This window comes from Nocardiopsis alba (genome assembly GCF_000710955.1).
Taxonomy (GTDB): Bacteria; Actinomycetota; Actinomycetes; order Streptosporangiales; family Streptosporangiaceae; genus Nocardiopsis; species Nocardiopsis alba.
Genome location: NZ_BAZE01000013.1, coordinates 115,344 through 172,160, shown reverse-complemented (window position 1 = coordinate 172,160; position 56,817 = coordinate 115,344). Strand labels below are relative to the sequence as shown.

Below are 56,817 nucleotides of genomic sequence, written 5' to 3'. Positions count from 1 at the left end.
ATCAGTTCGGCGACGGGCCGACGCGCGAACCCCGGAACGTCGTGGCCGACCCCGGGCAGGACGACCGGTCGCGCCCCGGGCACCCTGGAGGCGATGTCGGCGGCCGCGCGCGGCCGGATCAGCGGATCGTCCTGGCCGTGGATCACCAGTGTGGGCACCGTGATGGCGTCGATCCCCGGCCCGTGCCACTGGGCGCCGATCTGCCGACTGTGCGCGAGGTTGTCACGGCTGCCGTGGTCGACGAGGCGTTCGGCCCTCTCGCGCGCCTCCTCCTCGTCGAAGGGGCGCCGGGAGGAGGCGCAGAACCGGGCGATGTCGAGGCTCCCCTGGATCGCCCCCTCCCTGGTGGCGGGGTGGTTCCAGCGAACGAGCCGGGCCATGGAGAAGAGGTTGATGTAGCGCAGCAGCCCCGGGCCCGACACGTCGGCGGGGACCGCGGCCATCGAGGTCAGGGTGCGGACCCGATCCGGGTGTCCGATGGCGACGCGTTGCGCGATGGCCCCGCCGAGGGAGATCCCGAAGACGTGCGCCGACCCCCATCCGAGCTCGTCCATGACCGCGATGGCGTCGTCGGCCATGTCCTCGGCCGTGTAGGCGTCGCCGCGGCGCCTCATCAGGGCGGTGAAGGGTTTGCGGGTCCTGACGGGCAGCAGGTACGTCGATTCACCGGAGTCGCGGTTGTCGTAACGGGCGACGGAGAAACCCTGTTCGGCCAGCGCTCGGCACAGGTCGTCCGGCCACCACTGCCGGTTGATGCCCATACCCATGATGAGCAGGATCGGGTCTCCTCCGTTCTCCTCCCCCCAGGTGTCGAAGGCCAGTCGAACCTCGCCGTTCCGGGCCCACCGGACGGGACTCCACGTTCGTCGGTCCATGGTCGCTCTCCCTTCAATACTGCGATCACTGTTCTCAGTATTAGGATAGGGGACCGTCGTGGCAAGGGGAACAGGGGGGCCGATGGCCGAGGGACCGACGAGCGTATGGAGCCGTCCCGAACGGGGCGCGCGGGGCCCCGCGCCGGAGCGCAGCCGCGAACAGCTCACCGCCGCCGCGATCGAACTGGCCGACGAGGGCGGCCTCGCCGCCGTGTCGATGCGACAGGTCGCCCGAAGACTGGGCACCGGCCCCGCCTCGCTGTACCGCTACATCTCCGCCCGGGACGACCTCCTCGACCTCATGGCCGACGCCGTCACCGGGGAGATCGACCTCGACGCGCCGATGAGCGGCGACCCGGTCGAGGACCTGGCCGCCCTGGCCGGCCGGGCCAAGGAGGTCCACCTGCGCCACCCGTGGCTGCTCGACCTGCCGACGGAGCCCACCGTGGGGCCTCGCGGCATGGACTACCTGGAGCATGCCCTCCGCGCCCTGGAACCGACCTCCCTGCCCCAGGCGTCCCGTCTGGAGATCATCGGGCTGGTGAACGGGCTGGTGACGCTGTTCGCGCGCACCGAACTCCAGCGCCGGAACACGCCCGACGGTCCCGGGCGCGCTCGCACGTCCTACCTGGCCACCGCGACCGAGGAACGCCACCCGCTCATCGCGGCGGCGCTGGCGGCGAGTCCCGGCACCGAGGCGTCCCAGGACACCCACGTGCTGTTCGAACGGATGGTGCGCCGGGTGCTCACCGGCCTCGTCGAACTCCCCTGAAGTAGGGGGCGGCCCTCCTCTCCGGAAGACGGGCCTCGTATCCTCGGCTCTCCCCGAACCAGGCGGCTCGTCGACGCGTCGAAAGGGAACAGCGTCTCCCCGGCCCGAGGTCGTAGGGCGCACCGGAAGCCCCCGAGAACGAAAAGTCGATATGGCCCCGCATCCCCCTCCCACTCCACGTTGGAAGACCCTCCTCACCGTCCCTTCACTCCTACACGTGACCGCCCTCGCCCCGGGCCTCTTCGCCCTGATGTGGGTGCTCACCGGGTTCCCGCTCCTCGTCACAGGGGCGGGGGCGATGGTGGCACTCGGCCTCGTGGCGCTCCAAGCGCTGCGCCCTGACGGGGACCCGCTCCTCCCGGTGCCCGGGATCGTGGCCGTCCTGAGCGGGATCGTCCTGTTCGGCGCCATGAGCGCGGCGGCCTATATCGCCTGGCCCCCGCCGTGGTCGCTCTGCTTCATCGCCCTCCTCCTGGTCGACGTTCTGTTCCGAATCGGCCGTTGGAAAGCCCTGACCACGGGCGGACGGGGGCGAAAGGGCGAGCTCACCTCCCGGACGGCGATCATCGCCGTGACGGTGGTGGTACTGGCCGGTCTGCTCTCCCCTCTGTACTCCTCCCGAGCCGCCGATGCGGCTCTGTGCGCACGGCCCGCGGTCGCGCGGGGGGCGTCCGATGCCTGGCCCGACGGGGAACCACTCCGGGGAGGCGATGACCCACCGCGCAACCCCGGCATGCTCGATCGGGCCCGAGCGTTCGAGGGCAATGCCGCCTTCGGTGAAGCGGCCTGGTGGCTCCCCCTCTGGGGCGGTGTGACCACCGGGAACCGCACATCGGTGGTTCTGAACGGTGTTCGGGGCTTCGGTGTCTACGAGGCCGAGGACGGACGGGTCCGGTGGACGTTCGACATCAAAGAGGAACTGTTCGGCGTGGAGGGCCGGGGCGGCGCCCGGACCATCCATTCGGGCCGGGTGAAGGCGGTGGGCGATGTCCTGCTCGTACGTCTTCACGACGATGGGGCGGACGATCCTCGTGAAGCCCTGCTCGCCTTGGACATGGAGACCGGGCGTCGACTCTGGTGCGCCCCCGGGGTCACGGACCTCCTGGCCGACCCCGAGAGTGCCGACCGGATCGTCGTGTTCGACGGCGCGTGGAGGATCCTCGACACGGGCGACGGACGCGAGATCGCCACTATCGACACCGAGACGACATCCCTGAGCGAGGAGACCTTTCCGAACGCCGACCTCACCCCGCTCACCGCTCTCGGGGGCGGCAGGTTCGTCCTCGCCGAGGGACCCGCGGTGGCCGTCTACGACACGATCGACGGCGCACTCGTCCATGACCGGCTCCTCGAAGAACCACCGGCTCACCCCGCCCCCGGGACCGGGCACGCGGTGTACAACATCGTCACGCACGAGACCGCGACCGTGTTCGAGGTGTCGGCCTTCGACGGTCATCGTGCCGACCGCGAGTTCGCCTCCACCGAGCTCATCGCCTTCGGCCCCGGCGGAGAAGAGCTGTGGCGGAAGAACGATCTCGAGGGAGGGCGCCATGCGTCGATCACCCTCGGTTCCTATAGCCGTGGCGACGCGGTCCGGACCTTCGGGGACCTGTTCTGGCGCGAACCCGGAGGTGTGGACATCTCCGATGGCACCTTCGCCTGGACGATCGAGGATCGGGTCCACCTGAGCATCGACCGTGGACACCAGGTGCGCGGCGGCCTCCTGTTCGGGGCGAACGAGCTCCATCAGGTCATCGCGATCGACTCCCGGAGCGGTGAGGTCCACCCCTCCCCTTACACGGTGCCCGACCCGACCGAGCGGGAGGAGAGACTCCTTCGCGGGATCGACCACATCGCCACCCCGGCCGGAGACGTCTTCACCACTTCCGGGACCCTCCTTCCCGGAAGCCACGGGATCACCGTCCTGTTCGGACTCCCGGAGGGTTCGAACTGAGGAGACGTGTCGACCGGCGTGCGAGGACCCCGCACACCGTGGACGCGACGAGGGGCCGCCACCCCGATGGTGGCGGCCCCTCTCCCAGGTGGGCGACTAACGTTCGTCGACGACCTCGAAGACCAGGGTGTCGGTGAACGCGCGACCGTAGGAGTCGGTCGCGGTGACCTCGGCGGTGTGCTCACCGAGATCGAGATCCTCGTCCAGGTCGAAGCGCCACAGGTGCATCGTCCGGTCGGCGAGGCTGCCGCCGTGGACCAGCTGTTGGGCGACCGCGTACGGGTCGGAGTACTCGACACCGACGTTGACGGCCTCGCCCTCCATCCGCTGGGTGCGCACCGCCTCCTCGACGGGCCCGCCGTCGATGGACACCTCCACCGTCGACCCGGTGGAGCCGAGGAAGAAGTTGGTGGTCAGCCAGCTGCCGTCGGCCAGGTCGTCCCGGTCCAGCGCCAGGGGCGCGTCCAACTCGGGGGCCTCGCCCACGGGGTCGTCGTTCCATTCCCGACGCTCGTCGAACCACGCGCGGTAGGTCGGACTGTTGATGCCCAGTTGCGTCTGCACGTCGTCGGACTCGCCGGTGACGGTGTAGCGCTCCTGGAAGTCGGACCCCTCGATGTCGAGCGTCACCACGCCGGGACGGCCGCCGTCACGACCGATCGCCGTCGGGTAGCCCTCCTCACCGACCTCGCCGGAGTACCAGTCGCCGGAGATCGCGCCCACGGTGATGTGCGGGAAGGGCAGACCCTCGATACCGAAGAGGTCGCGCCAGCCCTCGACGTCGTCACCGGTCCTCATGTTCTCGATGCTGTGGCTGTGACCGGCCACGGACACCGCCTCGCGGCCCTCCAGCAGTTCGTGCACGCGGGCGACCTGGTCGACCTGGTGCACCGCCGAGCCCTCGTCTGCGTAGTTGAGCAGGGCGATGTGGCCGGCCACGACGACCAGCTTGTCGGGGTCGACGTTCTCCAGGTCGCTTTCGAGCCACGCCAGCTGGTCGTCGCCGATCCGACCGTTGTAGGAGGGGCTGCCCTCCGGGTCGGAGCAGTGCTCCTCGATGCCCTCGGGGCTGTCGTCGGCGGCCACGCACGGATAGTCGACGGTGTTCAACGCGATCACGTGCACGTCGCCGACGTCGTAGGAGTAGTACGCCGGGGCGAGCCGAGCGCGGAAGGTGTCGAAGGAGTGCTCGGCGCTCGGAGCGTCGAAGTCGAGGTCGTGGTTGCCGGGCAGGAAGCGGGCCGGCCCGTTGGTCTCTCCGACCAGCTCCTTGATCGCGGGGTAGAGGGACAGATCGTCGCCGACGACGTCGCCCACGAACAGCGTGCCGCAGCCGGCGTAGTCGTCGCGCTCGGACAGGTCCTTGATGGCCCCGGCCCGGGCGTACTCGATCTCCTCCTCGTCGTAGGTCTGGAGGTCGCCGGCGATGACGCAGTTCTGTTCGGCCTTCGCGGTCTCCTCACTCTCGACGACGGGGAAGTTGAGCTCGGCCGGTAGCGGGCCGGTCGGCTCGATCCCGCCGTAGCGCAGGTCGGGAGAGCCCTCGGGAAGGTGGTTGTAGTGGAACTGGGGGATGTTGTACTCGTCCAGGGGCACCTGGTAACCCGCCGGCTGGGTGATCGACACGGTCATGTTGTCGAACACGGGCAGGCTGTAACGGCCCTCGTCGTCGGTGAGCGTCACGTCGCGGCCGTTGGTGACCATGACGTCGGCCAGGCCGGTCTCGTCCTCGTCACCGGTACCGTCCCGGTTCTCGTCGACGAACACCCGACCGGTGAGGGTCGAGTCGTCGGTGGGGCCGTCGGCGTCGCGGACGACCTCGACCTGACCTCGGTAGACGGACTCCTCCGAGTCCTTGGTCGGGGCCGCCGCGGCCGGAGCGAGCACCGTCGTCACGGAGCCCGCGAGGGTCACGGCCAGGGCCGCGACGATCATCGTGCGAGGGCGCGGGGGGTTCCACGTCCGCGTGTGTCGTGAGTGTGTCGTTGGCATGGGGATCGCCTCCGATACGGGGGTATCGCCGGCCGGGGGACCGGCGGTAGGCAACCCTCGTCGACGGGGCTGAACACGACCCCAGGCGTCGACCAACGCTCGGACACCGTCCGGTGACGTCTGGTGGTCGAGTGGGGCCCGTGTGACACGCGAAAGGGCGGTGCCCACCGGGGGATGGTGGGCACCGCCGTCGAGAGGTGAGAGGAGAACGTGGAACGGGGGTACGTCCTCCTCCGCCTCCGCTCTACCGGGAGAAGTCGTCCTCTCCCCTGGTCGGGCCGTGGTAGAACTCGCGCTCCGGCTCGTTGTCCGGGACGGCCGGATAGGTCGGGCCGTTCTCGTCCGGCTCGTGCCGGGCGGCGGCGATCGGGATGTCGTGGGCCAGCATGGTCTGGGCGACCCTGTTGCGCAGGTCGGGGAGCATCGAGTAGAGGACGTCTCCGGGGCAGGCCGTGGCGTTGAAGTCCCGGTGCCCCAGGATGGCGCTCTGCGGGTTGAGGCCGTAGGCGCCGCACAGCCACGCCAGGGTCTGCACCAGGGTGTTCGTCAGGGCCTGAGTGGGGCTCGCGCTCGTGTAGGTGCCCTCGTTCTCGATGCCGATGCAGGTGTTGTTGTTATTGGCCACGTGGGCGCCGACGACGTGCTGCCGGGCGGCGATGGACTCCGGCGTGCGATCGCGGCCCTCCATGAGGTGGCCGCCGCGGCTGATGGTGAGCTGCTGCCCCGTGTCGATCCAGCCGTTGGAGTCCATGTGGTAGTTCTGGATCGACTTGGACAGGGCCAGGGCGTGGTCCAGCGTGTAGTTGGTGCTGTTGGCCGTCGCGGTGTGGTGGACCACGATGTAGCGGGGCGGGGCGGCCAGCACCTGGATCGGGCCGCTCGGCGGGCGGGCGTTCCAGGCGCCGCGCCAGTACAGCTCGGGTTGTGCGATCCGTGCGACGTCGGTGGCGTCGACGGGCTGGGCCGAGGCGCTCGTGGCTCCGAACGCGCCGAGCGCGACGGCGCCCGAGGCGATGGCGGCTCCGCGCAGGATGGCGCGTCGGTCCAGACCCGATCCGGGGTTCTCGGTCATGGGGGATCCTTCGTGGCTCGCGGGGTTACTTGCCAGTCATAAAAGAACATGGACCCCGCACGGCGCGCAAAGGGTGGTGGCCCGGATTTCCATGGCCGATTCCGGTCAGAGAATGAACCGGCCACCCCCATGGGAAAACGGTTCCCCTTGTTGTATAGGAGAAAATCGAAAGAAGGGGAGGACCACCCCTCACCACCTGTAACGATTCATCCCACCCTCCCTCGAAGGGGAAAGATGGGACCTTTCCTCTCTAGAGATCCGAATCCCGGATCAATCCGTAATTCGGACGCCACACTCAGGACACGCGCCGTTCTCCACCGATTCCGAAACCCGTGCCGCGAATGCCCATGGGTCGCACCTTCGAGAAAAAAGACCGCGTACCGTTCGGAACGGTAAATCCGTTCCTCGAAAGAAGACGGTCCGTCGAAGCCGGGGCACACGCCCGCGGCCCGGCGCGCCCCTCGACCCCGGGGGCGCGCCGGGCCGTCCGTTCGCGAGCGGAAGGACCGACGGGTCAGGCCTTGGTCGTGTCCCGACGGTGACCGCGCAGGCGGTCCGCGATGTCCCAGACCGCGATGACGATCACCAGGGCGGCGAGGAGGTCGTTCGAGATCGTCAGGTCGATCATGCCGCCGAACACCTCGGAGAGACGCTCGGACAGGTCGGAGACGATCAACCGGTCCTGGATCAGCAGGTACACGGTCACCAGCGCGCCGGTGGCGGTGACCAGGACATCGATCACCGAGAGCCCCGAGGCCCACCGACCGACCCGCCAGGCCGCCAGGGCGGTGACGGCCCCGGCCGCCAAGGTCCCGATGAGCAGGACCTTCCAGGCCAGACCGAGCCCGGGGTCCAGGACCTGGATCTGGGAACCGGGGTCGGAGACACCGGAGAACTGCCAGACGAGGAGGGCGATCATGGCGGCCTCGAGGGCCACACGGGCGACGGTCCCCGGCAGACCGACCCGCCCGCCGGGAACGTCGACGTCCAACCGGTCGGGGTCCCAGGCGGTCAGGGGCAGGTCACGCCGGTCGGCGGGGCGCACCCGCTCGATGACCGCGAACACCAGGGTCGTCCAAAAGGCGACGTGCACCGTCACCGTCACCAGGACGACGGCCGCCTCGACGCCGATCTCGCCGAGGCCACCGGCGCCGGACTCGAATCGGTCCACGAACAACAGGGCCAGGGCGAGCGGGGCCAGGATCGCGAGCAGCGCTCTCAGCAGTCGCACGTAGTCGGGATACAGCGCGGGCCCGATCAAGTGACGGGGGAGCTCTCCGTACTCGCGGGCGAGCGTCTCGGGGTCGCCGAGTTCGGTGAGCGCCTCACGCTCCGCCGTCGCGGGGTCGTTCCCCGCCTCGATCCCGGCCTCCACACGGTCCCGGATGGAGGCGCGCAGTTCCCGGGCCACGTCGGGGCCGGCCTCCGCCCCAAGGTGGCGTGTGACGGTCCAGACGTAACGGTCGGTCAGGGTGGTCTCGGTCTTACGGTCGTCCATCGGGGTCCTCTTCCATGAGAGCTCGAATCGAGCCGTCGAGGGCACGCCACTCCCCCATCAGCGCGTCGCGCAGTTCCTCACCGTCCGGACCGACCTTGTAGAACTTGCGCGGTCGGGCCTCGTCGGTGTTCCACTCGCTGGTCAACAGCCCCTGTTTCTCCAGGCGCCGCAGAAGCGGGTAGAGCGTGTTGCCGTCCACCGAGAAACCCGCCTTCTCCAGGGTCTCGAGCAGTGCGTAGCCGTAGTGGGGGCGGCCGAGGATGGCCAGGCAGGCGAGCACGACCGTGCCGCGCCTCAGCTCCTGAACATGTCCGGCCCAACGCTCATCATCCAGCATGTGTCACACGATAGTGTGCGACACACACTATCGTCAATGGCACACCCTCCAATGAGAAGAACGGGCTCCTTCGGCCTCGCCCCTCGCGGGGACGGGGGTCGAAGGAGCCCGTTCGAGAGGGCCGCCCCGATCAGCGCAGGGCGACGATCGGCGTTCGGGTCGGTTCGGGGGCCTCCCCTCCTCCCACGACCATCTCCTCCGCCGCCCCCATCCGTCCCGCGACCCAGGGGGACGCGAACGTCCCACCGGGCACGAGCAACAGCGCCCCGGGGACCGGCAGGAAGGACGGCTCCCCCATCTCGTCGAGCCCCTCCTCGCCGACGCCCCACAGGGAGATCGTGTCGGTCCCGCCCGCGAGGTCGGTGACCTCCACCCTCGGCCCATGGCCGCCCCCGGGCGAGGTGTCCGAGGTCCGGTACCGGCTCAGACCGTAGGCGCAGACCGCGGAGCCCGCCGTCATGAGGCAGCCATCGCTCTCATGGGTCAGGTCGACCAGCCGTTCGGGCTCCCCCGAGGAACCGAACCCCACTCTCTCCAGGCGGACGCCCGTCCCGTCGTTCGGACGCCCGACCCTCGCGTAGTAGGCGTCCTCGTCGAACCCCACCGGTTCCTCGGCGAAGGGGTCCGGCCGATCGCCGTCCTCAGGGGGTGTGAAGGGGACGTCCCGCTCCTCCTCCAGTACCTCCCCGGTCGTCGCGTCCAACACGAACAGACCCTCGTACCAGGTGTCGGCACGGCTCACCAGGACACGGTCGCCCCGGTCGTCGAAGTCCCGGTGGGAGAAGAGATCGCCCTCCCCGGCCTCCCCGCGGTCCTCCGCGGGGGCCTGGATCGACCCCCGGCTCTCCCCCGCGACCCGGAGCGCGGGCGGCTTCTCGACGTCCTCGCCCGCCTCCCACTCGTGCCGCCACCGTTCCCGCCCGGTGTCGACCTCCCAGGCGGCCACGGCCATCCGGTCCGGGCAGCCGTCCTCGTCCTCACAGTCCTCCTCGCCGCGAGGGATCGAGCAGAGCCGGGAGGTCAGCACCAGGTCGCCCACGAGCGCCGTCCGATCCCACTCTCCGGCCCCTCGATCGACGCAGTCCTCCTCCTCGGGGAGGGTCCACGCCGTCTCCCAGGTCTCCAGGTCGTAGGCGGTCGCGTACCCCTCCTCCGAACCGAAGGGGACGCTCCGTTCCTCACCCCCGACGGAGAGCAGGAGGTCGTCGGTCATGTGCGCGAGCACCGGCGGCAGATCCTCCACATCGCCCGACTCGGCGGGGACGACCGACAGCGGACGGTCGGTGTCCACGTCGTCGCCCGTCCCCGCGTAGACCTCGACGACGCCCTCCCCCGCCTCGGTGTCGAAGAACGGGGCGAGGGTGCGTTCGTCGACGATCTCCCCGGTGCCGGCGTCCAGACGGAGGAACTCGACCCCGACGCCTCCCTCCAGGTGATGGGCGTGGGGCAGCGCGAAGGCCATGGCGACGGTCGTGCCCTCCGGACCCACCCCGGCCCGAAGGGTGTGGCCGGGACGCCGATGACGCCACAGCTCCTCCCCGGTCTCGCCGTCCAGGAGCAGACCGCCGTCCACCAGCCGCACGAAGACCCCGCGCTCCACCGCCAGCGCCCCCGCGGGAACGAGGTCGTCCTCCGGCGACCACTGCCAGGCGACCTCGGAGACCGATTCCGGAACGGAGGGAGCCGCGCCCTCGAGAGGAGCCGCCGTGGTGTGCTCGATGAGCCGCGCACCGACCTCGTCCGCGATCGGTCGGACCATCACCATGGCCAGGACGACCGCCAAGGACGCGGCCCCGGCTCCGACCAGTGACGAAGGCCTCCGCCAGAGCCCCTTCCCTCCGACCGGGACCACGGCATAGAGGACGGACCCCAGGGTGACGGCCACCATGCCGATCCAGAGCCAGAGGTCACCGAGACCGTACGCCCAGTGGTCCGCCCGTTCGTCGCGCAGGTACTCGAACACCCACAGCGGCCGGAGCGCGTACACGAGCCCCGTTCCGGAGACCGCGGAGAGGACCGCCAGAGCCCGTCTGACCCCGCGTTCCCCTATTCCGGCGGCGGCCATCGGGGCCAGCACCACGACCCCGGTCATGAAGACCACCAGAAGGAAGCCCACGATGGGGGTCCGCTCGGTCAGTTCGGCCATATCGGAACGGGTCGAGAGGTTCACACCCGTGAAGAGGCAGATCAACCCCGCGAAAAGGGCCGCCACGCCGAACCCGGCGAGAAGAGACCGAAGGGGAGGGAGCGGATCCTCCCGCTCTCGTTCCGCGGACGCCCTGTCCTTCGGGGTTCTTCGGGCGTCGACGTCTTCCACTCCGCTCGAACCGTCGTCCGTCATACCGACCGTCTCTTGTTCTCGTGTGTTCGGGGGACGCCTCAGAGGCTAGGTCGTATTTTTCGGAGCATTACGCGCCCACGTGGCGAGGCCTCCTCTCACGGCGCAGAGACGACGTCCGTTTCATAACCGAGCGAAGGCGACGAGCCGCCCATCTCGAACAGGACGAACGGGATGGAACGACAAAGCCGGCCGGCCAGGTGCCCGCCCACGCGCATTTCGTCACGACGATCGACCACGAAGCGTGATACGACATGTGCTTGAAGTGAAAACGCGGGCCACGACCAGGCCTTACTCCTGGTCACACGACCTCCGCGTCCCCCGTGTGTCCGCTCTCCACCACCGACCAGCCCTCGTCCCGACCGTGCCCCGCGCCGCCCCGGACCGCCCGGCGACCCGCTCCCGCCTCCGGCCTCGATCGGTGCCCTCGACCCGTGGAAGAAGACGTCCTTGAGCCAGCATCACCACCTCGCGATGGTGTCGATGCCCGACACCTCGCCACCCGTGCCCGCGCGCCCCTCGTCGGAGGACGGGAGGCGGCGACATGAGGCGTGAAGCCGTCGTCACCGGAATCGGCGTGGTCGCGCCCGGAGCGGTCGGAACCACCGCCTTCTGGGACATGCTCACCGCCGGGCGGACCGCCACCCGGGCCGTCACCCTGTTCGACCCCGCCGGGTTCCGCTCCCGCATCGCCGCCGAGGTCGACTTCGATCCCGCCGCCCACGGACTGGACGCGGAACAGGTCGCGCGGATGGACAGATACGTCCAGTTCACCGCCGTCGCCCTCGCGGAGGCCCTCGCCGACAGCGGGACCCCGTTGGAGGGGTTCTCGCCCTGGCGTCTGGGCGTGAGCATGGGCACCGCCGTCGGCGGCACCACACTCCTGGAGAAGGAGTACGTCACGATGAGCCGGAGCGGGGCGGACTGGGTGGTCGACCCCTCCAGCGCCTCGCCCCACCTGTACCGCGCGCTGACGCCGAGCATGCTCTCCGGCGAGGTCGCCGAACTCGTCGGGGCGCGCGGCCCGGTCCAGACCGTCTCCACCGGATGCACCTCCGGGCTGGACGCGGTCGGCTACGCCGCGCAGGCCATCGAGGACGACCTCGCCGACGTGGTCGTCACGGGCGCCGCCGAATCGCCGATCTCGCCCATCGCCATGGCCTGCTTCGACGCCATCAAGGCGACGTCGGACAGCAACGACGACCCCGAACACGCCTCTCGACCCTTCGACCGGCACCGGAACGGCTTCGTGATGGGCGAGGGCGCGGCGGTACTCGTCCTGGAGGAGGCGTCCGCGGCGAAACGTCGGGGCGCCGACATCCGCTGCCGGGTGGCGGGCTTCGCCAACCACGGCAACGCCTTCCACATGACCGGGCTACGGCGAGAGGGCACCGAGATGGCGCGCGCCATCACGACCGCCCTGGACCGGGCCCGGCGGTCGGCCGAGGACGTGGACTACGTCAACGCCCACGGTTCGGGAACCGTGCAGAACGACCGGCACGAGACGGACGCGGTCAAGCGGGCTCTGGGAGCGCACGCGCGGCGGGTTCCCATGTCCTCCATCAAGTCGATGGTGGGGCACTCGCTGGGCGCCATCGGCTCGATCGAACTGGCCGCCTGTGTCCTGGCCATGGACACGGGGGTGGTCCCGCCCACCGCCAACCTGACCACGCCCGACCCCGAATGCGACCTCGACCACGTCCCCTTGACCGCCCGTGAGCAGAGGAACGACGTGGTGCTGTCCGTGGGCAGCGGTTTCGGCGGCTTCCAGTCGGCGGTCGTCCTGGACAGGGGGGTGTGAGGGATGACCATGGACACGGTGATCACCGGCCTGGGCACGGTCTCGCCCGCGGGTCTGGGCGTCGAGGCGTACTGGGAGGCGTTGGTCGAGGGGCGCACGCTCATCGCCCCGATCCCCGACTTCGACACCGAGGGCTTCCACGTCCACCTGGGCGGGAAGGTGCCCGGGTTCGACCCCTACGACCACATCGAGGGACGTTTCGTCGTCCAGACCGACGCCTTCACCCGGTTCGCGCTGGTCGCCGCCGAGGAGGCGCTGCGCGACTCGGGCGTCGACACCTCCGTCGACCCCTACGCGACCGGTGCGCTGATCTGTAGTGGCGCCGGCGGCGTGGAGTTCGGCCAGCGCGAGATCGAGGCTCTGTGGAGCGAGGGCCCCGACCGGGTCGGCCCCTACCAGTCCATCGCCTGGTTCTACGCCGCGAGCACCGGACAGGTATCGATCCGCAACGGGCTCAAGGGCATGTGCGGTGTCCTGGTCACCGACGAGCCGGGCATGCTCGACGCCCTAGGACAGAGCGCGCGGACCCTGCGTCGCGGTACCTCGTCGATGCTGGTCGGAGGCGCCGAGGCGCCGATCGGGTCGCCGTTCTCACTGGCCTGCCAGGTCGGATCCGAGGTCCTGAGTCCGGGTGTCGACCCCACCACGGCCTACGTCCCCTTCACCGAGGGGGCCACCGGTCACGTCCCGGCCGAGGGGGCCGCCGTGGCCCTGGTGGAGCGGGCCGACGTGGCGCGGGAGCGCGGGGCCCGGATCCGGGCCGTCGTCGCTGGGCAGGCGAGCACCTTCGGGGGTGTCGGCGTCTTCGACCCCGGCGGTGAGGGTCTGCTGTGGGCGGCCCGGCAGGCGATGGAACGCGCCGGGGTCTCCCCCGAGGAGGTGGACGTCGTCTTCGCCGACGCCGTGGGCCTGCCCAAGGCCGACGCCGACGAGGCGGCCACGATCCGCCGACTCTTCCCGAAGGGGGTGGCCGTGACCGCCCCGAAGACCGGCTTCGGCCGGGCCTACGCCGGCGCGGGCGCCCTGGACGTGGCCGCGGCCGTTCTGAGCCTGGAGCACCGGATCATCCCGCCCACGCCCCATGTCCTCGACGCGCCCTTCGGCCTCGACCTGGTCGTCCGGGTCCCCCGACCCGCTCGACCGCGCACCGCCCTGGTGCTGTCGCGCGGCATGGGCGGCGCCAACTCGGCGGTCGTCCTCAAGCATCCCGAACACGCCTGAAACAGGAATTCCAAGGAGGAACATGTCCCAGAGGAACATCACGATCGAGGAGCTGGTGGAGCTGGTCTCCATCTGCGCCGGGGTCAGGACCGACGTCGCGACCGCTTCCACGAGCACCTTCGAGGAGCTGGGCGTCGACTCGCTCGGTGTCCTCGGCATCATCGCCGAGATCGAGCGCCGTGTGGGCCGCAAGCTGGGCCCGGACGCCGAGCTGGTGCCCTCCCCCACCGCTCTGATCGCCTTCGTCGCCGAGGGCGACGTCGTCACCGCGGACGGGGTGTGATCGTCGTGCCCGGACGTACCGAGAGCAGCATCCTCATCGACGCCCCCTACGACCTGGTCTGGGAGATGACCAACGACGTCGCCTCCTGGCCCGAGCTCTTCACCGAGCACGAGTCGGTGGAGATCCTCCACAAGGAGGACGACATCGTGCGGTTCCGTCTCACCAAGCGCCCCGACGAGCAGGGCCGGGTGTGGAGCTGGGTGTCCGAACGCGTCATGGACCGCGCCGCCGGTGTGGCGCGCGCCCACCGGGTGGAGACCGGGGCGTTCCAGTACATGAACATCGAGTGGACGTACGAGGACCGCCCCGACGGGGTCCTCATGACCTGGTGCCACGACTTCGCCCTGAAGCCGACCGCGCCGGTGGACGACGCCCAGATGACCCGCAACCTGGAGCGGAACATCCCCAAGGAGATGGCTTTGATCAAGGAGAAGGTCGAGGCCAGGGCCCTCGCCGAGAACCCGGTCGGCTGATCGGGTCGCGGTCGCCACCGCGGGCCCCGCCCCTGACCGGGGGCGGGGCCTCTCGCGTTCTCAGGACGCGGTGCCCTCGGGGCCCCGCCCCGCCAGGCTCCGGGCCCGGTGGTCCATGGACCACCCCGGGCCACCCGGGATCCGGGTCGCGGAGGACTCGAAGGGCGTCTCTTTCCCTTGGGGCATGGGCGACAGGGTATCCGGGCCGCCGGAACCGTCGATGCGGGTTACGACTTTCTCCCACACGGGACCGCGAAACCTAGTTTGCTGGGACGAGCGCACCCGAGTGCCCCGCCGTGCGCGAGGGTCGAGGGGTGCGCTTCCGACCATGCCACGAGTTTCCACGGGGGAAGACGAGATGCGCGCAGCAGTGATGTACGGGGCGGGGGACGTCCGGGTCGAGACCGTAGCGGACCCGAAGCCGAGAGAGAGCACCGACGCGGTCGTGCGGGTGGTGAGCTCCTGTGTGTGCGGAAGCGATCTGCACCTGTACCGTTCGATGCCCGCCGTACCGGAGGGGCTGCCGATGGGGCACGAGTTCATCGGGGTGGTCGAGGACACCGGCTGGGACGTCACCGGGTTGAAGAGCGGCGACCTGGTGGTCGCTCCGTTCTCCTACGCCGACAACACCTGTGCCCTCTGCCGGGAGGGGCTGCACACCTCCTGCCCGGAGGGCGGCATCTTCAGCGGGGCCCAGGCCGAGGCGGTCCTGGTCCCCCACGCCGAGGGCACCCTGGTGAGGCTTCCGGTGGAGGAGGACTCGGCCCTGCTGCCCTCTCTGTTGACCCTGGCCGACGTCTACACCACCGGCCACCACGCCGCGGTCACCGCCGGGGTGCGGCCCGGGAAGACCACCACGGTGGTCGGCGACGGGGCCGTGGGGCTCCTGGCCGTGCTGTCGGCGCGCCGTCTGGGGGCCGAACGGATCATCCTGATGGGCCGGCACACCGACCGCACCGACCTGGGGCGCCGGTTCGGCGCCACCGACGTGGTCGCCGAACGCGGTCCGGAGGGCATCGAGAGGGTCCGTGAGTTGACCGGCGGCGAGGGCACCCACACCGTCCTGGAGGCGGTGGGCCACCTGGACGCCTACGAGACCGCCGTGGGGGTGGTCCGGGCCGGCGGTGTGGTCAGCCGGGTGGGCGTACCGCAGTACGAACGGGCGCCGATCGGCTTCTCGACGGTGTTCGGCGGCAACATCACCCTGACCGGCGGACCGACCCCGGTGCGCTCCTACATCGAGGAGCTGCTGCCCGACGTGTTGGAGGGGCGGGTCGAGCCGGGCCTGGTCTTCGACCGGTCCGTCGATCTGGAGCGGACCCCGGAGGGGTACCGGGCGATGCACGCCCGCGAGGCGTTGAAGGTCCTCGTCCGACCCTGAGCCCACCCGGAGAGAGCCCCGTCCGGAGAGGCGCTGTCGCGGAACGTCTTCGACGGTGTCTCCCCGGGGCTCACTCCTCGTCGAGAAGGAGCAGGTCCGCCAGCAGGGCCGTCCACTCGCGGACGTAGCGGTTCCTGGTCTCGACGTCGTCCGAGGCCACCGATCTCCTACGTTCGCGCAGGTCGATGACGCGCTCCTCCCAGCAACGCCGTTCGTACTCGTCCACGGCCCGGTCGTGCAGTTCGACGTAGCGGGCGGAGAGCCTTCGACCGAGGACCGTGAAGGCCTCGTCTCCGAGAGGGTCGTCGGTGTGGTCGGGGCCGTGCAATCGACGCCTCTCTTCGATCCGGGGTCTTCGATCCGCTCGCGATCCGGTGAGGCGGGGCCGGTCGGTGGGGCGTTCGAAGGACCGGACCATCGTAACGGGGGTGGTCGGACCGTCGCCGGGGTTCCGGGAGGAAACCCGAGCGGCCGGTCCGGGGCCTCCTCCATGGAGACGAAATCGGGAACCCGGGCACGTGTGGACCCGGGGCGCCGGTTACAGTGATGATCCTTTGCCCGTGGCTTCAGGAACCCGGTGTGAGTCCGGGGCGGTTCCGCCACTGTGAACCTCCATGACGGAGGTCAGCCAGACACTGGTCTCGGGCGATCCGACCGCCGATGGGGCGAGAACCCCGAGGGAGGAACCGGCCATGACGGCACGGGTCGCTCTGCTGTCCACTTCCGACACCGATCTGCTCTCCGCGCGGGCCAGTGGTTCCGCGTACACGTGGGCGAACCCCTCCCGCGCCACGGAGGCGGAGCTCACCGGCGCCGTCGACGGCGCCGATCTGGTGGTGGTGCGGCTGCTGGGGTCGCCGCACGACCTGTGGCCCGGTCTGGCCGCCGTCCGTGAACGGGGCACCCCTCTGATCGTCCTCAGCGGTGAGCAGCAGCCCAGCGCCGAGCTGATGGAGCACTCCACCGTGCCGATCGGGGTGGCGACCGAGGCCCACCGCTACCTGGCGGAGGGAGGACCGGCCAACCTCGGTCGGCTGCACTCCTTCCTGTCGGACACCGTGCTGTTGACCGGTGAGGGTTTCGAGGCTCCGCTGGCCCTGCCCGCGTGGGGTTTCGCCGAGCGCGACCGGCCCGTGGACCCGGATCTGCCACGTGTGGGCATCCTCTACTACCGGGCGCACGAGGCCGGCGGGAACACCGCCTTCGCGCACACCCTGGCCGACGCCGTCGACGCGACCGGTCGGGCCGTCGGGGTCCCGGTGTTCGCCGGTTCGCTGCGCTCGGCGCCCGACGAACTGTACGAGGCCCTCGGCGACCTCGACGTCCTGATCGTCACCGTGCTGGCGGCGGGCGGCAGTGTTCCCGCGTCCGCGAGCGCCGGCGGGGACGACGAGGCCTGGGACGTGGAGCGGATGGCCGCGCTGGACGTGCCCGTCCTGCAAGGGCTGTGCCTGACCTCCTCCCGGGCCGCCTGGGAGGCCTCCGAGGACGGCGTCACCCCGCTCGACTCGGCGAGCCAGATCGCCATCCCGGAGTTCGACGGCCGGATCATCACCGTCCCGTTCTCCTTCAAGGAGATCGACCGCGACGGTCTGCCCCGCTACGTCGCCGACCCCGAGCGCTGCGCCCGGCTGGCCGGGACCGCCGTCGCCCACGCGCGGCTGCGGCACGTTCCGGTCGAGGCGAAGCGGATCGCGGTCGTGCTGTCCGCCTACCCCACCAAGCACGCGCGCATCGGGAACGCGGTGGGGCTGGACACGCCCCGTTCGCTGGTGCGCCTGCTGCGCCGGCTGCGAGCGGAGGGCTACGACCTGGGCTCCCCCGAGGATCTGCCCGGACTGGACCTGGAGGACGAGACCGAGGCCGGCGACGCCCTGGTCCACGCGTTGATCGCCGCGGGCGGTCAGGACGAGGACTGGCTGACCTCCGCCCAGCTCACCGAGGCCCACGTGCGGATCTCCCCGGAGGAGTACTCGGCCTGGACCGAGGGACTGCCCGAGGCCCTCAAGGAGCAGATGGTCGAGGCGTGGGGCCCCGCCCCCGGCCGGCTGTACGTGAACGACGACGGGGAGATCGTCCTGGCCGCGCTGCGCGCCGGCAACGTCGTCGTCCTGGTGCAGCCCCCGCGCGGCTTCGGGGAGAACCCGATCGCCATCTACCACGATCCGGACCTGGCGCCGAGCCACCACTACATGGCGGCCTACCGCTGGCTGGAGCACGGCTTCGGCGCCCACGCCGTCGTCCACCTGGGCAAGCACGGTTCCCTGGAGTGGCTGCCCGGTAAGAACGCCGCTCTGTCGGCCTCCTGCGCCACGGACGCCGTGCTGGGCGACCTGCCGCTGATCTACCCGTTCCTGGTCAACGACCCGGGCGAGGGCGCGCAGGCCAAGCGCCGCGCGCACGCCACGGTCATCGACCACCTCATCCCACCGATGGCCCGGGCGGAGAGCTACGGCGACATCGCGCGGCTGGAGCAGCTTCTCGACGAGCACGCCAACATCGCCGCCATGGACCCGGCCAAGCTGCCGGCGGTCCGGGGCGAGATCTGGTCCCTGATGCGCGCGGCCGAGCTCCACCGCGACCTGGGGTTGGAGGAGCGTCCCGACGACGAGGAGTTCGACGACTTCCTGCTGCACGTCGACGGTTGGCTGTGCGAGATCAAGGACACCCAGATCCGCGACGGTCTGCACGTGCTCGGCGACGCGCCCGCCGGGGAGGCCCGGGTGAACCTGGTGTTGGCGATCCTGCGCGCCGCCCAGGTCTGGGGCGGGGTCGGTCGCGCCCTGCCCGGTCTGCGCTCCGCCCTGGGGTTGAAGGACGACGCTCCCACCGTCGAGGTCGACCGGGTGGAGGCGATCGCCCGCGATCTCGTGGAGCGGATGGAGGAGGCCGGCTGGGATCCGGCGGCCGTGATCGACCGGAGCGAGGACCCGGAGGTGCGTCCGGTCCTGGAGTTCGCCGCCGAACAGGTGGTGCCCCGTCTGGCCCGGACCACCGACGAACTCGACCACGTCCTGCACGCCCTGAACGGCGGTTTCGTACCGGCGGGCCCGTCGGGCTCTCCGCTGCGCGGGCTGGTCAACGTGCTGCCGACCGGCCGCAACTTCTACACCGTGGACCCGCGCGCCGTCCCCTCCCGGTTGGCCTGGCAGACCGGGCAGGCGATGGCCGATTCCCTGCTCCGCCGCCACTTGGAGGAGACCGGGACCTACCCGGAGTCGGTGGGGTTGTCGGTGTGGGGGACCTCGGCCATGCGCACGTCCGGCGACGACATCGCCGAAGTGCTGGCGCTCTTGGGCGTGCGCCCGGAGTGGGACGAGGCGTCCCGACGGATCCACCGGCTCGACGTGGTGCCCTTGGAGGAGCTGGGCCGGCCGCGTATCGACGTGACCGTGCGCATCTCCGGTTTCTTCCGTGACGCGTTCCCGCACGTGGTCGCCATGCTGGACGACGCCGTGAACCTGGTCGCCGACCTCGACGAACCCGAGGGGCTCAACTTCGTGCGGGCGCACACGCTCGCCGATCTGGAGACGCACGGCGACCGGCGGCGCGCCACCACCCGGATCTTCGGTTCCGCGCCCGGCTCCTACGGGGCGGGCATCCTCCAGCTGGTCGAGTCCGGGAACTGGCGTGACGACCGCGATCTCGCCGAGGTCTACACCAACTGGGGCGGCTTCGCCTACGGTCGTGGTCTGGACGGGGTTCCCGCCGCCGACGACATGCGCGCCAACTACCGGCGGATCAAGGTCGCGGCGAAGAACATCGACAGCGCCGAGCACGACATCGCCGACTCCGACGACTACTTCCAGTACCACGGCGGCATGATCGCCACCGTGCGGGCCCTGACCGGCACCGAGCCCAAGGCCTACGTCGGCGACTCCACCACCCCGGACGCGATCCGCACCCGCCCCCTGGCCGACGAGACCGCGCGGGTCTTCCGGGCCCGGGTGGTCAACCCGCGCTGGATCGAGGCCATGCGCCGGCACGGCTACAAAGGGGCCTTCGAGCTGGCCGCCACCGTCGACTACCTGTTCGGTTTCGACGCCACGGCAGGGGTCGTCCACGACTGGATGTACGAGAGGTTGGCCGCCGAGTACGTCCTGGACGCCGAGACGCAGGAGTTCCTGCGCCGGTCCAACCCGTGGGCGTTGCACGGCATCGTCGAGCGTCTGCACGAGGCGGCGCGGCGCGGCCTGTGGGCGGAGCCGGAGCCGGAGACCCTCGAGGCCCTGACCGAGGTCTACCTGGAGGTCGAGGGGGACCTGGAGGAACGGGCGGAATGAGGGTACGGATCCTCGGCATCGGTATGGGGCCCGGACATCTGACCCGGGAGGTCGCCGAGGCGTTGGAGGGCTGCGACTACGCGGTGGCGGCCCGCAAACGTCGGGACGACGACCTGTTCGCTCTGCGTCGCGGTGTCTGCGACGCGTTCGACCTCCCCTTGGTCGAGGTCCCCGATCCCGAACGCGACCGTGACGATCCCGCAGACTACGGGGCCGCCGTCGCCGACTGGCACCGGGCCCGTGTGGTCGCCTTCGAGCGGGTGTTGGCGGAGCGCGGCGGCACCGCCGCGTTCCTGGTCTGGGGGGATCCGTCCCTGTACGACTCCACCCTGCGGATCGTGTCGGCCATCGCCGAACGGGGGAACGTGCCGCTGGACTACGACGTGCTCCCCGGGATCGGGGCGCCCCAGCTCCTGGCCGCGCGGCATCGGATCGTGCTGCACGAGGTGGGGAGCCCGGTCCACATCACCCCGGCCCGTCGGCTGCGCGAGGCCGTGGAGTCCGGCCAGGACAACCTGGTCGTCATGCTGACCGGCCGGCACGGTCTGGAGGGGTTGGAGGAATGGTCCCTGTGGTGGGGCGCCAACCTGGGGACCGACTCCGAGGAGTTGGTGGCCGGCCGGGTCGGCGACGTGCTGCCCCGGATCGAGGAGGCCCGGCGCCGGGCCCGGGAGAGGGCCGGTTGGGTGATGGACACCGCGCTGCTGAGGAGGAACGGGTGAGCGGGAACGGTACGGGGCGCGTCGGGGCGTCCGGACTGCTGGTCGCCGGCGCCACCTCCGACGCCGGCAAGAGCGTGGTCACCACCGCCCTGTGTCGGGCCTTCGCCCGCCGTGGTGTCCGGGTCGCGCCGTACAAGGCGCAGAACATGTCCAACAACTCCATGGTCTGTCACGGCCCCGACGGCCGCCCCGCGGAGATCGGTCGGGCGCAGTGGGTGCAGGCGTTGGCCGCCCGCGCCCTGCCGGAGCCGGCCATGAACCCGGTACTCCTCAAACCGGGGAGCGACCGGCGCAGCCACGCGGTCCTGCTCGGCCATCCGGCCGGGGAGGTCTCCTCCTCGAACTGGGAGGAGGGCCGCCGCCACCTCGCCGAGGCCGCGCACGCCGCCTTCGACGACCTCGCTTCCCGCTACGACGTCGTGGTCGCCGAGGGGGCGGGCAGCCCGACCGAGATCAACCTGAGGGCGGGCGACTACGTGAACATGGGCCTGGCCCGGCACGCGGGTCTGCCCACGGTGGTGGTCGGCGACATCGACCGGGGCGGGGTCTTCGCCGCCCTGTACGGGACGGTGGCGCTGTTGGAACCCGCCGACCAGGAATTGATCGCCGGTTTCGTGATCAACAGGTTCCGCGGGGACCCGGAGCTGCTGCGGCCCGGGCTGGAGGACCTCGAACGGCTCACCGGACGTCGCGTGTACGGGACCCTGCCGTGGGATTCGCGGTTGTGGTTGGACTCCGAGGACGCCCTCGACCTGGAGGGACGGCGCGCGGACGGGGTCTCGGCCCGCCGTGTGGCCGTGGTGCGTCTGCCCCGGATCAGCAACTTCACCGACGTGGACGCGCTCGGTCTGGAGCCGGGGCTCGACGTGGTCTTCGCCTCGGGGCCGCGCGACATCGCCGACGCCGACCTGGTGGTCCTGCCCGGTACCCGGTCCACCCTCGCCGACCTGGCCTGGCTGCGTTCGCGGGGGCTGGACGCGGCGATCGTCGAGCACGCCCGACGGGGGCGTCCGGTGCTCGGCGTGTGCGGCGGGTTCCAGATGCTCGGCCGGGGCGTCCACGACCCCGAGGGGGTGGAGGCCGAGCCCGGGGCGTACGCGGAGGGGCTGGGCCTGCTCGACGTGCGCACCGACTTCACCCCGGACAAGACGTTGAGGCTGCCGTCCGGCGAGGCGCTGGGGGCGCCCGTGGACGGCTACGAGATCCATCACGGTCGGATCACCGTGGGCGACGGTGTGGAGGCCTTCCCCGGCGGGGCCCGTTCGGGCGTCGTGTTCGGCACCATGTGGCACGGGGCGCTGGAGGGGGACGCCTTCCGTTCGGCCTTCCTCGCCGAGACGCTCGACCAGGAGCCGTCGGGGGTGGACTTCCCTGCCGCGCGTGAGCGGCGGGTGGACCTGCTCGCCGATCTGGTGGAGCGGTACCTGGACGTGGACGCGCTGCTGGAGCTGGCCCGTTCCGGCGGCTCCGAGCCCATGCCCGTCCTGGCGCCCGGCGGCCCGCCCGCTCGCACGGCGGGGAGCGCCCGATGAGGCTGTTGCTGCTGGGCGGGACCTCCGAGGCCCGTGAGCTCGCCGCGCTGCTGGTCGAGGCCGGGGTGGACGTGACGTCGTCGCTGGCCGGCCGGGTGGCGCGCCCCCGTCTGCCGGTGGGAAAGGTGCGGATCGGCGGCTTCGGCGGTGTGGCCGGACTGCGCGCGGCCCTGGTCGACTACGACGCGGTGGTGGACGCCACCCACCCCTTCGCCCTGGGCATGAGCGCGAACGCGGTGGCCGCCCACGACGGGCTTCCCCTGCTGCGATTGCAGCGCCCCGGTTGGGAGCCCGACCCGGCCTGGCATTACGTCGACACCCACGAGGGGGCCGCGGAGCGGGCGGCCGCGCTGGGGGCGCGTCCGTTCGTGACGGTCGGCCGACAGGAGCTGTCCCGGCTGGTCCCGACCCTCGGCGACCACGCGGTGCTGGCCCGGGTGGTGGACGTGCCGGAGCCCGCTCCCCCGGCGGCCTGGCGGGTGGTGACGAGCCGCGGTCCCTACACCCTGGACGGCGAACGCGCGCTGATGACCGGGCACCGGGCGGACGTTCTGATCACCAAGGACTCCGGCGGCACCTACACCTGGCCGAAGATGGCGGCGGCGCGGGAGCTGGACGTCCCCGTCGTGGTGGTGCGGCGTCCACCGGACCCGATCGGGGTCCCCACCGTCCACGACGTGGAGACCGCCTTCGCCTGGGTGATCGCGCTGGAGCGGGGCGACGGCCTCGACCGGGCCGGGTCCGTCCGCGGGACCCGCCCCGACGACACGGGCTCTCAGACGCCGACGTAGGCCGCCAGGTGCTCGCCGGTGAGGGTGGAGCGCGCGGCGATCAGCTCGGCCGGGGTCCCCTCGAACACGACCCGTCCTCCCTCGTGTCCGGCGCCGGGGCCCAGGTCGATGATGTGGTCGGCGTGCGCCATGACCGCCTGGTGGTGTTCGACGACGATGACCGACTTCCCCGAGTCGACGAGCCGGTCCAGGAGGGCCAGCAGCTGTTCGACGTCGGCGAGGTGCAGGCCGGTCGTCGGCTCGTCCAGGACGTAGACGCCGCCCTTGTCGCCCATGTGGGTGGCGAGCTTGAGCCGTTGGCGTTCGCCTCCGGACAGGGTGGTGAGCGGCTGTCCCAGGTGCAGATAGCCGAGCCCGACGTCGGAGAGCCGGCCCAGGATCCGGTGGGCGGCGGGCAGTCTCGCCTCACCGGCGCCGAAGAACGTCTCGGCCTCGGCCACCGACATGGCGAGCACCTCGGCGATGTCGCGTCCACCGAAGCGGTGTTCCAGGACCGAGGCCTGGAACCGCCGCCCCTCGCACTCCTCGCAGGTGACGGTGGCACCGGCCATCATCACCAGGTCGGCGTAGATCACCCCGATCCCGCCGCAGTTGGGGCAGGCCCCCTCGGAGTTGGCGCTGAACAGTCCCGGCTTGACCCCGTTGGCCTTGGCGAACGCCTTGCGGATCGGGTCGAGGAGCCCGGTGTAGGTGGCCGGGTTGCTCCGTCGGGAACCGCGGATCGCGCCTTGGTCGATCGAGACCACGCCCGCGTCGGAGGAGATCGAGCCGTGCACCAGGGAGCTCTTGCCGGAGCCGGCCACGCCGGTGACCACGACGAGCGTCCCCAGCGGGATGTCGACGTCGACGTCGCGCAGGTTGTTGGCCTTCGCGCCGCGGATCGGCAGGACCCCGGTGGGCGTGCGCGTGCTCTCCTTGACCCGGACCCGGTCGTCGAAGTGGCGTCCGGTGAGGGTGCCGGAGGAGCGCAGTCCTTCGACGTCCCCCTCGAAACCGACGCTTCCGCCCTCCGTCCCGGCCCCGGGTCCGAGGTCGACGACGTGGTCGGCGATGGCGATCGTCTCGGGCTTGTGCTCCACGACCAGCACCGTGTTGCCCTTGTCCCGCAGGTTCAGCAGCAGTTCGTTCATCCGACCGATGTCGTGGGGGTGCAGGCCGATGGTGGGCTCGTCGAAGACGTAGGTGACGTCGGTGAGGGAGGAGCCCAGGTGTCGGATCATCTTGACGCGCTGGGCCTCGCCGCCCGACAGGGTGCCCGAGGGACGTTCCAGGGAAAGGTAGCCCAGGCCGATGTCCACGAACGAGTCGAGGGTCCGTCGCAGGGTGGTGAGCAGCGGCGCCACCGTGCCGCGCGCCTCGCCTCCTCCGGCCTCGGCGCTCTCCTCGATCCCGTCGAGCCCCCGGACCCAGTCGGCCAGATCGCTGATCTGCATCGCGCAGGCGTCGGCGATGTTCACCCCTCTGATCCGCGATGAGCGCGCCCTCTCGGTGAGGCGGGTCCCGTCGCAGTCGGGGCAGGTGGTGAAGGTGACGGCCTCGTCCACGAACGCCCGGATGTGCGGCTGCATCGCCTCCCGGTCCTTGGACAGGAACGACTTGCGGATCTTGGGGATCAGCCCCTCGTAGGTGAGGTTGACCCCGTCGATCTTGACCTTGACGGGCTCGTGGTGGAGGAGGTTCCACCTCTCCTTGTCGGTGAACTCGCGGATCGGCTTGTCCGGGTCGACCAGCCCCGACTCGGCGTAGAGCCGCACGGTCCAGAAGCTGTCCGACTTCCATCCGGGGATGGTGAAGGCGCCCTCGGAGATCGCCTTGGTGTCGTCGTAGAGGCGCGAGAGGTCGATGTCGGAGACCGTGCCGCGGCCCTCACAGGTGACGCACATACCGCCGGTCCGGCTGAAGGTCGCCTTGACCGCCTTCCTCGCCCCGCGCTCGACCGTGATGGCGCCGCTCGCCTTGACCGAGGGCACGTTGAAGGCGAACGCCCCGGGCGGGCCGACGTAGGGGGTTCCGAGCCGGCTGAAGAGGATGCGCAGCATGGCGTTGGCGTCGGTGGCGGTACCGACCGTGGAGCGGGGGTCGGAGCCCATCCTCTCCTGGTCGACGATGATCGCGGTCGTCAATCCGTCGAGCAGGTCCACGTCGGGCCGCTCCGTGCGCGGCATGAACCCCTGGACGAAGGTGCTGTAGGTCTCGTTGATCATCCGCTGCGACTCGGCGGCGATCGTGTCGAACACCAGCGAGCTCTTGCCCGATCCCGAGACCCCGGTGAACACCGTGAGTCTGCGCTTGGGCAGGTCGACGGCGACGTCCTTGAGGTTGTTCTCCCGCGCGCCCCGCACGCGGATCAGGTCGTGGCCGTCGGCGGCGTGTCCGGAACCGGTGCTCATCGTCTCTTCCATCCCCTGGACCTCCTCGACGTCCACACCGATCCGGGCGGGTCGCCTGTCCGGCCACACGGTCGCCGTTGCTCGACGCCCTCCTCGGCCACGCGCCACATCGTGACACAGGGCGAGGACAGAACGGGGTGAACGCGACCGGCCCGTCCCGGATCAGGCCGAAGGGGCGGTGTCCGGGACGAGGCCGGCCAGGGCGGCCGTCAAACGACGCGTGATCTCCGGCGAGCGTACGGCCACCCGGATCCAGGAGGGGTCCAGCCCCGGGAAGGTGTCGGCCCTGCGCGCCGCGATCCCCTGGGCGCGCAGGCGCGCGTGCGCCCCTTCCCCGGCCCGCACGAGGACGAACGGAGCCCGTGAGGGGACGAACCCCGCCCCGGCCTCGCGCAGCCCGGCTTCGAGATGGGAGCGCCATCCGTCGAGTTCACGGGCGCGGCGCTCCGCCTCGGGGACCGCCTCCTCCGAGGTACAGGCGATCATGGCCGCGATCGCGGGGGTGGACACCGACCAGGGCGTGCTCGCCCGTTCCAGTCCGCGCACGGTCCCGGAGTCGCCGACGAGGTATCCGGCCCGGATGCCGGGGATCGACCAGTGTTTGGTGAGACTGCGCAACACCACCAGCCCTTCGATCCGCTCCTCGACCAGGCTCTCCGGCTCTCCCGGCACCGCGTCCATGAACGCCTCGTCGACGACGACCAATCGCCCGGGGCGGCAGAGTCGACGCAGGTCACGGGCGGGGTGGAGAACTCCGGTGGGGTTGGTGGGGTTGCCCACGACCACCAGGTCCGCGTCGTCGGGGACGGCGTCCGGGTCGAGGACGAAACCGTTCTCGGCCGGGCAGAGCACGCTCGTGACGGCGTGTCCGGCCTGTTCGAGCGCGGCGTGCGGTTCGGTGAACTGGGGGTGGACCACGACCGGCCGCCGCCAGGAACGGAGCCGCGCGATCAGGGTGAACGCCTCGGCCGCTCCGGCGGTGGGCAGCACCTCGTCGACCCCGCGCCCGTGACGGCGGGCGATCGCGGCCCGGGCCGGTGCGGGGTCGGGGTAGGCGTCGATCTCGCGCAGGCTCTCGGCGAGGGCGCGGTCGAGCCACACGGGACGCCGCCCCGGATGGACGTTGACGGCGAGGTCCAGCATCCCCTCGCCCACCTCGACGTCACCGTGATGGCGGAGCGGGTCGGCGACGGGTTCCGCCACCGCCTCCGCCTTCAGGGACACGAGGTCGGGTGCCGGGACGGAGGCGGGCACGGGGGGCGGGGTCGCGCGCGCGGCGTCGGCCAGACGTGCCGCGAAGCGAGGACGGCCGGCCCAGTGGAGGTGCAGGTAGGAGGCGTGCAGCGTGTCGGAGGCGAAGCCCTCCGGAGCTCCATCGACGACCCAGGCCGGGCGTTCGGCGCAGGCTCCGGGGCTCATGCGGGTGCGGTGGAACTCGTGACCGGTGGCGCTCTCGCCCGCGCGGGTGAGCAGCGTGTCTCCGGGCGCGGTCGCCACCGGATAGCGCAGGGTGAGCCGCTCCGTCATCCGGGCGTGCGCGGGAAGGACCCCGGCCATGGCCCTGTCGTCGAGCGACCCGGCCAGATAGAGCATGCCGGCGCACTCGGCGACGGTGGGCACCCCGGAGCGGACGGCGTCGCGCAACTCGGTCAGCAGGGCCCGGTTGGCGGCGAGCCGACCCGCGTACACCTCGGGGAAGCCGCCGCCGAGGTAGAGGCCCCGGGTCCCGGAGGGCAGCGCGGTGTCCACGAGCGGATCGAAGGCCACGACCTCGCATCCGGCGGCGGTGAGCAACTCCTCCGTCTCCGGGTAGCGGAAGGTGAAGGCCCGGCCGCCGGCCACCGCGATCACCGGCCGCGGACCGTCGGCGGCGGCGATCCCCGGTTCGTCGGCGGGATCCCAGGGGCGGGCGTCCAGGGCCGGGGCGGAACGGGCCAGCTCCACCAGCGCGTCCAGGTCGACGTCGCGCGCGACGCGCTCGCCGAGCCGTTCGACGGCGCGGGCCGACTCGGCCCGTTCGGCCGCCGGGACCAGCCCCAGGTGGCGGGAGGGCGCGGCGATCTCCTCGTCGCGGGAGACCACCCCCAGGACGGGGATCGGCATGGCCCGGGCGATCTCGGCGACGTTGCGGGCCGACCCGGCCTTGTTCAGGATGACCCCGACGACCTCGACCGCGGGATCGTAGGCGACCATCCCCGCCACCAGGGCCCCCGCCGAACGCGACATGCGGGACACGTCCACGACCAGCACCACGGGGGTCGCGGTCAGGGCCGCCACGTGCGCGGAGGAGGCGAACCCGTCGGTGCCGATCCGTCCGTCGTGCAGCCCCATCACGCCTTCGACGACGGCGATGTCGGCGCCGCGCGCCCCGTGCAGGAGCAGCGGCGCCACCCGCTCCTCGCCCACCAGGTGGGGGTCGAGGTTGCGGCCGGGCCGTCCGGTGCCCAGGGCGTGGTAACCGGGATCGATGTAGTCGGGCCCGACCTTGTGCCCGCTCACCGTGTGACCGGCGGCCCGGAGCGCCGCCATCAGCCCGGTCGCGATCGTGGTCTTGCCCTGCCCCGTCATGGGCGCGGCGATCATCAACCGGGGCGGGGCGGTCCCCTCCGGGCGGAGGGGGGACGTCACCATTCGATCCCTCGTTGGCCCTTCCGGCCGGCGTCCATCGGGTGCTTGACCTTGGTCATCTCGGTGACCAGATCGGCGGCCTCCAGTAGACGCGGGTCGGCCCGACGGCCGGTGATCACCACGTGCTGGCGTCCGGGACGGCTCTCCAGGGCGGCGACGACGTCCTCGACGTCGACCCACCCCCAGGCGATCGGGTAGGTGAACTCGTCGAGGATGAGCAGGTCGTGCGTCTGCTCGGTGAGTCTGCGCTTGATCTCCTCCCACCCCTGCGCGGCGGCGGCCGCGTGGTCCTCGGCCCCGTCGCGGTGGCGGATCCAGGACCAGCCGGAGCCCATCTTGTGCCATTCGACCGGGCCGCCCTCGCCGGTCTCCTCGTGGAGCCGGCCCAGGCGTTCCAGGACGGTCTGCTCGCCGATGCGCCACTTCGCCGACTTGACGAACTGGAACACCCCGATCCGCCAGCCCTGGTTCCAGCCGCGCAGGGCCAGACCGAACGCGGCCGTCGACTTGCCCTTGCCGTCACCGGTGTGGACGGCCAGGAGCGGAAGGTTGCGGCGTTGGCGTGTGGTGAGTCCGTCGTCGGGGACGACGGACGGCTGTCCCTGGGGCATCAGGCGGCCCTTTCTCGTACGGCGTCGCTCAGGGCGTCGGCGTCGACCTCGCCGACGGGCAGATGGTCGGCGTCCAGGCGGGCGGCGAGGGTGGCGGCCAGCCCCAGACGCAGGGGACCGGACTCGCTGTCCACCACGACCGTGGTGACCCCGAGTCCGGCGACGTGGTCGGCGGCGTCCAGGGCACGGCCGACGGCGCCCCGTCCCCCGGTGGCCCGGCCGTCGGTGACCACGACCAGGAGCGGACGCAGGCGCGCGTCGCGCAGGCGTTCCCGTCGGACCACCCGGGCGGCCTCCAGCAGCCCCTCGGCGAGCGGGGTGCGGCCGCCGGCGGGCATCTCGTCGAGACGGACGGCGGCCACGTCCACCGAACGGGTGGGCGGCAGCGTGAGTTCGGCCGTGCTCCCCCGGAAGGTGATCAGGCCGACCTTGTCGCGTCTGCGGTAGGCGTCCAGCAGGAGCGAGAGGATCGCGGTCTTGACCTCGGTCATGCGTTTGCGCGCGGCCATGGAGCCGGAGGCGTCGACGCAGAACAGGACCAGGTTGCTCTCCCTGCCCTCCCGGATCGCGACGCGCAGGTCCTCCGGACGCAGCCGGATCCGCTCCCCCTCGCCCGGTCGTGAGGCGGCGGCCCGCACGGTCTCCACCAGGTGGAGCGAGGAGCCCCGGCCCGGGCCGGGGCGGGAGGCGCCGACCCGGCGGCCCCGGGTTCCGATGGCGCGGCTGCGTCGACCGTCGGCGCCCTCTCCGGTCCCCCGCACGGTGAACGTACGGGGGCGGTAGGGGGCGGCCGCCTTGGCCGTGGGGAGCGGGGCGGCGGACGGCCGGGACTCGGAGTCGGGGCGATCCTCGCCCACGGGTTCGTGCGGAGCGGGCTCCGGGATCGTCTCCGGCTCCGGGCCGGTCTCCTCACCGATCGGTCCGTCGGCCGGGCCCTCGGTGGGTTCGGGGCCTTCGGCGTCCGGTGCGCCGTCGCCCTCGGGCGGGGTGTCGACGGGGTCGTCGCCGCCGTCCGGGCCCGAGGGTTCCGGCGGATCGGGCGGGAGCTCCTCCTCGCCCAGGACCCGGTCGAGGAGCTCCTCGTCCAGCCCCGGGGCGTCGAAGGGGTTGCGCCTGCGCCGGTGCGGCAGGGCGAGGGTGGCGGCGCGGCGGATGTCGGCGCGGGTCACCTCGGTCCGCCCCTCCCAGGCGGCGTGCGCGACCGCCGTGCGGGCGGTGACGATGTCGGCGCGCAGACCGTCGACCTCGAAGGCGGCGCACACCTCGGCGATCTTGAGCAGCGCCGCCTCGGACAGCCGGACCCGGTCCAGGGCGTCGCGCGCCTCGGCGATACGCGCGGACAGGGCCCGCTCGGTCTCGCGGTAGCGCTCGGCGAAGCCGGCCGGGTCGGTGTCGTAGGCCATCCGGCGTCGGACCACCTCGGCGCGGGCACGGGGCTCGGTCGGCGCGGCGATCTCCACGGTGAGCCCGAAACGGTCGAGGAGCTGCGGGCGCAGCTCGCCCTCCTCCGGGTTCATCGTGCCGATGAGCAGGAAGCGGGCCGTGTGCTCCACGGAGAAGCCGTCGCGTTCGACGGTCACCCGGCCGGTGGCCGCCGCGTCCAGCAGGAGGTCGACCAGGTGGTCGTGGAGGAGGTTGACCTCGTCGACGTAGAGCAGCCCGCGGTGGGCTCGGGCCAGTAGTCCGGGTTCGTAGGCGACCTGTCCTCGGGTGAGCGCCTGCTCCAGGTGCAGGGAGCCCAGGACCCGGTCCTCGGTGGCGCCGACGGGGAGTTCGACCAGCCGGACCGGCCGGCTCTCCACCGGGGTCTCGGGGCCGAAGGGACCGTCGGGCGAGTGCTGTCCGGGGTCGGCCGGGTCCACGGAGAAGCGGTCCCCGCGATGGACGTCGATGGGCGGCAGCAGGGAGGCCAGCGCCCGCACCGCGGTGGACTTGGCGGTGCCCTTCTCGCCGCGGACCAGGACGCCGCCGATCTCCGGCGAGACGCTGGTCAGGACCAGGGAGAGTCCGAGGTCGTCGAGGGGTTCGGTGTCGCAACCGACGATCGCGGAGAAGGGAAAGTGCGAAGACCGCAATGGCATGTGAGGCTCCCGCTCGTTTCGCCATACGTCATGGGCGGGCGCGAGGCCGGTCTTCGGACTTGCCGGGTCCTCCTCACGGAGGCTCGGTTCACCGCAGCGGGCCTGTGCCGGAATCTCACCGGGCTTCCCAGATTCTCCCCTCCCGCCGTCACCACCGTTTCCGATGGCCGGGCGGGCAGGGGCACCTCGCGCCTGTTGCCCGCCACGATAGCGTCAGGGCCATGAAGGACGACACGCGCCCTCCCCGTCGGGTGCCCGGCCGGGCCCTGCCGGGCGAGACGCCCCTCCCCGCCGAAGGGGTCGGGATCACCGTCGTCGGTGTCGGGGCCGACGGCTGGTCCGGGCTGCCCGAACGCCTGCGCACGCTGGTTCTGGAGGCGGAGGTGGTGCTGGGCGGCCACCGGCACCTGTCCATGCTTCCGGAGACGCCCGGGCAACGCCGCGAGCCCTGGCCCTCCCCGCTCCGTGAGGGGCTGCCCGACCTGTTGGCCTCCCTCGACGGGGCCCGTACGGTGGCGCTCGCCTCCGGAGACCCGTTGGTGTCGGGGATCGGCACCACCCTGATCGACGCGTTGGGTCCCGAGACCGTACGTCTGGAACCGGCCGTCTCCTCCGTCGCCCTGGCCCGCGCCCGTATGGGGTGGCCCGCCGAACGGTGCGCCGTGGTGAGCCTCGTCGGCCGGGACCCCCGCCCGCTTCTGCGCAGGCTCGCGCCGGGACGTCGTGTCCTGGTGCTCTCCTCCGACGCGGGCACGCCCGCGACGGTCGCCGGGATGCTGGTCGGCGCCGGGTACGGAGAGAGCCGGATGACGGTCCTGGGCGACCTGGGCGCGCCCTCGGAGTCACGGTTGGAGGGCACGGCCGAAGGATGGGCGTCCATCCCCGCCGAGAAGGTCTCCGCCCTGCACGTGCTCGCCCTCGAACTCGCCGGACCGGTCGGGTACGGCCTGGTCACCGGACTTCCCGATGACGCCTTCAAACACGACGGCCAGCTCACCAAACGGGACCTGCGCGCCTCGGCCCTGGCCCGATTGGCGCCCTCGCCCGGACAGCACCTGTGGGACGTGGGCGCGGGGGCCGGATCGATCGGCATCGAGTGGATGCGCGCCCACCCGACCTGCTCGGCCGACGCCGTGGAGGCGAACGCCGACCGGGCGGCGCGGATCGAACGCAACGCCGGACGGCTGGGGGTCCCCGGTCTCCGGGTGGTCACCGGCCGGGCCCCGGAGGCGCTGGGCGATCTCGCCGGGCCCGACGCGGTGTTCGTCGGCGGTGGCGCGACCCGGCCGGGCGTACTCGACGCCTGCCTGGACGCCCTGTCGCCGGGCGGCCGGCTCGTGGTGCACGGCGTGACCCTGGAGACCGAGGCCCTGCTCGCGGACGCCCGCCGTCGTCACGGCGGAGAGCTCACCCGGATCCAGGTCGAGACCGCCGCGCCCGTCGGCACCTTCACCGGGTGGACGCCCGCGCGCACGGTCACCCAGTGGGCTCTGACGGTCGACCCTTGACCCTGGGGCGGCACGGATCGTAGAGGTGGGACTCCCCTCCCCCGCGCGGGTCCAGGGCCCGGCCCACGAGGATCACGGCCGCCTGCCGGAGTCCGGCTCCCTCCACCAGGTCGGCGATGTCGGCGACCGTGCCGCGCAGCACCGACACGTCCGGATGGCCGACCTTGTGCACCACGATCACCGGGCAGTCGTCGCCGTACTCGGGGGCGATCTCGACCATCAGTTCCCGGACGCGGCGGATCGCCAGGTGCAGGACCAGGGTGGCCCGCGTCCGGGCGAACGCGGACAGGCTCTCGGTGTCCGGCATCGCCGTCGAACGGGCCCGGGTCCGGGTCAGCACCACCGACTGGGCCACCAGCGGCACGGTCAGCTCCCGACCGACCATGGCCGAGGCGGCCGCGTAGGCGGGCACCCCCGGGGTGACGTCCCAGGGGACGCCGTGGGCGTCGAGTCGGCGGGTCTGCTCGGACAACGCGGAGTACAGCGACGGGTCGCCCGAGGTGAGCCGCACGACCTCGCGGTCCCCGGAGTGCGCCGCGACCAACAGTTCGGTGATGCGGTCCAGGTCCAGACCCTGGGTGTCGATCGCCTCGACGTCGGACGCGCAGTGGGAGAGAACCTCCGCGTCCACGTAGGTGCCGGGGTAGAGCACCACGTCGGCCGCCGCCAGCATGCGGGCGGCGCGCAGCGTCAGCAGGTCGGCGGCGCCGGGGCCCGCCCCCACGAAGTGGACGGTCACGTCCTCACCCACCTGGGGGTCCAGACCCGGCCGGCCGGGTCGACCCGGGTCCCGGAGGCGCCCACGATCAGCAGACAGCGCATGTCGATCGTGGTGGTGTCGAGCTCTTTCAAGGTGGTCGTCAGGAGGGTCTCTCCCTCCCGACCGACGTCGCGGCCGACGACGACCACGGTGTCGGGGTCGCGGTGCTCCAACAGGATCCGTCGGGCGTGGGCGATCTGCTCGGTCCGAGAACGGGAGGCCGGGTTGTACACGGCCAGCACCAGGTCGGCCTCGGCCACGGAGCGGAGCCGGCGTTCGATCACCTCCCAGGGCTTGAGCCGATCCGACAGGCTCATCACCGCGAAGTCCCCACCGATCGGCGCGCCGGCACGGGCCGCCACCGCCTGGACGGCACTGACCCCGGGCAGCACCCGGACCGGCACGTCCCGGTGGACGGGGTCCTGGGCCGCCTCGAACACGGCGGTGGCCATACCGAAGACGCCGGCGTCCCCGCCCGAGACCACGGCGACGCGCTCGCCCCGACGGGCCAGGTCCAGGGCCAGACGCGCGCGGTCGATCTCGACGGTGTTGCCGGAGGAGTGGCGGGTCAGGCCCGCGCGCTGGGGGACCCGGTCGACGTAGGGGCCGTAGCCCACCACGTGGTCCACCTCGGCCAGCGCCGCCGTGGTCTCGGGGGTGATCCAGTGGTCGGGGCCGGGCCCCAGGCCGACGACCAGCAGTTCGGCCTCGGCCGTCGCGGACTCCGGGGTCCGCGCCTCCGTCACGGCGCCGTCCCTGGAGCGCCGACCGTTGAGGCTGTCCCCGGTGACCAGGATCAGGGAGAAGTAGGGCACCGTGTCGGGGTCGACCTCGGCCACCGGGAGACGGCGTTCACGATCCATCGAGGCGCGCTCGACGTAGACCGCGTGCTCCAACCGGCCGGCCGCCTCCAACGCCCGACGGACGGCGGGGAAGGTCCGGCCCAGCTTCATGATCACGGCCGCGTCGGTGTCGGCGAGCCGCCGCGCCAACTCCGGTTCGGGCAGGGTGCCGGGCAGGACCGTGAGCACGTCGGTCTGGCGGGCCAGGGGCGCCGCCGCCGTGGCCGTGGCCGCCGTGAACGCGGGCACGCCGGGCACGATCTCCGTCTCGTGGTGTTCGGAGAGCCGGTCGTGCATGTACATGTACGAGCCGTAGAACAGCGGGTCACCCTCGGAGAGCAGGACGACGTCCCGGCCGGCGTCGAGGTGGGCGGCCAGGCGCGCGGCGGACTCCTCGTAGAAGTCGGCCAGGGCCCCTTCGTAGCCGCCGGGATGGTCGGTGGCGCCGGTGGTCACCGGGTAGGTGAGCCGCTCCTCGATCGCCCCCTCGGGGATCAGGTCGGCGGCGATCCGGCGGGCGTTGGAGCCCCGTCCGGAGGCCGCGTGGTAGGCGACGACGTCCGCCTCACCGATGAGGCGGGCCGCTTTGAGGGTGATCAGTTCGGGGTCTCCCGGACCCACACCGACACCTCGAAGACGTCCGGTCACTCTTCCTCCTTGGCCAGGGCGTTGAGGGCCGAGGCGGTCATCGCCGATCCTCCCCGACGGCCGAGCGCGACCACGTGGGGGACGTCGATCCCATGCCGTTCGGCCAGCTCGGTGAGGGCCTGCTTGGACTCGGCTGCGCCGATGAACCCGACCGGGCAGCCGATGATCGCGCTCGGCCTCGGGGCCCCGTCGATCAACATCTCCATCAGGTGGAACAGGGCCGTGGGGGCGTTGCCGACGGCGACGACCGCGCCCTCCAACATCGGTTCCCACAGGGAGACCGCGGCCGCGCTGCGGGTGGTGCCCCACTCTCGGGCCAGGGCCGGCACGCGGGGGTCTCCGAGGAGGCAGAGCACCTCGTTGTCGGCCGGTAGCCGGCTCCTGGTCACCCCGGTCGCGACCATGGTGGCGTCGCACAGGATCGGCGCGCCGGCCCGCAGCGCCGCACGCGCGGCGGACACCAGACCGGGATGGACGACCAGGTCCTCGGCCAGGTCGACCTGACCGGTGCCGTGGATCATGCGCACCGCGAGCCGTTCGGCGTCGGCGGGCAGGTGGTCGAGCCGGGCCTCGCTCCGGATGGTCGCGAACGAGTCGACGTAGATCGCGGATCCGTCGTCGATGTAGTCGTAGCGCCTGGGCGGGCGTTTCGGGGTGGTCACCGTGTCCCTCCGGGGATGAGGACGCCACGCCGAGGCGTGACGACGAGTGCGTCGTGGCCGGCCGCGCGGGCCTCCTCCACGAGTTCCGTGATCGCGGCACGGTCCAGCCCCTCCTCGGGCACGGCCACGTGGCGGCCGCCGTCCGGGAGCGGGCCGTGCGGCAGGGGTGGCGCCGGGTCCGGCAGCCGGGGATCCGGCGGGGCCGGTTCGGCCAGGGGGGAGGAGAGCTCGGTGACGTGCCAGGGCGCCGTGGGACCGGAGCCGCGCCGTTCGAGGAAGGTCTCGGCGAGTCGGATCAGCGTCCCGGCGGCCTCGTCGAGGGGGACCGTCGCGCCCGGGTGTTCGCCGACCCGGAGCTGGGCCGACCGGTCGTCGAGGGCGGTCAGGCCCAGGTCACAGGTGCGGTCGAGCAGGTCGCCGCGGCCGTCGTCCAGGACGAAGAGGAAACGGCCCGGGAGGGAGGCCAGACGAGGGTTCGCGCACAGCAGCCGGTCCAGTTCGGCCGCGACCGGCCGCAGGTCGGTCCGCCCTCCCGACGTGCCCGTGCACGGGGAGACCATCACGTTGCGGACCAGTTCGTGGGTGCGCGAGGGCAGGAGTCCGGTCGCCTCCAGGGAACGGAGCGCCTCGGGGTCCAGCCTCCCCTCCCGTCCGGGCAGGGCGCGCAGTTGGAGGTTGGCCCGACCGGTGACGTGGACCCGCCCGTCGCCGTACTCCTCGGCCACCGAGGACAGGGCGGTGAGCGCCGGAGCGGGTACGCGGCCTCCGATGAGGCGGAGTCTGACCAGGAGGCCGTCGTCGGCGGGCCAGGGGCGCAGGGCTCCGGGGCAGCGGTCGTGCCGGGTTCGGGGCACGGCGGTCGGGGACATGCGGGTCCTTCGATCAGGGGCCCGTTCGCGAGGCCCGCGGGAACCTGGCGGACCGTCACCGCCAGCGCCAGCAGGTCTTCGGACTCGGGGTCGACCGATGCGGAACGCCTTCCCGGGCTCCCCGCCCAGTGGCCGTCCCGGGACCTCGGTCCCGGAACACGTCCGCCCGTCACCCTCACCGCTGCGCGTCAGTCCCGGATTCGCACCGGGTTCCCTGCTCCATGAGGTGGAGTTCGACTGGCCAGACGAGATTACCGTGTCCGGTTCGAGCGGATCGTCCCGGGGCCGCGGGGACCCTGCCTCGAGGGCCGGGAGACGTGATCAGGAGAGCGGTGGGCACGGCGAAGGGGACCCCACAGGGCCGGCACGCCCGTGGAGGGCGCCCTGGGGATCGAGGGAGGGGGCTCTCAGGAGACGCGCGCCTCGGAGCAGGAGCCGCACAGGCCCCAGTAGACGACCTCGGCCTCGTCGATCTCGAACCCGTGGTCGTCGGAGGCGGTGAGGCAGGGAGCGTGGCCGACGCTACAGTCGACGTCGGCGATGGCGCCACAGGAACGGCAGACGACGTGGTGGTGGTTGTCCCCCACCCGCGTCTCGTAGCGGGACACCGTGCCCTGCGGTTGGATGCGGCGCAGCAGACCCACGCCTGTCAGGGCCTTGAGGACGTCGTAGACGGCCTGGCTGGACACGGCGCCGATCTCTTCGCGCACGACGCGGATGATCGAATCGGTGTCCGCGTGCGGGTGGGCGTGCACGGCGGAGAGGACGGCCAGTCTGGGACCGGTCACCCGGAGCGCGGACTCGCGCAACATCCGCTCGAAGTCCGAGGGGGTCGACATACTCGTTGGACCTTCCGTCTTTTCTGGATCAACTCAAATAATGTGATCGTTCCATTCTAATGGGGCGAGAGTTCCGCCGGGCCTGCCCACACCCCTGTCACCGTGATCGACGTCGGCGTCGGCACGTGGATCACCCGACCCTCGAGCGCACCCTATGCCCGATCGTTCTCCCGATCCGGCCCGGATCATGCGCGTGGCCCGGCTTTCCGAACATCCGGGCCCCGCACGCCATTCCCTCGGGGCCCTCGAACCCACCGGCGGAGAGGGCCGCGCCCGGGGGCGGATCTCACATTCACCGACCCCGGACATGCGACCGCCACCGGCCCCGGAAGCCTCGGGGACGGTGGCGGCGCGGTGGTCGCGAGGGTCAGTCCGTGCCGGACTCCATCGCGGCGTGGTCGAGCCACTCGGCGTCGTCGACCTCGCCGCGAGAGGCGATCTCCTGAGCGCCGCCCTCGGGCATGGCGCCGATGAGACCGGTCGAGGCCGCCTGGGCGGCGCCGATCGAGGTCGGGTGCTCGCTGCCGACCATGCCGAGCCGGGAGTAGTCCTCCAGCTTGGCGCGGGAGTCGGCGATGTCGAGGTTGCGCATGGTGAGCTGGCCGATGCGGTCGCCCGGACCGAAGGCGGAGTCCTCGGTGCGCTCCATGGACAGCTTGTCCGGGTGGTAGCTGAACGAGGGGCCCGTGGTGTCGAGGATCGAGTAGTCCTCGCCCCGACGCAGCCGCAGGGTGACCTCGCCGGTGACGGCGGTGCCCACCCAGCGCTGGAGCGACTCGCGCACCATCAGGGCCTGCGGCTCCAGCCAGCGCCCCTCGTACATGAGCCGGCCGAGACGCCGACCGTCGTTGTGGTAGCTGGCGAGGGTGTCCTCGTTGTGGATGGCGTTGACCAGCCGCTCGTAGGCGGCGTGCAGCAGCGCCATGCCCGGGGCCTCGTAGATGCCGCGGCTCTTGGCCTCGATGATGCGGTTCTCGATCTGGTCGGACATGCCCAGACCGTGGCGGCCGCCGATGGCGTTGGCCTCCAGGACCAGGTCGACCGAGGAGGCGAAGGTCTTGCCGTTGATCGTGACCGGCCGGCCCTGCTCGAAGCCGATGGTGACGTCCTCGGGGACGATCTCGACCTCGGGGTCCCAGAAACGCACGCCCATGATCGGGTCGACGAGCTCGATGCCGGTGTCCAGGTGCTCCAGGGCCTTGGCCTCGTGGGTGGCGCCCCAGATGTTGGCGTCCGTGGAGTAGGCCTTCTCCGTGCTGTCCCGGTAGGGCAGGTCGCGCTCGGCCAGCCACTCCGACATCTCCTTGCGGCCGCCCAGCTCGTTGACGAAGTCGGCGTCGAGCCACGGCTTGTAGATACGCAGGGAGGGGTTGGCGAGCAGACCGTAGCGGTAGAACCGCTCGATGTCGTTGCCCTTGTAGGTGGAGCCGTCGCCCCAGATCTGGACCCCGTCCTCCAGCATGGCGCGGACCAGCAGGGTGCCGGTGACGGCGCGGCCGAGGGGGGTGGTGTTGAAGTAGGGCCGTCCACCGGAACGGATGTGGAAGGCACCGCAGGCCAAGGCGGCCAACCCCTCCTCGACCAGGGCGGCGCGACCGTCGACCAGGCGGGCGATCTCCGCGCCGTAGTCGGAGGCGCGGCCGGGCACCGACTCGATGTCGGGCTCGTCGTACTGGCCGATGTGAGCGGTGTAGGTGCACGGGACGGCACCCTTCTCGCGCATCCACGCGACCGCGACCGAGGTGTCGAGGCCTCCGGAGAAGGCGATTCCGACGCGCTCGCCGGCGGGAAGGGAAGTGAGTACCTTGGACATGACAATAAGCATGCACCCTTATGAATGAACATGCAATTCGGATCGGCGCGCGATCCTGTGACCCTCGTCATCCCACCACCCCCGACCTGCGGGTACCACCCTCCGAAACCGGGCCGCCCGGTTCGACCGGACCCCCTTCCTCCGCTCCCCGGCGACGACCACGACCCCGCGCCCCGGCCACCGTCCCATCACGGCTCCGACCAGGACGACGAGGGGGTGTTGACGCGGGAGGAGGCGCGGTATATCGCTGTCACACGGTGGGTCCGCGCACGGCAGGGGCGGGTGACGGACCCCGACGCCCCCTCCCCGCCCCGGGAGCCGCATGATCGTCATCGGTGTGTCCTCCGGCACCTCGGCGGACGGGATCGACGTCGCCGCCGCCCGGTTCGCCCTGGACGGCGACCTGATCCGGTTGACCCCGCTGGGCCACCTCGACCACCCCTACCCCGACGGTCTGCGGCGGGAGCTCCGTTCGGCCCTGCCTCCGGCGTCGACCACCCTGGAGACGGTCTGCCGGCTCGACACCCTGATAGGGCGCGAGTTCGGCAGGGCCGCGCTGGCCGGCATGGAGGCCTTCACCGAGGGCCGGGCCGACCTGATCTCCTCGCACGGGCAGACGCTCTTCCACTGGGCCGAGGGGCCCACCGTGCACGGCACCCTCCAGATGGGCGGACCCGCCTGGATCGCCGAGGCCACCGGGGTCCCCGTGCTCTCGGACCCGCGCACCGCCGACGTCGCCGCGGGCGGCCAGGGCGCCCCGCTGGCCGCCGTCCTGGACACCCTGCTGTTGGGCGAGCGGAACGAGGCCACCGCCGCGCTCAACCTCGGCGGGATCGCCAACGTGACCGTCGTACGCCCGGGGCGAGACCCCCTGGCCTTCGACACCGGCCCCGCCAACACCCTGCTCGACTCCGCCATGCGGCTGATCACCGACGGGGCGATCGACCTCGACGTCGACGGGCGGCTCGCCCGCTCCGGCGCCCCCGTCCCCGAACTCCTGGACCACCTGCTGGCCGAGCCCTACTACCGACAGGCCCCGCCCAAGTCGACCGGTCCGGAGCTGTTCGGGCCCGACCACCTGGAGGCGGCCCTGCGCGCGACGGGCCGCCCCGACGACGGCGACCTGCTCGCCACCCTGGTCGAGCTCACCGCCGTCACCGTCGCCGACGCCCTGCGCCCCCACGGGGTCGTCGAGGTGCTGGCCTCCGGAGGCGGCACCCGCAACCCGGCCCTGATGGATCGGCTCGCCGCCCGGCTCGGACCGGCCCGGCTGGACACCGTCGACGCCCTGGGGTTGGACGGCGACGCCAAGGAGGCCTACCTGTTCGCCCTGATCGGCTTCCTGAGCGCGCACGGACTCCCCGCCGCACTCCCCGCGTGCACCGGGGCCCGCCATTCCGCCATCGCGGGCTCCTTCACCCCGGGATCCGGGCCGCTCCGGCTCCCCGAACCGGCCGATCGGCCCCCGCGACTCCTACGCGTCGAACCGGCCCCCTGATCCGGGTCGCCGACCTTCACGGGACCTCGGACCCGGCCCCCGTCCCCGGAGCCCACCGCCCGCCCCGTCGACCCTCCGGAGGAACCGCCCGGTGCAGACCATCGACATCGTCGTCATCGTCCTCTATCTGCTGTGCTCGGCCTGGTTGGGGCTGAGGCTGTCCGGTCGCCAACGCGACATCAAGGACTACTTCATCGGAGATCGGCGGCTGCCCTGGTGGGCCGTGTGCCTCTCCGTGGTGGCCACCGAGACCAGCGCGCTCACCGTGATCAGCGTTCCCGGGATCGCCTACCTGGGCGACGTCACCTTCCTCCAGGTCGCCGTGGGCTACCTGATCGGCCGGATCGTGGTCGCCTTCCTGCTGCTGCCCCGCTACTACCGGGGCGAGATGACCACCGCCTACGCCTACCTGGGGCTGCGGTTCGGTCGAGGCATGCAGGCCACCGCCTCGGTCACCTTCCTGTTCACCCGGCTGCTCGCCGACGGGGTGCGCCTGTTCGCCGCCGCCATCCCGATGAAGATCGTCTTGGACTCGTTCGGTCTCGGCGTCTCCTACTTCGCGATCGTCGCGGTGATGGGCGCCGTGACCATCCTGTACACACTGGTCGGCGGGATCCGCGCGGTGGTGTGGGTGGACGTGCTCCAGATGGGCCTCTACGTCCTCGGCGGGATCGTGGCCCTGGTGGTCATCACCGTGAACCTGGACGTGAACTTCCTGTCGGTCGCGGCGGAGGAGGGCAAGACCCGGTTCCTCGACCTCACCTCCGACCCCGTCTCCTCCCCCTACGCGACGGTCACCGCCGTCCTGGGCGGGGCCCTGCTGTCGACCGCGTCGCACGGGGCCGACCAGATCATCGTGCAGCGGCTCCTGGGATGTCGCAGCCTGCGCGACGCGCAGAAGGCCGTGATCGTCAGCGGGGTCGTGGTGTTCGCCCAGTTCGCGCTGTTCCTGACCGTGGGTCTGGCGCTCTACTCCTACTTCGAGCGGGCCACGATCGAACGGCTCGGGATGGGCACCTCCGACGAGCTCTTCCCGGTGTTCATCGCCGAAGGGCTTCCCCCCGGTCTGTCCGGGCTGTTGTTGGCCGGGATCATCGCCGCCGCGATGAGCACCCTGTCGTCGTCCCTGTCGGCCCTGTCGTCCTCCTCCATGTCCGACCTGTACCAGCGGTTCTCGCGCCGGACGCTCTCGGACGGCGAGGCCCTGCGCCTGAGCCGACTGTTCACCCTGGGCTGGGGTCTGGTGTTCATCGTCGCCGCCGCGATGTTCACCGGCACCGACAACCCGGTGGTCGAACTGGGGCTGTCGGTCGCCAGCATCACCTACGGAGGGTTGCTGGGGGCGTTCTTCCTGGGTCTGTGGGTGCGCCGGGCCCGCCAGGCCGACGCCGCCGTCGCCTTCACGGTGGCCGTGGCGACCATGGCCTGGCTGTTCCTGTTCGCCCCGGGATTGGTCGGTTTCACCTGGTACACGGCGATCGGCAGCGCCATCACCGTGGGTCTGGGCGCCCTGCTGTCCCTGCGCCATCGGGACGAGGCCCCGGAGATCGAGACGGCGGAACGCCCCTCCCCGCTGGAGGAGGAGCGCCCCTGAGCCGCGGTCCGGGACGGGGCCACGACGGTCCCGTCCCGGACGGCGCGGATCATTCGTACTCGGTGCCGCCCTTGCGGGTGAGGTAGGCGTCGGAGACGAACTTGGCGATCGCGCGACCGCCCAGCTCCTTCGAGAACCGTTCCCTGGCCGGTCGGACCACGAGGCCCTCACGGATGTTCAGGGCGCGCCCGCTCCAGGTCTCGGCGCCCGAGGCCGCCGCGATCAGCAGAGCCTCGTCGTAGGGGCCCTCGTGGAGCACGGGGACCGCGGGCAGCCCCACCTCGGCGAGGAGACCGCCCAGGTCGGCGGAGTCGACCCAGACACGTCGACCGTCCACGTCCAGAGCGACGTCGAACACGGCGTACCCCGGCGCCTCCTCGGTCCGGCCGGTCTCTCCGTAGCCCAGGTCCTGGACACCTGAGCCGAAGACCTCACCGAACACGCCTACCCTGCGGGCTCCGAAGCGCTCGGCCAGCGCGCGGGCGGCCTTGCCGACCTCGGCGGCGCGGACCGCCCTCCAGTACAGGTTCCCGTCGTCGGGGGCCAGGGCGAGGTTCTTGCCACCGTGTCCCTTCGAGGAGACGAACTCCTCGCCGCTCTCGGCCAGCAGCGTGTAGAGGCAGGCGGTGCCGTGGATCTTCTCGGTGGCGACGACCGGCTCGCCCGGCTCGAAGACGCCCGGGTAGCGCTTGACGTTCTCGATCTCGATCCACCTGAGGAGATCCGGGGCGGCCACGACGTCGCCGCTCAGGTGCACGGGCACCTCCGGGACCCACTTGGTGATCCCGAGTTCGGCGGAGAGGTCGGTGCCGGCCTCGTGCTCGGCCGCCAGGTCGCGGTCGGCGAGCGCGGCGGGACGGCAGACGATGCCCTGGGAGAGCTCGCCTCGGAGCCGGATGGCCTTGACCCGGTTCCGTTTCGACCCCGCGAGCCGTCCGGTCAGACCGATCTCCTCGATGAGGTCCTCGGGCAGGAGGGCCCCCTCGGGGATGTAGACGGCCCAGTCGCCCGTCCGGTAGGCGCCCTTGGCCACGACCGCGTGGAAGAGCCCGACCTTCGCCAGCTCCAGGGCGTCGGCGTCGGGGTGCGGCAGGATCGTGAGTCGTTCGGCGGTGACCCGGAGGGTGGACATGAGGGGACTCCTGGGGGGAGGTGTCGATGCGGATGGTGTCCCGGCCACTATCACGGAGGACGCACCGGGATCACAACGTCTTTTCCATCCCTACCGGACCGCTGTGACGATCAGGGGAAGCGTCGGGGGCCTGCGCCGTCCCGCCCGAGCACGTCGTCCGGGTTGGAGTAGGGGCAGGAGACCAGGGACAGACAGCCGCAGCCGATGCAGTCGGAGAACCGGTCGCGCAGGGCGGTCATCTCCTCGATACGCCCGGACAGGTCGTCGTACCACTCGCGGGAGATCCGGGCCCAGTCGCGTTTGGTGGGCATCCCCTCGTCGGGGAGACCGTCGAGGGCCTCCTTGATGCGCTCCAGGGACATCCCCAGACGTTGGGCCGTTCGGATGAACGCGATGATCCGCAGCGTGTCCCGGCGGTACTCACGACGGTTTCCCGCCGTACGCCTGCTGTCGATCAGCCCGAGGCTCTCGTAGTAGTGCAGCGTCGAGACCGCCACGCCCGCGCGCTCGGCGATCTGGCCGGGCTTGAGCCAGGTGATCTCCGGGTCCAACGGCGGCACGGTCCACCTCCTCGTCCTGGGCGGTCCGAGGTTCTCGGACCGTGCTTGACATCAAGTCCACTTGACGTAGTGGACTCTACGCGACGGCGGTCCGGACGGCGGGGCGCCGATCGATCGAGGAGTGGACGATGACACCGACCGTCTGGGCCGACGTGAGATGCCCCTGGTGCTGGATGGGGCACCGCTCCCTGGCCGCGGCCTTGGAGCGAAGGGACCGGAGGGAACCGGTGGTGCGGGCGAGCTATCTCCTCGACCCCCACGGGGAGGGACACTCGGGGCGGACGGTGCGCGAAGTGGCCCTGGCCTCCTGGGGAATGGACGAGGACGGCTGGCGGGCCATGCGGGACCGGGTGGAGACCGCCGGCCGCGCGTTCGGCCTGAGGATTCGGATGGACGGGGTCCCCGCCATCGATTCCCGGCCCGCGCACCGGCTGCTGAAGCTCGCCCAAGCGCGCGGCGTGGACCCCGAACACGCCTGGGACCTGGCCTTCTCCGCCCTTCTCGAGCACAACCGCGACCTCGGAGACCCCGAGGTCCTGCGCGACCTGGCGGTCGAGATGGGTCTCACCGCCGAGGACACCGACCCCCTGTGGTCGTCCACCGCGTTCGCCGCCGAGGTCGACGCCGACCATCGGGCCGCCGTCGAGGCGGGGGTGCGGGCGGTACCGACCTTCGCCGTGGGCGACCGGACGCTGAGCGGGGCCCGGAGCGTGGACGAACTGGTGGAACTGCTGCGGGTCGGCGCCGAGGAGGTCGGCCGATGAGCGAGGGCGCCGAGCGTATGGAGGACACCACGATGCGGGCCGCCCTGATCGACGCCTTCGGCCCGGCGGAGGCGTTGGAGATCAGACGGATCCCCCGCCCCCTGCCAGGGCCGGACGAGGTGACGGTCCGGGTCAGGACCGCCGGGGTCCAGTTGACCGACGCCGCGATCCGGGCTGGCTGGACCCCGCCCGGGGCGCGGATCGACTTCCCGCAGACCCTGGGGAACGAGTTCGCCGGAATCGTGGTCGACGTCGGCTCCGAGGTGGGCGACCTGCGGGTGGGCGACGAGGTCGCCGGTTTCCGTGTACTGGGCTGTTACGCGGACTTCGTCGCGGTGCCCGCCGCGCAGGTGGTGCGCAAGCCCGCGACCGTCCCCTGGGAGACGGCGGGCGCGCTGTCCGCCTCGGGCCAGACCGCGCACACGGCGCTCGAACTCCTGGACGTCCGTGAGGGGGAGACGCTCGTCGTCCACGGCGCGGCGGGCGGCGTCGGTTCGATGGCGGTCCAGTTGGCGGTGGCCCGCGGGGCCCACGTCGTGGGGACGGCGAGCGCCGTCAACCACGAGTACGTACGCTCCCTGGGCGCCGAACCGGTCGAGTACGGCGAGGGGCAGCTGCGGCGGATCCTGGACGCGGCGCCCCGAGGCGTGGACGCGGTCCTGGATACCGCCGGCCACGACAACCTCCTCACCGCCGTCCACTTGGGCGCCGATCGCGACCGGATCGGCACGATCGTGGACGTGGGGCTCCAGAGTCTGTTGGGCTGCCGGTGGATCCGCAGCGACCGCTCCGCCGCACGACTCGCCGAGCTCCTGGACCTGTGCGCCGCCGGTTCCCTGAACGTGCACGTCCGGGCCGCGCTCCCTCTGGAGGAGGCCGCGCGGGCCCACCGGGACGTGGAGACCGGACACGGTCGGGGCAAGATCGTCCTGGTCGTGTCGGAGGACGACCCCGGCCCCTCGCGCGCGGACGGCGGGAGACCGTGAGCACGACGTCGGACGCGCCCGACCCCTCGATACGGCTCCTGACCCCGGAGCGTCGACCCGTGGTGCTCGGCGTGTTCGGACTGATGGGCTTCATCGCCTTCGAGTCCTTCGCGGTGACCACCGCGCTCCCCGTGGTGGCGCGGGACCTGGACGCGGAGCGCTGGTACGCGGCGGCCTTCGCCGCGACGTTGACCGCCGGGCTGGTCGGGATGACCGTCGGCGGTTCCTGGGCCGACCGGCGCGGCCCCCTGCGTCCGCTCCTGTTCGGCGGGACGACGTTCCTCCTCGGGGTGGCGCTGTGCGTGGCCGCCCCGGGGATGGGGGTGTTCGTCCTCGGTCGGCTCCTCCAGGGGATCGGCGGCGGAATCGACTCCGTCGTGCTGTACGTGATCATCGCGCGGTTCGTGCACGAGGACGTACGGTATCGGATGTTCGCCCTGCTGACCGCCGCGTGGCTGTTGCCCTCGCTCGCGGGTCCGCTGATCTCGGGCGCGCTGGTGGAGCTGGTCCACTGGCGGACGGTGTTCGCGTTCGTCCTGGCCGGTTCGGCGCTCTCCCTGGCGTGTCTGGTGAACGTGGTCCGCCGCTCCCCGTCCTCGGGCACCGGCGGCGCCGTCCTGGGAAGGCGGGAGCTGTGGGCGATGGTCGCGGCCGCCGCCCTCCTCGGGCTCCATCTGACCGGACCGGGCGGGGGCGCCGTGGGCATCGCCGCGATGGCGGGGTCCACGGTGCTCCTCCTCGTGGCCGCGGTCGCGCTCCTGCCCTCGGGCACTCTGCGCGCCCGGGCCGGGATCCCACGTCTGGTCGCCCTCCGAACCCTGCTCGGGGCCTCGGTGACCGCCACCGACGTCCACCTTCCGCCCTATCTCCAGCACGTCCTCGGGTACACGCCCACGATGTCCGGGCTGGTGGTCGCGGTCGGGGCCCTGGGCTGGGCGTCGGGGGCCTGGTTCCAGGGACGGTCCACCGCCGACCCGCACGACCCCGGCCTGTTGTGGCGCGCGGGCGCCCTGGTCGCGTGCGGGCCGCTCGGCGCGGCACTGGTCGTCGTCGGGGTCCTCCCGGTCCCGGCGGCGGTGGTCGGCTGCGTGCTGATGGGGTTCGGGATGGGGGCGGCCTACCCGAGGATCAGCGCGTCGGTCCTGGCCCTGTCCCCCGTCGAACGGCGGGGAGAGCACGGTTCGTCCCTCCAGATCTCGGAGGCGATGGGCTCCTCTCTCCTCTTGGCGGCCACCGGAGCGATACTCGCCTCCTCGCTCGTCGGCGGCTATCCGATCGTGTACTCGGCGGCCACGGTGGTGGCTCTGTGCGCCTTGGCGGTGGCCCTGGCCGCACGCGGGGACGGCGGGGCCCGCCGGGTCGAGGACGGCGGATGAGTCCCGGGGCGTCGTCGCAGTTCGAAAGGGGGATCCGGGCGTCGGCGCCCGGACACCGATGACTAGAGTAGGCAAGCCTAACCTCAGATGATCGGAGTCCGATGTCCTCCTCACCACGCGCGCTCGCTGGCGCCCTGGCCCTCCTCCTCACCCTCACGGCCTGCGGTAACGGAGGCGGGACCGAGGAGACCGACGCACCGGGTACCGCGTCGGAGGGGGCCTTCCCCGTGACCATCGAGCACGAGTTCGGCAGCACCGTCATCGAGGAGGAGCCCACGCGGATCGTCACCCTCGGGGTGACCGACGCCGACCCGGTGCTCGCCCTGGGCCTCGTCCCGGTGGGCAACACCGGATACACGTTCTACGAGTCCGGCCTGGGCCCGTGGACCGACGACCTGGTCGGCGACGCCGAGTTGACCCGCATCGACTCCGACTCCGAGCCCAACGTCGAACAGATCGCGAACCTGGCCCCCGACCTGATCATCGGGGTCTCCGCCGGGTTCGACGAGGGCGTCTACGAGACGCTCTCCCAGATCGCCCCCGTGGTGGCGCGTCCGGCCGGATCGACCGCCTACACCGTGCCCCGCGACGAGGCCACCGAGATCATCGCGACCGCGCTCGGCAGACCCGAGGAGGGCGCCGCCCTCAACGAGGCCACCGACACGCTCTTGTCCCAGACCCGCGAGGACCACCCGGAGTTCGAGGGCCTCGAGGGTACGGCGGTGCTGCCCTACGAGGGCAAGTACGGCGCCTACCTGCCCGGAGACGCGCGCGGACGCTTCCTGGTCTCGCTCGGCTTCGAGGTCCCCGAGGCGATCACCGAACAGGACACGGGGGAGAGCTTCTTCGTCGAGCTGTCGACCGAGCGCGTGGACATGATGGACGGCGACCTCCTCCTGGTCATGAGCGACGACGAGGACTTCGACATCACCGAGGGGGTCGCCGTGTTCGACGACCTCGACGTGGTGCGCGACGACGCCGTCGTCACGACGAGCCTGGACGAGCGGGGCGCCGTCACCTACAACTCCGTTCTCTCGGTCCCCTTCGCGGTGGATTCCCTCGTGCCGCGGATCGCCGAAGCGCTCTGAACGGAATCGGTGCGGCACGAGAACACCACAGCCATAAATCCACCGAAAACACCCATTTCCCCCTACATAACCACCAACAGAAACTGACAAAGCGCCATAAAAAGCCCATTGATCGCATTATCGGCAACCTCACGTAGGAGTGTTGCATTCGGTGGGCAAATCATGAAGGTTTTCTCCTAGGGAGTGTTCTTCGGAGCCTTCTCCGGCACCGGCGACGGTCGGACCGCGGTCGACGAGGATCGATCGCGACCCGGCCGACCTCGTCCTTCACGGGTGGGGCGGCACCGCGAGAACGAGCGGGACGACACCGACCGGAACGTTCCGGAGCACACGCCCCGAGCCCGAGCTGAACGTCGCACACGGGTCGGACCGTCTCCGGCCCCCGCCCGTACGACAGAAGCCTGAAGGAGCAACCTTGGCGTACTCGAACCGGAACCGCCCGGCACCGCGCACCGCGCCGTCCCCGGCCGCACTCCCCCGCGGCGCCGCGCGCGCCGCCCTGTTCGGCGGTGCCCTGGCCGCCGCGCTCACCGCCTCGCTACTGCACGTCCCCCAGGCCGCGGCCGTCCCGGCGCCGCAGGCGAGGAACGCCTGCGAGGTCGACCCGAAGGCCCCGCCCAAACGGCAGATGCGGGCCGAGTGGATCGCCGGCGTGCAGAACATCGACTGGCCCAGCGGTCAGAACATGAGCGTCGAGGATCAGAAGGCCGAGCTGGACGGACTCTACGACGAGGCCGTCGCCAACGGGCTCAACGCGGTCTTCGTCCAGGTCAGGCCGACCGCCGACGCCTTCTGGCCCTCACCCCACGAACCGTGGTCGGAGTGGCTGACCGGCGAGCAGGGCAGGGATCCCGGCTACGACCCGCTGGAGTACGCCGTCCAGGCCGCCCACGAGCGGAACCTGGAGTTCCACGCCTGGTACAACCCCTACCGGGTGGCCATGCACGACGATCCCGCGCGCCTGGTCGAGGACCACCCCGCGCGGCGGAACCCGGACTGGGTCTTCGCCTACGGCGGCAAGCTCTACTACAACCCCGGCATCCCCGAGGTCCGGGAGTTCGTGATCCGGGCGATGATGGACTCCGTCGAGAACTACGACATCGACGGCGTGCACTTCGACGACTACTTCTACCCCTATCCGGTGGAGGGCGAGGAGATCCCCGACGCGGACGCCTTCGCCGAGCACGGCGGCGACTTCGACGACATCGAGGACTGGCGACGCGACAACGTCGACCTCATGGTGCGGGACATGAGCGAGGCGATCAACGCCGTCAAGCCGCACGTGAAGTTCGGCATCAGCCCCTTCGGCATCTGGCGCAACTCCTCCACCGACCCGGAGGGTTCCGACACCGGCGGCTTCCAGTCCTACGACCAGCAGTACGCCGACAGCCGCAAGTGGGTCACCGAGGGGTGGCTCGACTACATCAACCCGCAGATCTACTGGGAGATCGGGCTCCCTGTGGCCGACTACTCGGTCCTCGTGCCCTGGTGGGAGGAGGTCGCCTCCACCACCGACACCCACCTGTACATCGGGCAGGCCGCCTACAAGGTCGGCAACGAGGGCGCCTGGGAGGACCCGAACGAGCTCTCCCGACACCTGGACTTCAACCGGGACCACGAAGGGGTCCAGGGCGATGTCTACTTCAGCGCCACCTCGCTGAGGACCAACGCCGAGGAGGCCACCGAGATCCTGGTGGCCGACCACTACTCCTCGCCCGCCCTGATCCCGATCAAGGACGACCTCGGTGGCACCGTCCCCGCTCCTCCTCGGGTGAGCGGCGGCGAGGACGGGACTCTCAGCATCGCCTCCGGCCCCGGGGAGAAGCCCGCCTACTACGCGGTGTACGCGTTCGACGGGGCCCCGGACCGGGAGCGGGCCCGCTGCGGCATCGAGGACCCGCGCGCGATGCTCGGCACGGTGCGGGCCGACGAGGACGGGGCCGCGACCTTCGACGTCCCCGGTGACGCCGACACCACGTACTACGTGACCGCCCTGGACCGACTGCACCACGAGAGCCGCGCGAGCTCTCCGGTGCACACTCCCTAGGTCGTGAACCATGTATGAAGGGGCCCGGTGGTCTTCGGACCGCCGGGCCCCTCCCGCGCCGGGGCCGGGGTCAGCCCTGTTCGTTCCTGCGCATGTGGAGCAGCGGGAACGGACGTCCCTCCCCGTCCAGCGGAGAACGCCCGACCACCCGGAAGCCACGACTCTCGTAGAAGGCCAGGGCGCCCGGGTTCTGCTCGTTGACGTCCAGCTCCAGCACCGGATGGCGGGACGCCGCCCACTCGATCAGCCGGGTGCCCACACCCCGACCTCGACCCCGGTCGGCCACGAACAGCATCTCCACACGGTGCCCGTCCATGCCCAGGAAGCCCACGGGACGGTCGTCTACGTCGACCGCGACGTGGAGCTCCACCGCGGGCAGCCACTGTTCACCGAGCCGGACCCGGTAGTCCTCGATGTCCTCCGGGGTGAGGAAGGCGTGGGTGGCCACCACCGCCTGGCGCCACACCTCGACGAGGTCGTCGTATTCGACGGGGCCGCGGGTCGGTCGAAGCCCGACGGGCACCCGATCCGAGGAGAGTTCGTCTTCGTGCATCACGCCAGGTTAGAACCCGATCCGGGCCGGCGCGAAGGGCTTTCCCACCCCCCGCCGCGCGCCTCGCCGAACGGGGCGGCAGACTCGGAACACGGGCCCCATAGGCCTCGATTTTCTCCCTGAAACGCTCCATACCCTCACGGGGTACGGGTACCCTGGCGGACATGATGTCGTCCGAGCCGCTCCGGAGCAGCACGGGACGCGCCTGGGCGCGCCTCCTGCTGCTGGCCGCGCTGCTGCTCGGTATCGGCGCCATGCACACCCTGGGCCACGTCCAACACGAGGCCCACGCCTCCACCGAGACCAAGGGTCCCGCCCCGGTCATGGCCGCCGACGGGCTCCCCCTGTCCGGCTCCGAGGGCGGACACACCGCGAGCGACGACGATCAGCACGCGGCCGCCCTCCCCGACCTGGACCCGACCTCGATCTGCCTGGCCCTGGGCGCCCTCACCGCCACCCTGATCGGTGTGGCCGCCCTGGCGTTCGTCCGCTGGCCCGGAAACCCCCCGCGCTCGGCCGGACCGGTCAACCGACCGCCCCCGTCCGCCCTCCCCCCACGTGAGGGACCCTCGCTGTCCCTGTTGCAGGTGCTGCGCATCTAGATGCCCGCGGGACGCGGCCGACCCGGCCCGTCTCCGCTTCCACGCGCACCTACGACAGCCGTGCCGGAACCGGGTTCCGCACGGAGGACATTCGAGAGGAAACGGGTCGACATGACCTTTCAGCAGCGTGCCCTGAACCGCCGTGTGCCGGCGATGCTCGCCACCGCCCTGGCCACCGCCCTGTTCGCCGCCGCCTGCGGCGGGGGCGACTCCGAGCCGGAGAACGCCGACACCTCCCAGAGCGGGGAGCAGGCCGCGGAGTACAACCAGGCCGACGTGCACTTCGCCCAGATGATGATCCCCCACCACGAGCAGGCCGTGGAGATGGCCGACCTCGCCGATGACCGGGCCGGTGACGAGGTCCGGGAGCTGGCCGAGGAGATCCGTGCCGCGCAGGGTCCCGAGATCGAGCTGATGGAGGGCTTCCTCGACGATTGGGGGGCCGAGGCCGAACACGGCATGGACCCCTCCGACATGGACGGCATGCTCTCCGAGGATCAGATGTCCGAGCTGGAGGGCTCCGAGGGGGACGCCTTCGACACCCTCTTCATGGAGTACATGGTCCTGCACCACGAGGGCGCGGTCATGATGGCCGAGACCGAGCTCGACGAAGGGGTGAACGAGGAGGCCCGTGCGCTGGCCCAGGAGATCATCGACGTTCAGGAGCGGGAGATCGAGCTGATGAACGACCTGCTGGGCACGGACGGTGACGTCCAGGAGGAGGACGGCGGCGACGACCGCTGACCCCTCTCCCACGGGGCGGGGCGCGCGAAGGGGCGCGCCCCGCCCCGGTCATGGACGTACCTCCTCGAAAAAAGGACGCGAAACGCATGCCCGGAACACACGAAACCCGCACCGGGAGAACGCCCGGGGGCCGCTACCGCGCCGTACTCGCCTCGGTCGGGTTGATCGCCCTGGCCACCGCCTGCTCGGCCCCGGGAGCGGTGCCCGGAGCCCTCGGGGACGCCGAGGGCGACCGGCCCCGCAACACGGTCGGGGTCGCCCTGCCCGATGAGGCACGGCACGTGCACGGCGCGGGGGTCGACCCCGAGACCGGCGAGGTTCTGGTGGCCTCCCACGCCGGTCTGTACACGCTGCCGGCACCGGAGGAGGCGGGCGACGGAGACGTCGAGCCCGCACACGTGGGCCCCGAGATCGACCTCATGGGGTTCGCGGTCCAGGGGCCGGGTCACTATCTGGCCAGTGGCCATCCGGAGGGCGACACCGACATGCCCGACCCGGTCGGCCTGATCGAGACCCGTGACGGTGGGCAGAGCTGGGAGGCCCTGTCGTTGGCGGGGGAATCCGACTTCCACGCCCTGACCTCGAACGACGACCGCGTGTTCGGCTTCGACGGCGCGTTGCGCGCCACCGGGGACGGCGTCGACTGGGACGACCTCGACCCCTCGGTACAGGCCTTCTCCCTCGCCGTCTCCGACGACGGCGAGACGGTCCTGGCCACCACCGAGCGGGGCCTGCTCCGCTCCACCGACGGCGGCGCCGATTTCGAGGCCGTCCCGGACGCGCCCATGCCGGCCCTGGTCTCCTGGGTCCGCGGCGGCGACCGGGTCTTCGCGATCACGCTGGACGGCACCGTGCACCTGAGCGAGGACGCCGGGCTCACCTGGGAGCGGACCGGCGCGCTGCCGGGCACCCCGGAGGCCCTCTACGCCGACGACGAGCAGGTGATCGTGGTCGCCGACCTGCACGTGGCCCGGTCCACCGACGAGGGCGCCGGCTTCGACGCCTGGTGACCGGTCGCCCTCTCGATGCCCGAGACCCGTCGGGACCGGTGCGATCCGGCCCCGACGGGGCGCGTCACTCGGAGGCGACGGGGATGACGCTGCCCTGGTAGGTCTCCTCGATGAAGCGGACCGTCTCCGGGGAGGTCAGCAGCTCGGCGAGGGTCGCCACCCGCGGGTCGTCGACGTTGTCGGGACGGGCCGCGAGGATGTTCACGTACGGGTTGTCCTCGACCACCTCGAGCAGGATCGAGTCCTTCCCGAAGTCCAGCCCGGCCTCCTGGGCGTAGTTGTTGTTGACGATCGCGGCGTCGACGTCGTCGAGGGAGCGGGGCAGCTGGGCCGCCTCGACCTCGCGGAAGTCGAGGTCGAAGGGGTTCTCCTCGATGTCAGAGAGGCTGAAGGAGGCCTCGTCCGCGCCTTCGGCGAGGGTGATCAGGCCGCCTTCCTCCAGCAGGAGGAGGGCGCGGAACTCGTTGGTGGGGTCGTTGGGCAGCGCGATCTCGGAGCCGGCCTCCAGCTCGGAGAGCTCGTCCACGCTCTTGGAGTACAGGCCCAGCGGCGGCAGGTAGATCCGCTCGACCGCGACGAGGTCGGTGCCGTTGCCCTCGTTGTACTCCAGCAGGAACGGCTCGTGCTGGTAGAGGTTGACGTCGAGCTGTCCCTCGGCGAGGGCGGCGTTGGGCGCGATGTAGTCGGAGTACTCGGTGATCTCCAGGTCCAGTCCGGCCCCGGGGGCGAGTTCGGACTCGACGAACCGGAGGATGTCGCCGGCCGGGACGGCCGTGGCGCCCACCGCGAGCGGGCCCTCTCCCTCGGTGGTCTCGGAACCCCGCTCCGAGGGGGCGCCGCAGGCGGTCGCCGCCAGGAGGGCCAGGGCTACGGGGGCGACGATGACGGAGCGGCGCATGAGTGTCCTTCGAGTGCTGCTGGGAGACGGGACCGGAGAGGACGCGGGAACTTTCTCCCCGCATTTCCTATTTTCCCGATATTAAATTCGGGATTACCTCGGAAGTCCAGTGTCCGTGACCAAGTGCACACGCCCTGACCAGCCCTGACAAAGGAGGTCGAACGACATCAGGATCCCACACGACACCCTTCGCCAACGAACCGCCTCCAAGAGTGACCGGACCCACATCCATCGACCCACCCCGCCGAACCGGACACCCCCACCGAATCCCGGCACACCCCTCCGAGCAGCGCCGGAAAGCCCGACCACGTAAGGCTTGTGGTCGTCCGGCCGGGCCCCTAGCATCCTGAAATGCGCACCTCCTCACCACTTCCCGACCGACTGACCGGCTGCCTTATGGGTGGAGCCGTCGGAGATGCCCTCGGAGCCCCCGTCGAAGGTCTGGGGCTCGACCAGATCCGCGAACGCTACGGGACGACCGGCCTGAGCGACTACGTCGAGGGGTCCTACGGGGTCGGTGCCATCACCGACGAGACCCAGCTGACCCTGCGCACCGCCGACGCGCTCCTCCGGGCCCACATGCGGGCCCGGGACAAGGGGATCGAGGGGGCCGCCCTGGGGATGGTGCAGGCCTCCTACCTGGAATGGCTGAACCACCAGATGCCGAGCGCCTCACTGGAGAAGGAGGAGGTCGGCCCGGGGTTCGGGGGTGCCGCGCTGCGGGCCCGGCGAGGATACGGGGCCGCCACCGTGGACGCGCTTCGGGCCGCCTCCGCCCGCGTGGAGAGGCGATGGGTGCCGCTGGGCACGCCGAAGGCACCGATCAACAACTCCAAGGGCTGCGCCGCGGTGGTCCGTGTCGCCCCGTGCGGGTTTCTCACGGTGTCCCCCGCGAAGGCGTTCGACCTCGGCGGCGAGGTCGCCGCCCTGACCCACGGACACAGGACCGCCCACCTGGCGGCCGGGACCCTGGCGGCCACCGTATGGGGCCTGGTCCGCGACGAACCCCTGGATTCCGCGCTGGAGACGGCCCGTGAGGAGTTGGAGGGACGGACGGGACACGAGGAGGTCTCCAGTGCCCTCGACAAGGCGGTCGCGGTCGCCGAGCGCGGGATCCCCGAGGCCCGCGACCTGGCCGAACTGGGGGACGGCTGGACCTCCGAGGAGGCGCTCGCGGTGGCGATGTGCGTGGCCCTGAGCGCCGAGGCCGTCCTGGCCCGGGAGCCCTCCCGGCACTTCTCCCGCGGTGTGGCCGACGTGGGCGCGCACTGCCTGCCGCTGGCGGTCAACCACTCGGGGGACAGCGACACCATCGGGGCGATCTGCGGCGGCCTCATCGGGGCCCGCTACGGGTCGCACGCCTTCCCCGGACACTGGCACTCGGCCCTGGAGGTGCGCGACGAGGTGATCCGGCTGGCCGCCGACTGCGCCCTGGAGTTCGGCCCGCACCCCCCGAGCGATCAGCGGTACGGCGGGGTGCACCACACCTGGTTCCGCCACCACTGATCGAGGTCGTCGAATCGGCCGGCAGAAAACCCCGAAAAAGGACGGAAACGCCTTCTCCTAGCCGTTTACCGACGGCTTACCCGCTGTGGGCAAGGCTGGTGGGACAACACAACACATGGGGGCCCGGGCTCCCGCCGGAGGCGGAACGAAGAGCGATGTTCGGTGATGTGATCGAGTGGTTCAAAGGGATGTTCGGCGGAGGCGCCGATGAGCTGGTCGACGGGGCGAGCGGGGCCCTGGACCAGGCCGGAGCGGGGGCGGAGGACCTGATGGGCACCGCCCAGGAGGCGGGTCAGTCCTTCGGTGAGGGAGTGGTCGGGGAGCAGTTCCTCCAGGACAGCGGGCTGGACGCGGCGGCCCAGGATCTTCAGGAGGGCGCCCTGGGCGAGGTCACCGAGACCGCCCAGGGATTCCAGGAACAGGCCGAGACCTGGAGCGGTGTCGCCGAGGACCCGATGGGCGCCGCCGCGGACGAGATCCGCGGCCGCCTCACCGGCGAGGGCTGACGCCGCGCACGACGCCCCGGTGGCCCCGGTCCCCCGAGGGACCGGGGCCACCGGCGTTCCTCCTCGGGGAGAAGCGTCGACGCTCGGCGCGCACAGGCGACCACGACCATCATCGTGCGTAGCATTTCGATCGCACACAGTGACAGATGGTTGTCGAACAGGCAGGGAGAACCCTGATGAAGTCGCCCGTCAGACCGCACCAACTGATCCTGCGCCTCGCCACCGGCGCCTCCATCCTCAACTCCGGCCTGAACAAGCGCGGCGCCGACGAGGACACCGCCGTGTCCCTGCACGGCATGGCGGTCGGCACCTATCCCTTCCTCGACAAGATCGACCCGGCCACCTTCACCCGGCTGTTGTCGGCCGGGGAGATCGCCCTGGGATCGGCGCTGCTGGTCCCGCTGGTGCCGAACCGGCTGGCGGGGGCGGGGCTGAGCGCGTTCGCGGCGGGCCTGCTGGGGCTGTACCTGCGCACCCCGGGCATGCACAAGCCCCGCAGTCTGGCACCGACCCAGGAGGGGATCGGCCTGTCCAAGGACCTGTGGCTGTTGGGGGCGGGGTTGGCGCTGATCCTGGAGGAGTGCGAGGACCACTGTCACAAGGGCGACTGACCCCCGCGTGACCGGGTCCCGGAGCGAGCGTCCCCTGGCTCCGGGGCCCACCCGTCGACGGGTCCGGGCCTCCCTGGACCGGTCTCCGGGGAGAGGGTCGGTTACCGTGGGTCGGACTTTCACCCCCTCCGACCCGAAGGGCCCGCCATGTCCTCCCCCACCACCCGTCGTACAGCCCTGGTCACCGGGGCCTCCTCCGGCATCGGGGCCGCCGTCGCCGCCGCCCTCGTGGAGCGGGGCCATCGCGTGTACGGGACCAGCCGTTCTCCGGAGGGGATCTCCGATCCGATCCCCGGGGTCGAGTACCTGGCCCTGGATCTGACCGACGCGGCGTCGGTGGAGGCCTGCGCCACGGCCGCGGGCGAG

At 71.5% G+C, this 56,817-nt stretch carries 49 protein-coding genes and 3 riboswitches (2 of these 52 running past the window's edge); of the genes, 26 read left to right on the top strand and 23 right to left on the bottom strand.

Features of this window, described 5'->3' with window-relative positions:
- Positions 1-875 carry the 5' portion of an alpha/beta fold hydrolase gene (locus TR33_RS21980; protein WP_017533716.1) on the bottom strand. The gene continues 46 nt to the left of window position 1, outside the view, so the window shows 875 of its 921 coding nt (coding positions 1-875); its start codon is at positions 873-875; the stop codon falls past the left edge of the window.
- 82 nt (positions 876-957) lie between these two features.
- Between TR33_RS21980 and TR33_RS21975 the strand changes: the two genes are divergently transcribed.
- Entirely contained in the window at positions 958-1,647 is a 690-nt protein-coding gene (locus TR33_RS21975) for a TetR/AcrR family transcriptional regulator (protein WP_017533715.1), read from the top strand.
- 217 nt (positions 1,648-1,864) lie between these two features.
- On the top strand, positions 1,865-3,601 hold the full coding sequence (locus TR33_RS21970; RefSeq protein ID WP_017533714.1) for an outer membrane protein assembly factor BamB family protein: 1,737 nt from the start codon (positions 1,865-1,867) through the stop codon (positions 3,599-3,601).
- 96 nt (positions 3,602-3,697) lie between these two features.
- Here TR33_RS21970 and TR33_RS21965 read toward each other — a convergent pair whose 3' ends face one another.
- From TR33_RS21965 to TR33_RS26750, 6 genes are all read right to left on the bottom strand, one after another.
- Positions 3,698-5,536 carry a calcineurin-like phosphoesterase C-terminal domain-containing protein gene (locus TR33_RS21965; RefSeq protein WP_017533713.1) on the bottom strand — a complete coding sequence of 613 codons (1,839 nt, stop codon included), beginning with the start codon at positions 5,534-5,536 and terminating at the stop codon, positions 3,698-3,700.
- 301 nt (positions 5,537-5,837) lie between these two features.
- Positions 5,838-6,665: a peptidoglycan recognition protein family protein gene (locus TR33_RS21960; RefSeq protein ID WP_042285167.1), complete on the bottom strand. Its 828-nt coding sequence runs from the start codon at positions 6,663-6,665 to the stop codon at positions 5,838-5,840.
- A 514-nt stretch (positions 6,666-7,179) separates the two neighbouring features.
- Positions 7,180-8,163: a permease prefix domain 1-containing protein gene (locus TR33_RS21955; protein ID WP_042285165.1), complete on the bottom strand. Its 984-nt coding sequence runs from the start codon at positions 8,161-8,163 to the stop codon at positions 7,180-7,182.
- Positions 8,150-8,500, bottom strand: a complete 351-nt coding sequence (locus TR33_RS21950; protein ID WP_014910919.1) for a PadR family transcriptional regulator — start codon at positions 8,498-8,500, stop codon at positions 8,150-8,152. The genes TR33_RS21955 and TR33_RS21950 overlap by 14 nt, the downstream gene beginning before the upstream one ends.
- 130 nt (positions 8,501-8,630) lie before the next feature.
- Positions 8,631-10,646, bottom strand: coding sequence for a PQQ-binding-like beta-propeller repeat protein (locus TR33_RS21945; RefSeq protein ID WP_234305921.1), 2,016 nt, complete (start codon positions 10,644-10,646; stop codon positions 8,631-8,633).
- Positions 10,647-10,936: 290 nt separating this feature from the next.
- Positions 10,937-11,143 carry a hypothetical protein gene (locus TR33_RS26750; RefSeq protein WP_159068814.1) on the bottom strand — a complete coding sequence of 69 codons (207 nt, stop codon included), beginning with the start codon at positions 11,141-11,143 and terminating at the stop codon, positions 10,937-10,939.
- A 239-nt stretch (positions 11,144-11,382) separates the two neighbouring features.
- Between TR33_RS26750 and TR33_RS21940 the strand changes: the two genes are divergently transcribed.
- Genes TR33_RS21940 through TR33_RS21925 form a run of 4 tightly spaced genes read left to right on the top strand, consistent with a single transcriptional unit; the run spans position 11,383 to position 14,616 of the window.
- Complete coding sequence (locus TR33_RS21940; protein WP_017533710.1) at positions 11,383-12,639, top strand: beta-ketoacyl-[acyl-carrier-protein] synthase family protein; 1,257 nt, start codon at positions 11,383-11,385, stop codon at positions 12,637-12,639.
- Between the two features lie 9 nt (positions 12,640-12,648).
- Positions 12,649-13,860 carry a beta-ketoacyl synthase N-terminal-like domain-containing protein gene (locus tag TR33_RS21935; protein WP_199806175.1) on the top strand — a complete coding sequence of 404 codons (1,212 nt, stop codon included), beginning with the start codon at positions 12,649-12,651 and terminating at the stop codon, positions 13,858-13,860.
- 22 nt (positions 13,861-13,882) lie between these two features.
- Positions 13,883-14,143, top strand: a complete 261-nt coding sequence (locus TR33_RS21930; RefSeq protein ID WP_014910174.1) for an acyl carrier protein — start codon at positions 13,883-13,885, stop codon at positions 14,141-14,143.
- Complete coding sequence (locus tag TR33_RS21925; RefSeq protein WP_017533708.1) at positions 14,140-14,616, top strand: SRPBCC family protein; 477 nt, start codon at positions 14,140-14,142, stop codon at positions 14,614-14,616. Before TR33_RS21930 ends, TR33_RS21925 begins: the two co-directional genes overlap by 4 nt.
- Before the next feature lie 60 nt (positions 14,617-14,676).
- Here TR33_RS21925 and TR33_RS27450 read toward each other — a convergent pair whose 3' ends face one another.
- Positions 14,677-14,802, bottom strand: coding sequence for a hypothetical protein (locus tag TR33_RS27450; protein ID WP_267880671.1), 126 nt, complete (start codon positions 14,800-14,802; stop codon positions 14,677-14,679).
- Positions 14,803-14,974: 172 nt separating this feature from the next.
- Here TR33_RS27450 and TR33_RS21920 point away from each other — a divergent pair, with 172 nt between their 5' ends.
- Entirely contained in the window at positions 14,975-15,997 is a 1,023-nt protein-coding gene (locus TR33_RS21920; protein WP_199806173.1) for an alcohol dehydrogenase catalytic domain-containing protein, read from the top strand.
- Between the two features lie 70 nt (positions 15,998-16,067).
- Here the strand turns inward: TR33_RS21920 and TR33_RS21915 are convergent, their stop codons facing one another.
- On the bottom strand, positions 16,068-16,325 hold the full coding sequence (locus TR33_RS21915; RefSeq protein ID WP_017533706.1) for a hypothetical protein: 258 nt from the start codon (positions 16,323-16,325) through the stop codon (positions 16,068-16,070).
- Positions 16,326-16,541: 216 nt separating this feature from the next.
- A riboswitch (cobalamin riboswitch) is annotated at positions 16,542-16,655 on the top strand.
- 34 nt (positions 16,656-16,689) lie between these two features.
- Between TR33_RS21915 and cobN the strand changes: the two genes are divergently transcribed.
- Genes cobN through TR33_RS21895 form a run of 4 tightly spaced genes read left to right on the top strand, consistent with a single transcriptional unit; the run spans position 16,690 to position 23,325 of the window.
- Positions 16,690-20,280: a cobaltochelatase subunit CobN gene (gene cobN, locus TR33_RS21910; protein WP_042285213.1), complete on the top strand. Its 3,591-nt coding sequence runs from the start codon at positions 16,690-16,692 to the stop codon at positions 20,278-20,280.
- Positions 20,277-21,002, top strand: coding sequence for a precorrin-6A synthase (deacetylating) (gene cobF, locus TR33_RS21905; RefSeq protein ID WP_042285157.1), 726 nt, complete (start codon positions 20,277-20,279; stop codon positions 21,000-21,002). The genes cobN and cobF overlap by 4 nt, the downstream gene beginning before the upstream one ends.
- On the top strand, positions 20,999-22,534 hold the full coding sequence (locus TR33_RS21900; RefSeq protein WP_042285155.1) for a cobyric acid synthase: 1,536 nt from the start codon (positions 20,999-21,001) through the stop codon (positions 22,532-22,534). Before cobF ends, TR33_RS21900 begins: the two co-directional genes overlap by 4 nt.
- Entirely contained in the window at positions 22,531-23,325 is a 795-nt protein-coding gene (locus tag TR33_RS21895) for a cobalt-precorrin-6A reductase (RefSeq protein WP_042285154.1), read from the top strand. Before TR33_RS21900 ends, TR33_RS21895 begins: the two co-directional genes overlap by 4 nt.
- Here the strand turns inward: TR33_RS21895 and TR33_RS21890 are convergent.
- From TR33_RS21890 to TR33_RS21875, 4 genes are all read right to left on the bottom strand, one after another.
- Entirely contained in the window at positions 23,310-25,727 is a 2,418-nt protein-coding gene (locus TR33_RS21890; RefSeq protein ID WP_042285211.1) for an ATP-binding cassette domain-containing protein, read from the bottom strand. The two genes, TR33_RS21895 and TR33_RS21890, sit on opposite strands and share 16 nt — an antisense overlap.
- Before the next feature lie 150 nt (positions 25,728-25,877).
- On the bottom strand, positions 25,878-28,346 hold the full coding sequence (locus TR33_RS21885; protein ID WP_042285152.1) for a bifunctional hydrogenobyrinic acid a,c-diamide synthase/histidinol phosphate aminotransferase CobBC: 2,469 nt from the start codon (positions 28,344-28,346) through the stop codon (positions 25,878-25,880).
- On the bottom strand, positions 28,340-28,954 hold the full coding sequence (cobO, locus tag TR33_RS21880; RefSeq protein ID WP_014910662.1) for a cob(I)yrinic acid a,c-diamide adenosyltransferase: 615 nt from the start codon (positions 28,952-28,954) through the stop codon (positions 28,340-28,342). The genes TR33_RS21885 and cobO overlap by 7 nt, the downstream gene beginning before the upstream one ends.
- A complete protein-coding gene (locus TR33_RS21875) occupies positions 28,954-31,029 on the bottom strand; it encodes a VWA domain-containing protein (RefSeq protein WP_042285149.1) in 2,076 nt (691 codons plus the stop codon). The genes cobO and TR33_RS21875 overlap by 1 nt, the downstream gene beginning before the upstream one ends.
- Positions 31,030-31,062: 33 nt before the next feature.
- Positions 31,063-31,201: riboswitch (cobalamin riboswitch) on the bottom strand.
- A 55-nt stretch (positions 31,202-31,256) separates the two neighbouring features.
- Here TR33_RS21875 and TR33_RS21870 point away from each other — a divergent pair.
- The gene (locus TR33_RS21870; RefSeq protein ID WP_042285147.1) at positions 31,257-32,543 is read left to right on the top strand and encodes a bifunctional cobalt-precorrin-7 (C(5))-methyltransferase/cobalt-precorrin-6B (C(15))-methyltransferase; all 1,287 of its coding nucleotides are present in this window, start codon (positions 31,257-31,259) and stop codon (positions 32,541-32,543) included.
- Here the strand turns inward: TR33_RS21870 and TR33_RS21865 are convergent.
- The 6 genes from TR33_RS21865 to argG form a co-directional block, all read right to left on the bottom strand.
- Entirely contained in the window at positions 32,512-33,294 is a 783-nt protein-coding gene (locus TR33_RS21865) for a cobalt-precorrin-4/precorrin-4 C(11)-methyltransferase (RefSeq protein ID WP_042285144.1), read from the bottom strand. The genes TR33_RS21870 and TR33_RS21865 overlap by 32 nt on opposite strands.
- Positions 33,279-34,793 (bottom strand): precorrin-2 C(20)-methyltransferase, encoded by a 1,515-nt coding sequence (locus TR33_RS21860; protein ID WP_042285142.1) that lies wholly within the window; start codon positions 34,791-34,793, stop codon positions 33,279-33,281. Before TR33_RS21860 ends, TR33_RS21865 begins: the two co-directional genes overlap by 16 nt.
- Positions 34,790-35,455, bottom strand: coding sequence for a precorrin-8X methylmutase (locus TR33_RS21855; protein ID WP_017533695.1), 666 nt, complete (start codon positions 35,453-35,455; stop codon positions 34,790-34,792). The genes TR33_RS21860 and TR33_RS21855 overlap by 4 nt, the downstream gene beginning before the upstream one ends.
- A complete protein-coding gene (locus TR33_RS21850) occupies positions 35,452-36,324 on the bottom strand; it encodes a ferredoxin-like domain-containing protein (protein WP_017533694.1) in 873 nt (290 codons plus the stop codon). The genes TR33_RS21855 and TR33_RS21850 overlap by 4 nt, the downstream gene beginning before the upstream one ends.
- A 52-nt stretch (positions 36,325-36,376) precedes the next feature.
- A riboswitch (cobalamin riboswitch) is annotated at positions 36,377-36,580 on the bottom strand.
- A gap of 151 nt (positions 36,581-36,731) precedes the next feature.
- On the bottom strand, positions 36,732-37,163 hold the full coding sequence (locus TR33_RS21845; RefSeq protein ID WP_042285139.1) for a Fur family transcriptional regulator: 432 nt from the start codon (positions 37,161-37,163) through the stop codon (positions 36,732-36,734).
- Positions 37,164-37,530: 367 nt separating this feature from the next.
- A complete protein-coding gene (argG, locus tag TR33_RS21840; RefSeq protein ID WP_014913159.1) occupies positions 37,531-38,976 on the bottom strand; it encodes an argininosuccinate synthase in 1,446 nt (481 codons plus the stop codon).
- 322 nt (positions 38,977-39,298) lie between these two features.
- Here argG and TR33_RS21835 point away from each other — a divergent pair, with 322 nt between their 5' ends.
- Both TR33_RS21835 and TR33_RS21830 read left to right on the top strand, forming a co-directional pair.
- Positions 39,299-40,474, top strand: coding sequence for an anhydro-N-acetylmuramic acid kinase (locus TR33_RS21835; RefSeq protein WP_042285137.1), 1,176 nt, complete (start codon positions 39,299-39,301; stop codon positions 40,472-40,474).
- Positions 40,475-40,565: 91 nt separating this feature from the next.
- Positions 40,566-42,068, top strand: coding sequence for a sodium:solute symporter (locus tag TR33_RS21830; RefSeq protein WP_042285135.1), 1,503 nt, complete (start codon positions 40,566-40,568; stop codon positions 42,066-42,068).
- Between the two features lie 49 nt (positions 42,069-42,117).
- Here TR33_RS21830 and TR33_RS21825 read toward each other — a convergent pair whose 3' ends face one another.
- Both TR33_RS21825 and soxR read right to left on the bottom strand, forming a co-directional pair.
- Positions 42,118-43,200, bottom strand: coding sequence for an RNA ligase (ATP) (locus TR33_RS21825; RefSeq protein ID WP_042285134.1), 1,083 nt, complete (start codon positions 43,198-43,200; stop codon positions 42,118-42,120).
- Between the two features lie 110 nt (positions 43,201-43,310).
- Positions 43,311-43,760, bottom strand: a complete 450-nt coding sequence (soxR, locus tag TR33_RS21820; RefSeq protein WP_042285131.1) for a redox-sensitive transcriptional activator SoxR — start codon at positions 43,758-43,760, stop codon at positions 43,311-43,313.
- 128 nt (positions 43,761-43,888) lie between these two features.
- On the opposite strand from soxR, the gene TR33_RS21815 reads away from it, so the two are divergent.
- From TR33_RS21815 to TR33_RS21795, 5 genes are all read left to right on the top strand, one after another.
- Positions 43,889-44,524 carry a DsbA family oxidoreductase gene (locus TR33_RS21815; protein ID WP_042285129.1) on the top strand — a complete coding sequence of 212 codons (636 nt, stop codon included), beginning with the start codon at positions 43,889-43,891 and terminating at the stop codon, positions 44,522-44,524.
- A complete protein-coding gene (locus tag TR33_RS21810; protein WP_084570303.1) occupies positions 44,521-45,510 on the top strand; it encodes an NADP-dependent oxidoreductase in 990 nt (329 codons plus the stop codon). Before TR33_RS21815 ends, TR33_RS21810 begins: the two co-directional genes overlap by 4 nt.
- The gene (locus TR33_RS21805) at positions 45,507-46,886 is read left to right on the top strand and encodes an MFS transporter (RefSeq protein ID WP_234305920.1); all 1,380 of its coding nucleotides are present in this window, start codon (positions 45,507-45,509) and stop codon (positions 46,884-46,886) included. The genes TR33_RS21810 and TR33_RS21805 overlap by 4 nt, the downstream gene beginning before the upstream one ends.
- Positions 46,887-46,987: 101 nt before the next feature.
- Complete coding sequence (locus TR33_RS21800; protein ID WP_042285126.1) at positions 46,988-47,974, top strand: iron-siderophore ABC transporter substrate-binding protein; 987 nt, start codon at positions 46,988-46,990, stop codon at positions 47,972-47,974.
- 415 nt (positions 47,975-48,389) lie between these two features.
- Positions 48,390-50,021: a glycoside hydrolase family 10-like protein gene (locus TR33_RS21795; protein WP_042285124.1), complete on the top strand. Its 1,632-nt coding sequence runs from the start codon at positions 48,390-48,392 to the stop codon at positions 50,019-50,021.
- A 70-nt stretch (positions 50,022-50,091) separates the two neighbouring features.
- Here the strand turns inward: TR33_RS21795 and TR33_RS21790 are convergent, their stop codons facing one another.
- The gene (locus TR33_RS21790; protein WP_042285123.1) at positions 50,092-50,574 is read right to left on the bottom strand and encodes an acetyltransferase; all 483 of its coding nucleotides are present in this window, start codon (positions 50,572-50,574) and stop codon (positions 50,092-50,094) included.
- A gap of 164 nt (positions 50,575-50,738) precedes the next feature.
- On the opposite strand from TR33_RS21790, the gene TR33_RS21785 reads away from it, so the two are divergent.
- From TR33_RS21785 to TR33_RS21775, 3 genes are all read left to right on the top strand, one after another.
- On the top strand, positions 50,739-51,176 hold the full coding sequence (locus TR33_RS21785; RefSeq protein WP_042285121.1) for a DUF6153 family protein: 438 nt from the start codon (positions 50,739-50,741) through the stop codon (positions 51,174-51,176).
- A 111-nt stretch (positions 51,177-51,287) separates the two neighbouring features.
- Positions 51,288-51,920, top strand: coding sequence for a DUF305 domain-containing protein (locus tag TR33_RS21780; protein ID WP_042285119.1), 633 nt, complete (start codon positions 51,288-51,290; stop codon positions 51,918-51,920).
- An 86-nt stretch (positions 51,921-52,006) separates the two neighbouring features.
- Positions 52,007-52,930 carry a F510_1955 family glycosylhydrolase gene (locus tag TR33_RS21775; RefSeq protein ID WP_042285118.1) on the top strand — a complete coding sequence of 308 codons (924 nt, stop codon included), beginning with the start codon at positions 52,007-52,009 and terminating at the stop codon, positions 52,928-52,930.
- A 64-nt stretch (positions 52,931-52,994) separates the two neighbouring features.
- Here TR33_RS21775 and TR33_RS21770 read toward each other — a convergent pair whose 3' ends face one another.
- Complete coding sequence (locus tag TR33_RS21770; protein WP_042285116.1) at positions 52,995-53,828, bottom strand: MetQ/NlpA family ABC transporter substrate-binding protein; 834 nt, start codon at positions 53,826-53,828, stop codon at positions 52,995-52,997.
- A 351-nt stretch (positions 53,829-54,179) separates the two neighbouring features.
- Here TR33_RS21770 and TR33_RS21765 point away from each other — a divergent pair, with 351 nt between their 5' ends.
- From TR33_RS21765 to TR33_RS21750, 4 genes are all read left to right on the top strand, one after another.
- Entirely contained in the window at positions 54,180-55,334 is a 1,155-nt protein-coding gene (locus TR33_RS21765) for an ADP-ribosylglycohydrolase family protein (protein ID WP_234305919.1), read from the top strand.
- Positions 55,335-55,489: 155 nt separating this feature from the next.
- The gene (locus TR33_RS21760; RefSeq protein WP_014910169.1) at positions 55,490-55,840 is read left to right on the top strand and encodes a hypothetical protein; all 351 of its coding nucleotides are present in this window, start codon (positions 55,490-55,492) and stop codon (positions 55,838-55,840) included.
- Between the two features lie 176 nt (positions 55,841-56,016).
- Positions 56,017-56,451, top strand: coding sequence for a membrane protein (locus TR33_RS21755; RefSeq protein WP_014909079.1), 435 nt, complete (start codon positions 56,017-56,019; stop codon positions 56,449-56,451).
- A 147-nt stretch (positions 56,452-56,598) separates the two neighbouring features.
- Positions 56,599-56,817, top strand: the 5' portion of a protein-coding gene (locus TR33_RS21750; RefSeq protein WP_017533682.1) for an SDR family oxidoreductase. The gene runs 591 nt beyond the window's last position; the window shows 219 of its 810 coding nt (coding positions 1-219); the start codon lies at positions 56,599-56,601; the stop codon falls past the right edge of the window.

What these genes read in the sequence shown, in the direction of transcription:
- TR33_RS21975 (WP_017533715.1), top strand. Translation starts at nt 958, where the DNA reads ATGGCCGAGGGACCGACGAGCGTATGGAGCCGTCCCGAACGGGGCGCG.
- TR33_RS21965 (WP_017533713.1), bottom strand. Translation starts at nt 5,536, where the DNA reads ATGATCGTCGCGGCCCTGGCCGTGACCCTCGCGGGCTCCGTGACGACG.
- TR33_RS21960 (WP_042285167.1), bottom strand. Translation starts at nt 6,665, where the DNA reads ATGACCGAGAACCCCGGATCGGGTCTGGACCGACGCGCCATCCTGCGC.
- TR33_RS21955 (WP_042285165.1), bottom strand. Translation starts at nt 8,163, where the DNA reads ATGGACGACCGTAAGACCGAGACCACCCTGACCGACCGTTACGTCTGG.
- TR33_RS21950 (WP_014910919.1), bottom strand. Translation starts at nt 8,500, where the DNA reads ATGCTGGATGATGAGCGTTGGGCCGGACATGTTCAGGAGCTGAGGCGC.
- TR33_RS21945 (WP_234305921.1), bottom strand. Translation starts at nt 10,646, where the DNA reads ATGGCCGAACTGACCGAGCGGACCCCCATCGTGGGCTTCCTTCTGGTG.
- TR33_RS21940 (WP_017533710.1), top strand. Translation starts at nt 11,383, where the DNA reads ATGAGGCGTGAAGCCGTCGTCACCGGAATCGGCGTGGTCGCGCCCGGA.
- TR33_RS21935 (WP_199806175.1), top strand. Translation starts at nt 12,649, where the DNA reads ATGGACACGGTGATCACCGGCCTGGGCACGGTCTCGCCCGCGGGTCTG.
- TR33_RS21930 (WP_014910174.1), top strand. Translation starts at nt 13,883, where the DNA reads ATGTCCCAGAGGAACATCACGATCGAGGAGCTGGTGGAGCTGGTCTCC.
- TR33_RS27450 (WP_267880671.1), bottom strand. Translation starts at nt 14,802, where the DNA reads ATGCCCCAAGGGAAAGAGACGCCCTTCGAGTCCTCCGCGACCCGGATC.
- TR33_RS21920 (WP_199806173.1), top strand. Translation starts at nt 14,975, where the DNA reads ATGCGCGCAGCAGTGATGTACGGGGCGGGGGACGTCCGGGTCGAGACC.
- cobN (WP_042285213.1), top strand. Translation starts at nt 16,690, where the DNA reads ATGACGGCACGGGTCGCTCTGCTGTCCACTTCCGACACCGATCTGCTC.
- cobF (WP_042285157.1), top strand. Translation starts at nt 20,277, where the DNA reads ATGAGGGTACGGATCCTCGGCATCGGTATGGGGCCCGGACATCTGACC.
- TR33_RS21895 (WP_042285154.1), top strand. Translation starts at nt 22,531, where the DNA reads ATGAGGCTGTTGCTGCTGGGCGGGACCTCCGAGGCCCGTGAGCTCGCC.
- TR33_RS21890 (WP_042285211.1), bottom strand. Translation starts at nt 25,727, where the DNA reads ATGGAAGAGACGATGAGCACCGGTTCCGGACACGCCGCCGACGGCCAC.
- TR33_RS21885 (WP_042285152.1), bottom strand. Translation starts at nt 28,346, where the DNA reads ATGGTGACGTCCCCCCTCCGCCCGGAGGGGACCGCCCCGCCCCGGTTG.
- cobO (WP_014910662.1), bottom strand. Translation starts at nt 28,954, where the DNA reads ATGCCCCAGGGACAGCCGTCCGTCGTCCCCGACGACGGACTCACCACA.
- TR33_RS21870 (WP_042285147.1), top strand. Translation starts at nt 31,257, where the DNA reads ATGAAGGACGACACGCGCCCTCCCCGTCGGGTGCCCGGCCGGGCCCTG.
- TR33_RS21850 (WP_017533694.1), bottom strand. Translation starts at nt 36,324, where the DNA reads ATGTCCCCGACCGCCGTGCCCCGAACCCGGCACGACCGCTGCCCCGGA.
- TR33_RS21845 (WP_042285139.1), bottom strand. Translation starts at nt 37,163, where the DNA reads ATGTCGACCCCCTCGGACTTCGAGCGGATGTTGCGCGAGTCCGCGCTC.
- argG (WP_014913159.1), bottom strand. Translation starts at nt 38,976, where the DNA reads ATGTCCAAGGTACTCACTTCCCTTCCCGCCGGCGAGCGCGTCGGAATC.
- TR33_RS21835 (WP_042285137.1), top strand. Translation starts at nt 39,299, where the DNA reads ATGATCGTCATCGGTGTGTCCTCCGGCACCTCGGCGGACGGGATCGAC.
- TR33_RS21825 (WP_042285134.1), bottom strand. Translation starts at nt 43,200, where the DNA reads ATGTCCACCCTCCGGGTCACCGCCGAACGACTCACGATCCTGCCGCAC.
- TR33_RS21815 (WP_042285129.1), top strand. Translation starts at nt 43,889, where the DNA reads ATGACACCGACCGTCTGGGCCGACGTGAGATGCCCCTGGTGCTGGATG.
- TR33_RS21810 (WP_084570303.1), top strand. Translation starts at nt 44,521, where the DNA reads ATGAGCGAGGGCGCCGAGCGTATGGAGGACACCACGATGCGGGCCGCC.
- TR33_RS21800 (WP_042285126.1), top strand. Translation starts at nt 46,988, where the DNA reads ATGTCCTCCTCACCACGCGCGCTCGCTGGCGCCCTGGCCCTCCTCCTC.
- TR33_RS21790 (WP_042285123.1), bottom strand. Translation starts at nt 50,574, where the DNA reads ATGCACGAAGACGAACTCTCCTCGGATCGGGTGCCCGTCGGGCTTCGA.
- TR33_RS21785 (WP_042285121.1), top strand. Translation starts at nt 50,739, where the DNA reads ATGATGTCGTCCGAGCCGCTCCGGAGCAGCACGGGACGCGCCTGGGCG.
- TR33_RS21780 (WP_042285119.1), top strand. Translation starts at nt 51,288, where the DNA reads ATGACCTTTCAGCAGCGTGCCCTGAACCGCCGTGTGCCGGCGATGCTC.
- TR33_RS21775 (WP_042285118.1), top strand. Translation starts at nt 52,007, where the DNA reads ATGCCCGGAACACACGAAACCCGCACCGGGAGAACGCCCGGGGGCCGC.
- TR33_RS21770 (WP_042285116.1), bottom strand. Translation starts at nt 53,828, where the DNA reads ATGCGCCGCTCCGTCATCGTCGCCCCCGTAGCCCTGGCCCTCCTGGCG.
- TR33_RS21765 (WP_234305919.1), top strand. Translation starts at nt 54,180, where the DNA reads ATGCGCACCTCCTCACCACTTCCCGACCGACTGACCGGCTGCCTTATG.
- TR33_RS21760 (WP_014910169.1), top strand. Translation starts at nt 55,490, where the DNA reads ATGTTCGGTGATGTGATCGAGTGGTTCAAAGGGATGTTCGGCGGAGGC.
- TR33_RS21755 (WP_014909079.1), top strand. Translation starts at nt 56,017, where the DNA reads ATGAAGTCGCCCGTCAGACCGCACCAACTGATCCTGCGCCTCGCCACC.